This window comes from Salinicola endophyticus, assembly GCF_040536835.1.
Classification (GTDB): Bacteria; Pseudomonadota; Gammaproteobacteria; order Pseudomonadales; family Halomonadaceae; genus Salinicola; species Salinicola endophyticus_A.
The window spans coordinates 3,461,071-3,517,969 of sequence record NZ_CP159578.1 but is presented as its reverse complement, the minus strand read 5'-3'; the positions used below and the strand labels follow the sequence as shown (position 1 = coordinate 3,517,969).

Here is a 56,899-nt window from a genome sequence, read left to right as displayed (position 1 = left end):
TCAGGGATTCGAAGGTCGCCTTCATGTCGGAGAGCGCGACCCGGTCCTGCGGGCGCTTGGGCCCGGCCAGCGAGGCTTCGACCTCGCCCATGTCCAGGTGCAGGGTATCGGTGAAGGTGGGCTCGGCACCGGCTTCGCGCCACAGTCCCTGGGCCTGGGTGTAGGCCTTCACCAGCGCGATCTGATCTTCGTCGCGGCCGGTCAGGCGCAGGTAGTTGAGCGTCTCGTCGTCGACCGGGAAGAAGCCGCAGGTGGCGCCGTACTCGGGGGCCATGTTGGCGATGGTGGCGCGATCGGCCAGCGGCAGGTCCTTGAGACCGTCGCCATAGAACTCGACGAACTTGCCCACCACGCCCTTCTTGCGCAGCATCTGGGTCACCGTCAGCACCAGATCGGTGGCGGTGATGCCCTCCTTGAGCTTGCCGGTCAGCTTGAAGCCGACCACCTCGGGAATCAGCATCGACACCGGCTGGCCGAGCATCGCCGCTTCGGCCTCGATGCCGCCCACGCCCCAGCCGAGGATGCCCAGGCCGTTGATCATGGTGGTGTGGGAGTCGGTACCCACCAGAGTGTCGGGGAAGGCGTAGGTCTTGCCGTCGACCTCCTTGGTCCACACCGTCTTGCCCAGGTACTCCAGGTTGACCTGGTGGCAGATGCCGGTGCCCGGCGGTACCACGCGGAAGTTGTCGAAGGCGTTCTGGCCCCAGCGCAGGAACTCGTAGCGCTCCTGGTTACGCTCCATCTCGATGGCGACGTTGTCCTTGAACGCCGACTGATCGCCGAAGTGATCGACCATCACCGAGTGGTCGATGACCAGATCCACCGGCGACAGCGGATTGATGCGCTCGGCCTTGGCGCCGAGCTTCTTGACCGCGTCGCGCATCGCGGCGAGATCGACCACGCCGGGCACGCCGGTGAAGTCCTGCATCAGCACGCGGGCGGGGCGGTAGCCGATCTCGCGGGTCGACTTGCCCGTTTTCAGCCACTCGGCGAGGGCGACGATGTCCTCATCGGCGACGCTCTCGTCGTCGGCATAACGCAGCTGGTTCTCGAGCAGCACCTTGAGCGTCATCGGCAGCTTGTCGATATTGCCGAGGCTCTCCGCCGCCTTGGGCAGGCTGTAGTAGTGGAAGGTCTTGCCGTTGACGTCGAGCGACGTCAGCGTCTGGCCGGGGGCGTTAGACATGGATCATCCTCCTCATTGGGCGGCGCGGCCATGGGTCTTTCCGTGGCTGCCGGTCCGGTTCCTTAGCGACGGTCCGACGGCAACGCGGCCGTCGGGGGCTCCTGGCTGGCGGCCGTCTTGGCGGCGCGCTCTGTATACGCTTTCCGATCTTGTCCTAGGCTCAGTACGAAAACTATCTGCGCTCGGCAATACGGCGTTAAAAATCGGCTCAAAATGCTCATTTACACCGCGTAAACTCCGCGTTTTCGCCGATTTTTGCCTTGTCTTGCCTTCGCTCGCTGACTTTTCGTACAAGCCCAAGGGCCGTTGCCGCGACATGACGCGGCCGAAACAAAGTTGTCGACAATAAGCATGGGCACCATAACATCTCTTTTCAATCCCGCGCGCCTGTTGATCGTGTGCGCGGTAATGACAGCGGGGGCCTTGAAAGTCGCGCTTGCCGACACCACTTCAAGCTTAGCTCAGCTCAGCGACGATGCAGCCAGTGACGACAACCTCAGTGTCGAAAGCGGGGAGGCGTGATGGCATATGAAGCGCTACGCGAATGGCCGGTACACTGTCCCTACTGCGATGCGCCCTTTACCCTGCTGCTCGACGTCAGCGCCGGCAGCCATGTGACCTGGGAAGATTGCGCGGTGTGCTGCCAGCCGATTCAACTGCGCGTCGACGTGGACGCCGAAGGCGAGCTGGATACGGTGACGCTGGCCACCGACGATGACGTGCTGTAGACGAGGGTGACGCGCCGACGTGATCCGTCGATGCCAGCCACCCGATAGTGATTGCCTATATCCCTGATTGCGGCAATTAAATTGGAGCATGAAAGAGTAAGTCGTTAGTCTAATCGGCTTACATTTCTCGACGCTCAACCCACGCTACGACAGGAGAAGCCCATGAGTGTACTCGTAGGACGTCAAGCCCCGGATTTCGAAGCCGCTGCGGTCATGCCCGACGGTGCCATCAAAGATGATTTCCGGCTGTCCGACACCAATGGCAAGCTGCGCGTGCTGTTCTTCTGGCCGCTGGACTTCACCTTTGTCTGCCCGTCCGAGATCATTGCCCATGACAACCGTCTGGCGCAGTTCAAGGAGCTCGGCGTGGAAGTGATCGGTGCCTCGATCGACTCCCAGTTCACCCACTACGCCTGGCGCAAGACCTCTCCGGATGCCGGCGGCATCGGCGAAGTCGGCTTCCCGGTGGTGGCCGATGTCAAGCACGAGATCTGCCAGGCCTACGGCATCGAGCATCCGGAAGCCGGCGTGGCCCTGCGCGCTTCCTTCCTGATCGACGAAGATGGCGTGGTTCAGCACCAGACCGTCAACAACCTGCCGCTGGGCCGCAACGTCGACGAGATGCTGCGCATGGTCAAGGCGCTCAAGTATCACCAGACCCACGGCGAAGTCTGCCCGGCGGGTTGGGAAGAGGGCCAGGAAGGTATGAAGGACACCGCCGAAGGCGTGGCCAAGTACCTCGGCGCCCACGCCGACAACCTGTAAGCAGCATTACGTCGGAGGCGACCCAGCGGGTCGCCTCCGACGTCCGGGCTCGCCGCGGCGAGCCTGCAACCGGCGTCCTGTGGCATGATTCGGTCAGCGGATCATCCCACAGGGCGTTTTGCCTTATCACGCCGATGGTCGGCGTACCCACCGTTCAACCGTTTCATCCAACCGAGGTAGCCATGAGCGACGCGCGTCACGAACGTCTGATCATCCTGGGATCCGGCCCGGCGGGCTACACCGCGGCCGTCTATGCGGCTCGCGCCAATCTCAAGCCGCTGCTGATCACCGGCATGCAGGCGGGCGGTCAGCTGACCACCACCACCGACGTCGACAACTGGCCCGGCGACGATGCCGGCGTGCAGGGGCCGGAGCTGATGGAGCGCATGCGCAAGCACGCCGAGCGTTTCCAGACCGAGGTGCTGTTCGACCATATCCATGAGGTCGAGCTGCGCCAGCGCCCGTTCACGCTCAAGGGTGACAACGGCACCTATACCTGCGATGCGCTGATCATCGCCACCGGGGCCAGTGCGCGCTATCTGGGTCTACCCTCCGAACAGCAGTTCATGGGCCAGGGCGTCTCGGCTTGCGCCACCTGCGACGGCTTCTTCTATCGCAACCAGGAAGTGGTGGTCGTGGGCGGTGGCAACACCGCGATGGAGGAGGCGCTCTACCTCTCCAATATCGCCTCCAAGGTGACCCTGGTGCATCGCCGTGACGGCCTGCGCGGCGAGAAGATCCTCCAGGATCGGCTGTTCGACAAGGTCGAGAACGGCAACATGGCCGTCGAGTGGAACCACACCCTCGACGAGGTGCTGGGTGATGGCAGCGGCGTCACCGGCGTGCGCCTGCGCTCGACGCTGGATGGCACGACCAAGCAGCTCGATGTCATGGGCGTGTTCATCGCCATCGGCCATACCCCCAACACCGGCATCTTCGAGGGCCAGCTCGAGATGGCCAATGGCTATATCCGGGTCCACTCCGGGCTCGAGGGCAATGCCACCGCCACCAGCGTCCCGGGCGTGTTCGCCGCCGGCGATGTCATGGACCACGTCTATCGTCAGGCGATCACCTCCGCCGGCAGCGGCTGCATGGCCGCGCTCGACGCCGAGCGCTATCTCGACGGTCTGGAGTGATGTCCACCCCGCGCACGGCGCGGCGGTAGGCGACCAGCGGCCCGGCATCTGCCGGGCCGCTTGCGTTGGGTGGGGCTCGGGGCTCATCCCGCGACCGCAACACAGCGCCCGGAAAGCGGCTGCACTCAGTAGTGCGGCGGGCGCTCGTGGGCGCTCTCGCTGCCTCCGTCGAGGGCATCCAGGGCACTGCGCTGTTCGCGCAGGCGTTGCTGCATCAGGGTGTTGATGCGGGTCAGCCGCTCGATCTCGGCGGACTGCTCACGCACCCGTGCATCCAGGGTTTCCAGCCAATCCTCCTGATAGGTCAGGCGGCTCTCCAGCGCCTCCAGGCGTGCCTCGGCGGAGCTGAGCGACGCAGGATTTGCCGTGTTAGACTTCGAAGGCTGTGTCTCATTATTCATTCACGGCACCTTTGGCATGTCTGTTCGAGGATCGTCAGCCGGCGCTATATGAGGCCGGTCATTGGTAATACAAGTAGTCAGTATCACAACCTTAGGAACCACTGCATAAATGCCTGCACGAGCGAATGGCTGCGTTGCGCGGTACTCGAAGGCTCGCCTAACCCCACGTTATGTCTCGCCTTCTGTGCTCCGTGCGCCTTGCCTTTCATCTCGCTCGGCGATTTATTCAGCGCTTCCCTTACCTGCCCGCCCCCGGGCGGCGCGCGTTCCGCTATCCCGACGTCTAGAGATATGAGAATCCATGAATAGCAAGGTCTTTCTACGCTGTACGTTGATCAGTCTACTCCTCTCCATTCCCTCGCCACTGCTGATCGGTCTGCTGATCACCCTGATCAGTAGCGTCCTGGCCACCGATCTCACCTGGTTCCTGAACGTCGAAGGTGTCTCGGCGATGTATGCGGCCACGGTGCTGGCGGTCTTTATCGTCCTGCTGCTGGCGACGCTGACGGTCTCGCTGCTGTCGCCGGCGACGCCCAAGGCGGTGACCGCCGCCATGCTGGCGGAGGTCGAGAACGACGACCGCGAGCTGGGTGAAGTGAAGTGGTTCAACGTCAACAAGGGTTACGGCTTCATCACTCGCGCCAGCGGCGAGGATGTCTTCGTCCATTTTCGCGCCATTCGTGGCAAGGGGCACCGTACCCTCGCCGAGGGGCAGAAAGTGCGCTATCACGTGATCGAGAACGATCGGGGGTTGCAGGCCGACGACGTCACCGTCATCACCTGAGCATCAGCCACCATCCCAACCGCCTCCGGCGTCTGACGCCGGGGGCGGTTTTTTTATGTCTGGCAGTGGGCCATGGCCCGGTGTGACGCCGGTGCGTCAATTGGCGGGGGCGGGCATCTCGTCACCGCTGCCGCTCGGGTCTTCCCGGTTGTCCACGCCGGCGCGCGCTTCGGCCTCGACGAAGATGCGCTTGACCGTGGCGTGGCGTTGCTTGATCTGGCGGTCGAGCTCGACGATGGTGCGTTCGATGCGTTCGGCCCTGGCGTCACGCGCGAAGCGTACGCTGAGATTGACCAGCACGAAGTCCGGGCCCATGTGCATGGTCAGTACCTCGTTGACCTGTTCGATGCCTTCGGCGTCGTAGGCGAGCTGGCGGATGTCGTCGACCACGTGGCGGTTGGCCGCCTCGCCGATCAGCAGCCCCTTGGTCTCCATCGCCAGCCAGATTGCGGTGCCGCCGAGAATCAGCCCGATGATCACCGACGCGATGCCGTCGAAGATGGCCAGTCCCGTCCACTGGCTGAGGCCGACCCCGGCCAATGCCACCATCAGGCCCAGCAGGGCGGCGGAGTCCTCGAACACCACCACGAACATCGACGGGTCCTTGCCGCGGTGGACCGCCTCGAGGTAGCTCCACTTGCCCTTGGTCTTGCGAAATTCATTGAGCGCAAAGGCCCAGGAGGCGCCCTCGAAGAGGATGCCGAGCCCGAGCACGATGTAGTTGATCAGCGGTGATTCGATCGGCTCGGGATGCAGTATGTGCACCACGCCCTCGTAGAGCGAGACCCCGGAGCCGACGGCGAAGATCAGCAGCGCGACGACGAAGCTCCAGAAATAGATCTCCTTGCCGTGGCCGAACGGGAACTGCTCGCTGGGTGGCCGCTTGGCCCGCTGCATGCCGAGCAGCAGCAGAACCTGGTTGCCGGTGTCGACCACCGAGTGGATGCCTTCGGAGAGCATCGCCGAGCTGCCGGTCATGGCAGCGGCGAAGAACTTGGTCACGGCAATGGCGAGGTTGCCGCCCATGGCCGCGAAAATGACCGGTTTGGATTCTGCCATGCGGACCTCCTTGTCCTGGTCTGGCGCTGCCCGCTGGGGCCGGCGCGCGAAGAGGGCGCTTGCGCCTCGGGCACCGTCACGGACGGGGCCGTGCGGCGCTGTGGCGACAGCGCTGTGTGCGAGTATAGAGGATGCCGGCGGCCCCGGGCGGGGCCTTGGGCTCACTGGCCGGGGTCGGGCCAGTCGATGGTGCCTTCCTGACCGTCGGGGCGCACCTGCCAGAAACGGTCCGGGTCGTCCCCCGGTTGCCAGCCGCCGAGGGAGCAGCGCGCCTCGCAGCCCAGCCGGACCGCGGCGTCACGCGCGCAGTCGGTGTCGCGGGGCCAGGGCGTGGCGTCACAGTCGAACCACAGGCTGGCGAAGTGATCGGCGGCACGCTCCACCAGCATGATGTTGATCGGGCGCGCCTCGCACGTCGCCTTGCCGCGCCAGATGCCCTTGCCGCTACGCGCCAGCGTCAGCGCGTCGTCGGCCAGCGCCTCGCGCAGCCAGGCGGTGATGGCGTCGACGTCGGCCTGGGCCAGATAGATCTCGATGTCGGGAAAACGCTGCATGGCTTCCTCAGGTGAACAGCCGCACCAGTGTCGCTTCGTAGACGCGGCTCAGGATATCGAGGTCTTCGGCACGGATGCGTTCGTCGACCTGGTGGATGGTGGCGTTGATCGGGCCCAGCTCGATCACCTGGGTGCCGAGCGTGGCGATGAAGCGCCCGTCGGAGGTGCCTCCGGAGGTCGAGAGCGTCGGGGTGATACCGGCCTCCTGCTCGCAGGCCGCCCGCGCGGCTTCGAGCAGGAGGCCGCCGGGCGTCAGGAAGGGTTCGCCGTTGAGCGTCCACTCCAGCTGGTAGTCGAGGCCATGGGCGTCGAGCAGGGCGGCGACGCGCTCGCGTAGCGTCTCATGGGTCACCTCGGTGGAGTAGCGGAAGTTGAAGGTCACCTCCAGCTCCCCTGGCACCACATTGGTCGCGCCAGTGCCGGCATGCAGGTTGGAAATCTGGAAGCTGGTGGCGGGGAAGAACTCGTTGCCGGCGTCCCAGTACTCGTCGACCAGCGCCTGCAGCGCCGCCAGCGCCTGATGGATCGGGTTGCGTGCCAGATGCGGATAGGCCACGTGGCCCTGGATGCCGCGCACCTTGAGCACGCCGCCGAGGGAGCCGCGCCGGCCGTTCTTGATCACGTCACCCAGGGTGCGGGTCGAGGAAGGCTCGCCGACGATGCAGTAGTCGAGCGCCTCGGCGCGTTCGCGCAGACGTTCGACCACCGCCCGTGTGCCGTGGATCGCCGGGCCCTCTTCGTCGGCGGTGATCAGAAAGGCGATGCGACCGGCGTGGTCGGGGTGGGCGGCAACGAAGCGCTCCACCGCGGTGACCATCGCCGCCAGACTGCCCTTCATGTCGGCGGCGCCACGCCCGCACAGGAACCCTTCGGCGTCGATGCGAGGGTCGAACGGCGGGTATTGCCAGGCGCTCTCCGGGCCGCTGGGCACCACGTCGGTGTGGCCGGCGAAGGCCAGCACCGGGCCGTGCTGGCCGCGGGTGGCCCAGAAGTTGTCGATACCGCCGATGGTCATGCGTTCGACGTCGAAACCGAGCCGCGCCAGGCGCTCGATCATCAGCGCCTGGCAGCCGTGGTCGTCCGGCGTGACCGACGGCCGCGCGAGCAGTTCGAGGGCCAGGGCCTGGGTGGCAGAGTGCGCGGTCGTCGATGACGCGTCAGACATGGTGGCTCCGGCCGGATCAGTTGTGGGCGTGCAGGGCTTCGTTGAGCGCCACGGCGCTCTTGTTGGTGCGGCACTCCAGGCGCCCGCTCACCGAGTGGCGCACGAACAGCAGGTCGCTCTGGCCGGCGAGTTCGCGCGCGGCCACGGTCTCCACCGCCTGGCCCTGATCGTCGAGCACCGTCACCTTGGCGCCGGCGGTGACGTAGAGCCCGGCCTCGATGGTGCAGCGGTCGCCGAGCGGAATGCCGAGGCCGGCATTGGCGCCGATCAGGCAGTTCTCGCCGATGCTGATGACCACGTTGCCGCCGCCGGAGAGGGTGCCCATGGTGGAGCAGCCGGCGCCCAGGTCGGAGCCCTTGCCGACGAACACGCCGGCGGAGATGCGGCCTTCGATCATGCCCGGCCCTTCGGCCCCGGCGTTGAAATTGCAGAAGCCCTCGTGCATCACCGTGACCCCTTCGCCCAGATAGGCGCCCAGACGTACCCGCGCGGTGTCGCCGATGCGGATACCCTTGGGCACCACGTAGTCGGTCATCTTGGGGAACTTGTCGACGCAGTCCACCGAGAGCGGGCGACCGGCCAGGCGCGCCTGGAGCCGACGCGCGGGTAGCTCCTCGACGTCGATGGCGCCTTCGCTGGTCCAGGCGACGTTCTTGAGCAGGCCGAACATGCCGTCGAGCTTGAGCCCGTGCGGCTTGACCAGGCGGTGCGAGAGCAGATGCAGCTTGAGATAGACCTCGGGCACGCTCTCCGGCGCATGGTCCTCTGCCAGAAATACCGCGACCAGCGGCCGCTGAGCGGTGGCGAACGCCTCGGCGATCTCCGCCTGCTCGGGCGCCCCGGCATCCCGCAGCGCCTGGGCCAGGTCGGCGCAGTGCTCGGGAAGGAAGCTCACCACTTCATCCTCGGCGCCCTTCAGCGCCTGACGGGCGGCGCTGACCAAAGCCTCGTCGGGCTGGTAGAGCGGTGCCGGATAGTAGACCTCGAGCCAGTCGCCCTGGGCGTTCTGGGTGCCGGTTCCTAGTGCGAAGCTCAGCATCGCGAAATCCTCTTGATCATGAAGGCGGTGAATGGGGCCTTGGGTGTGGCGGTATCGTGGGCGGCGCCGATCAGGCTCCCAGGGTGGCGTAGCGGGCCGGGTCGAAACCGACGATCAGCGTCTCGCCCCGGGCCAGCAGCGGACGTTTGAGCAGCGTCGGGTGCTCCAGCATCAGCTCGCGCGCCCGCGTCGCATCGACGTCCTGCTTGGCGTGATCGTCGAGCCCGCGCCAGGTGGTGCTGCGGGTGTTGAGCAGCGTCTGCCAGTCGGCCGCGGCGAGCAGACGATCGAGCAGTGCGGCGTCCAGGCCGTCCGCACGCAGATCGTGATAGCGATACTCCACGCCCTGGTCGGCCAGCTGGCGCCGCGCCTTGCGGCAGGTATCGCAGGTCTTGATGCCATACAGGGTGGTGGTCATGGTCGCCGGCTGCTCGCAGTGTCGCAAAGCCGCCGATTATAGGCGTCCCGGCACCCCGGCTCAAACCGGGGCGTCGGGAACCCGGGTCAGACGTCGAGCGCCTCGCACAGGCGTTCACGCAGGCGCCGCTGCGCTTCGGGGTCGGTCAGCGGGCGGCCCTGCTTGTCGGTGATGAAGAAGACGTCCTCGACGCGTTCGCCTAGGGTGGCGATCTTGGCCGCCGACAGCGCGATGTTCTGCTCCATGAAGATGCGCCCCACGCGCGCCAGCAGGCCCGGGCGGTCGGGGGCGATCAGCTCCAGTGAAGTGCGCTCGTTGGCCGGATCCTGCTCGATGATCACTTCGATCGGCACCTTGAAGTGCTTGAGCTGGCGCGGCGTGTGGCGACTGACGATCTGCGGATAGTCGTCGGGGTCGTCGAGCTCCTCGACCAGATAGCGGCGCACCTCCTCGAGGCGTGCCGGATCGCGGATCGCATCGCCGTCGTCGTCGAGCAGGATGAAGGTGTTGAGCGTCCAGTCGTCGCTGGAGGTGGCGATGCGCGCGTCGTGGATCGACAGCCCCAGCTGCTCCATCGCCGCGGCGGTGGCGGCGAACAGGTCGTCCACCGAGCGGGTATGGATGAAGATCTTGGTGCCGCCCTCGGTCATGTCGGCGCTGGGGGCGCTGACCAGGATCAGCGGCAGCGGCGTCTGGTGGGCGAGGATGCCCTGGGTCTGCCAGGCGATCTCGCTGGCGGTGTACTGCAGGAAATAGTCCTCGCCGAAGGTCTGCCACAGCGCCTCGACCCGCTCGCTGTCGGCGCCGATGGCGCGCAGCAGGCCGAGCGCCTCCTCGCGGGTCTCGCTGACCCAGCCCTGGCGGTCGATCGTGTTGTCGAGCCCGCGCCGCAGCACACGCCGGGTCTCGGTATAGAGCTGGCGCATCAGCGAGGCGCGCCAGCCGTTCCATAGCGACGGATTGGTAGCGCTGATGTCGGCCACGGTGAGCACGTAGAGATAGTCGAGGTGGACCTCGTCGCGCACGGTGCGGGCGAAGGCGTGGATCACGTCGGGGTCGGAGATGTCGCGCTTCTGCGCGGTCTTCGACATCAGTAGATGGTGCTCCACCAGCCACGCCACCAGGCGCGTATCCCAGGGTGACAGGTCGTGGCGGGTGGCGAAGTCGGCGGCATCCACCGCGCCCAGCTGCGAGTGGTCGCCGCCGCGGCCCTTGCCGATATCGTGATAGAGCCCGGCTATCCATAGCAGTTCGAGCTTGGGCAGCTTCTGGATCACTTCGATGGCGACGCTGTACTCGTCACTGTCGCGGGCCTCGCGGAAGCGCTGCAGAAAGCTCAGCAGGCGCAGGGTGTGGGCGTCGACGGTATAGATGTGGAATAGATCGTGCTGCATCAGCCCCACCGCCTCGCCGAACTCGGGCAGATACTTGCCCAGCACGCCATAACGGTTCATCCGTGTCAGCTGGGTGGGCACGTCGCCGCCGCTGCGCAGCAGCTCCATGAACAGGCTCTGGTGGCGCAGATCCTGACGGAAGGCGTCATCGATCAGGTGGCGGTGGTCGCGGATCTGGCGGATGGTGTCGGCGCGCACGCCCTCGATCTCGGGGTGCTGGGCCATCACCAGGAACAGTTCGAGCAGCGCCCCCGGGCGGCGCACGAAGACGTTGGGGTGGCGCAGCTGGATATAGCCGCCCTTGGTCTCGAAACGCGAATTGATCGGTTTCACCTCCAGCGCTTCGCCGGCGCGCAGGATGACTTCGTCGAAGTGCTGCAGCAGCATGTCGTTGAGGCCGGCCAGCGCGGTGACGTGGCGGTAGTAGGCCTTCATGAACTGCTCCACCGCCAGCCGTTCGCGGGTGTCGACATAGCCGAACAGTGCCGCCAGGGCGCGCTGATGGTCGAACAGCAGGCGATCCTCGGCGCGCCCGGTGAGCATGTGCAGGGCGTAGCGTACCTGCCACAGGAACGCCTGACCCTGGCTCAGGATGCGCAGCTCGGCGTCGTTCATGAAGCCCTGGGCGACCACGTCCTCGTAGCGCAGCGGGCCGAAGTGGCGCTTGGCCACCCAGCCGATCATCTGGATGTCGCGCAGCCCGCCCGGAGCGCTCTTGAGATTGGGCTCGAGGTGATACTCGGAGTTGTTGTGCTTGTAGTGGCGAGTGATCTGTTCCTGCCACTTGCCCTCGAAGAAGGCCGCCGACGACCACATGTGGCGCGCCGACAGGCGCTCGCGCATGGCCCCGCGCAGGCGCTCGGGGCCGGCCAGGGTGCGCGTCTCGAGCAGGTTGGTGATCACCGTGATGTCGGCGCGCGCCTCGCGCTCGCAGTCGTTGAGCGAACGCACGCTCTGGCCGATCTCCAGGCCGATGTCCCACAAAAAGGTGATGAAGCCGGTCAGCGCCTCGCGGTAGGGGGTGTCGTCGTCGTGCTCGAGCAGCAGCAGCAGATCGATGTCGGAGTAGGGGTGCAGCTCGCCGCGCCCGTAGCCGCCCACCGCGAGCAGGGCGATGCCGTCGTCGTGCCAGTCGAAGCGCTCCCAGGCGACTTCGAGCAGGCGGTCCAGGCACCAGGCGCGGCCGTGGACCAGGTCGCGGATATCGCTGCCCTGACGGAAGCGTGCATCGAGACGCTCGTGGAGGGTCGCCAGGGCCTGCTTGAACGCCGGAATGGGCTGGCGTTCACGGGCGAGCTCGGCACGGAACGCGGCGACGTCGAACAGCGATTCGTCGGGCTGGAACCGATAGTGATGCAGCAGCATGAACGCGAGCGCTCCCGATCGATGAAGGGGGTCGCCAGGCGACCCCGGGCGGGCAGGGGACGGTCAGGCGGAAAGAAAGCTCAGGTCTTCGTCGGCGCGGGCAGTGAGCACCTCGACGCCGGTGTCGGTGACCAGCAGGGTGTGCTCCCACTGGGCCGACAGGCTCTTGTCCTTGGTCACCGCGGTCCAGCCGTCGCGCAGTACCTTGGTGCGATAGCCGCCGGCATTGAGCATCGGTTCGATGGTCAGGCACATGCCGGATGCGAGCTCGGCGTCGGCCTCGGGCGCATAGCCGTCATAGTGCAGCACCTGGGGCTCCTCGTGGAAGCCGGCGCCGATACCGTGGCCGCAGAAGTCGCGCACCACCGAGTAGCCGAAGCCTTCGGCGTGGCCCTGGATCACTCGCGCGATGGTGGAGAGCCGCACGCCCGGGCGCACCTCGGCCATGGCCTTGTAGAGGCACTCCTGGGTCACGCGGCAGAGGCGCTCGCCCTGGATCGTCTCGCCGATCACGAACATCATGCTGCTGTCGCCGTGATAGCCGTCGGCGGTCTTCACGGTGATGTCGATGTTCATGATGTCGCCGTGCTTGAGCTTCTTGTCGAAGTCGGGGATACCGTGGCAGACGACGTGGTTGAGAGAGGTGCAGATCGACTTGGGGAAGCCGTGGTAGTTGAGCGGTGCCGGGGTCGAGCCGAGCTCTTTGACGATGAAGTCGTGGCACAGGCGGTCGAGCTCGCCGGTGGAGACGCCGGCGACGACGTGGGGGGTGATCATGTCGAACACGGCGGCGGCCTGACGGCCGGCTTCGCGCATTTTTTCGATTTCGTCGGGTGTCTTGCGTGGAATGTTCATGCGCTCTCGCAGCGGAGTTCGGTGGGTGTCGCAGGCCGTGGTGAAGAGACGACAGAGACGGCGTCGAGGCGTTGGCTTCGACGACCGGCGACTTCATCTTGCGTGGGTTATATGGTATAAAGCCGCGCGCTCGACTGCAATTCCCGTCCTGAAGCGGCGCGAGACAGCGATGTCTCATGCCATCAGGGGTGAAGCGAGCCCGCCGCGCTAGCGGATGCGGCGTGCGGTCGACGCGACAGTGGCGGTGAGTGCACTCGTCTCGAGGTACCACCGGAAAAAACACACACGCACCGACACATGGTCCCGGGTGCCGTGACGGCAACGCCGAGCGGTCGGATCCATGGGGTGTGTGGAGGCCCAACCCGATTCTTCAGGAGTCACCATGGCACAAGTCAACATGCGCGACCTGCTCAAAGCAGGTGCACACTTCGGTCACCAGACCCGTTACTGGAACCCGAAGATGGGTCAGTACATCTTTGGCGCGCGTAACAAGATTCACATCATCAACCTCGAACATACCCTGCCGGCGCTGCTCGAAGCCACTGGCGTGGTCGAGAAGATGGCCGCTTCCAACAACAAGATCCTGTTCGTCGGCACCAAGCGTTCCGCCAGCAAGATCATCAAGGAAGAGGCGAATCGCGTCGGTCAGCCGTTCGTCAACCACCGCTGGCTGGGCGGCATGCTGACGAACTACAAGACCATTCGTCAGTCGATCAAGCGTCTGCGTGAACTCGAGACCATGCGTGAAGATGGCACCTTCGAGAAGCTGACCAAGAAAGAAGTCCTGATGGCGACCCGCGAGCAAGAGAAGCTCGAGCGTTCCATCGGCGGTATCAAGGAGATGGGTGGCCTGCCCGACGCGCTGTTCGTGATCGACGTCGACCACGAGCGCATCGCGATCAACGAAGCCAACAAGCTTGGCATTCCGGTCATCGGCGTGGTCGACACCAACTCCAACCCGGACGGCGTCGACTACGTCATCCCGGGTAACGACGACTCCATCCGCGCGATCCAGATCTACGTGCAGGCGATCGCCGATGCTTGCGCCAAGGCGAAGGAAGGCCGTCCGGACGAGTTCGTCGAAGTCAGCGAGACCAGCGACGCCGCGGCCGAGTAACGCCGCAGGCATCGTGTCTGCGTTGGGCGTGCTCCCGCAGGGCGGTCACCGGATCGCCGACATCAGCGCAGACAGAGGGGGCTATCGAGCCCCCTTTTTACACCCGCAGCGGTGCCCCGCGGGCGCCGTTCGTCAGACGAAACAGCGATTTGCAGAGGGACTCACATGGCAGCTATCAGCGCTTCTCTAGTCAAGGAACTGCGTGAGCGTACCGGTCTCGGCATGATGGAGTGCAAGAAGGCACTCACCGAAGCCGATGGCGACATCGAGCGTGCGATCGAAGATCTGCGCAAGAACTCTGGCCTCAAGGCAGCCAAGAAGGCCGGCCGTACCGCCGCCGAAGGCGCCATCGTCACCCGCGTGGCCGCCGACGGCAGCTACGGCGCGATGCTCGAAGTCAACTCCGAGACCGACTTCGTATCGCGTGACGATAACTTCAAGAGCTTCGCTGACAAGGTCATGGCCAAGGTGTTCGAGGCCAAGTCCGAAGACATCGCCGCGATCATGGACGGTGAACTGGAAGACGCGCGCAACCAGCTGGTGCAGAAGATCGGCGAGAACATCTCCGTGCGCCGCGCGGTGGTCGTCGATGCGCCGGAAGGTGGCGTGGTCGGTGCCTACGTCCACGGTGACCGTATCGGCGTGCTGACCGTGCTCAAGGGCGGCAACGCCGAAGTGGCCAAGGACGTCGCCATGCACGTGGCCGCGATCAACCCGGTCGTCGCGCGTCCGGAAGAGATGCCGCAGGAGCAGCTCGATCAGGAGAAGGCGATCATCCTGGCCCAGCCGGACATGGCCGGCAAGCCGAGCGAAATCGCCGAGAAGATGGTCCAGGGCCGTCTGAAGAAGTACCTGGCCGAGAACAGCCTGACCGAGCAGCCGTTCGTCAAGGACCCGAACCAGTCCGTGGCCGAGTACGCCAAGAGCGCTGGCGGCGAAGTCATCGGCTTCACGCGTTTCGAGGTCGGCGAGGGCATCGAGAAGGAAGAGGTCGATTTCGCCAAGGAAGTCATGGAACAGGCTCGCCGCTGAGCCCCGTGATGTCCGTCGGGAGCGGTGGTCGCCAGGCGTCCGCGACTGCTCCCAGTGATGGCGTGCGCGAAAGCGCACGCCATCGCGTATCCGCTGGATGAGAATCGCATTCCGCCAGCCGGTCCTGCCGACACGCCCCGCAATTACCAGGAGAGATCCCCATGTCCGACGTCGTCGACCGTTCGAACAAGCCCGCCGAGAAGTCGAAGTACAAGCGCATTCTGCTCAAGCTGTCCGGTGAGGCACTGACCGGCGAGCAGGAGTTCGGCATCGATCCCAAGGTGCTCGACCGCATGGCGCTGGAGATCGGCCAGCTGGTAGGCATCGGCGTGCAGGTGGGTATCGTGATCGGCGGCGGCAACCTGTTCCGCGGCGCGGCACTGCATGCCGCCGGCATGGAGCGGGTCACCGGCGACCACATGGGCATGCTGGCGACGGTGATGAACGCCCTGGCGATGCGCGATGCGCTGGAGCGTTCCAACATCCGTTCGCGGGTGATGTCGGCGATCCCCATGAGCGGGGTGGTCGAGCACTACGACCGCCGCACCGCGATTCGCTATCTCACCTCCGGCGACGTGGTGATCTTCTCCGCGGGTACCGGTAATCCCTTCTTCACCACCGACTCCGCCGCCTGCCTGCGCGGTATCGAGATCGATGCCAACGTGGTGGTCAAGGCCACCAAGGTCGACGGTGTCTACGACAAGGACCCGGTCAAGCACCCCGACGCCGTCAAGTACGAGCGCCTGGGGTATGATGACGTCCTCGACCAGAAGCTCGGGGTGATGGATTTGACCGCCATCTGTCTGGTACGTGACCATGACATGCCGGTGCGCGTATTCGACATGACCAAGCCCGGCGCGCTGTTGAATCTGGTGGTCGGTGGGCGAGAAGGCACGCTGATTGATTGAGGTTTAGGACATGATCGACGACATCAAGAAAGACGCCGAAGGGCGTATGAAGAAGAGCCTGGAGTCGCTCCAGACCAACTTCCACAAGATTCGTACCGGCCGCGCCCACCCCAGCATTCTGGATGCGGTGATGGTCGAGTACTACGGCAGCGACGTGCCGCTCAACCAGGTCGCCAACGTCAACGTCGAGGACGCGCGCACGCTCGCCGTCACGCCGTGGGAGCGGACCATGGTGCAGAAGATCGAGAAGGCGATCATGACCTCCGATCTGGGCCTGAACCCCGCCACCGCGGGGACGGTCATCCGTGTGCCGATGCCGCCGCTGACCGAAGAGACGCGCCGCAACTACATCAAGCAGGCCCGTGCCGAGGCCGAGAACGCCCGCGTGGCGGTGCGTAACGTGCGGCGCGATGCCAACAGCGACCTCAAGTCCCTGCTCAAGGACAAGGAGATCACCGAGGACGACGAGCGTCGCGGTGAAGAAGAGGTCCAGAAGCTGACCGACAAGTATGTCAGCGAGATCGACAAGCTTCTGGAATCCAAGGAACACGACCTGATGCAGGTGTGAGGTTCGACGAGGGAGCGGGCATGAGGCCCGCTCCGCCGCCGCCCATCCGGCTTGCGAGATATCATGACAGACATGCAGTCGCGTGACGCTCTGGCGACGTCGTCGGTGCCTCGCCATGTGGCGATCATCATGGACGGCAACAATCGTTGGGCGCGCGCCCGGGGGCTCTCCAGTGCGCAGGGACATCGCGCTGGGGTCGAGTCGTTGCGCAGTGTGATCCGCCGGGCGGCGGAGCTCGGCATCGGCACCCTCACCCTGTTCGCCTTCTCCAGCGAGAACTGGCGCCGGCCCTCGGCCGAAGTCAGTGCCTTGATGGAGCTCTTCATGCTCGTGCTCAAGCGCGAGGTCAAGAAACTCGACGACAACGGCATCCGGCTGTCGATCATCGGCGATCGTCGGCGCTTCTCCAGTTCGCTGCAGAAGCAGATGGCGCGTGCCGAGGCGCAGACCCGTGACAATCCGGGGCTGCATCTGGTGGTGGCGGCCAACTACGGCGGCCGCTGGGACATCGCCCAGGCCTCGCGCCGGCTGGCCCGGCGGGTGGCCGACGGCGAGCTGGCCCCGGAAGAGATCGACGAGACGCTGCTCGATAGCGAGATCTGCCTGGCCGGCGAGCCAGCGGTGGATCTGTGTATCCGCACCAGCGGCGAGCAGCGTATCTCCAACTTCCTGCTGTGGCAGCTGGCCTACGCCGAACTGGTGTTTTCGCCGCAGCTATGGCCCGATTTCGACGCCGCCGCGTTCGATGCCGCGCTGGGTGATTTCCAGCAGCGGCAGCGCCGTTTCGGCATGAGTCAACAGCAAGTCGAGGCGCATGGTGCTTAGGCAACGGATTCTGACCGCACTGATACTGGCGCCGCTGGCGCTGGCCGGCCTGTTCGGGCTCGACGGCGGCGCCTTTGCGCTGTTCACCGCCCTGGTGCTGCTGCTCGGTGCCTGGGAGTGGGCGCGTCTGGCCGGCTTCGCCGCCACCGCGCCGCGTCTGGCCTATACCGCGGCGCTGGGTGTGGCGCTGCTGGTGGCGTGGTTCGCCGGCTGGGCGTCCGCCCACTGGCCACTGTGGCTGGGCGTACTCGGCTGGCTGGCCAATGCCCGCTGGGTCATCCGCTACCCGGATGCCACTCACGAGTGGCAGCGCCCCGGCGTACGCCTGGCCATGGGGGTATGGGTGTTGTTCCCGTGCTGGGTCGGTTTCTATCAGTTGCGTCAGGAGGGCAGCGAGTGGCTGCTGTTCGTGCTGCTGCTGGTGTGGCTGGCGGACATCGGTGCCTACTTCTCCGGGCGCCGCTTCGGCCGGCGCAAGCTGGCCCGGCATGTCAGCCCCGGCAAGTCCTGGGAGGGCGTCTACGGCGGCTGGGTAGCGGTGGCGCTGCTGGCGCTGGCCTACTCGCTGTGGCTGCCGCTCGACGCCGGCCAGGCCCTGGGACTGTTGCTGCTGGCGCTGCTGGTGGCGCTGGTGTCGGTGGTGGGGGATCTGTTCGAGAGCATGCTCAAGCGTTTCTGCGGCCTCAAGGACTCCAGCCGTCTGCTTCCCGGGCATGGCGGCATTCTCGATCGCATCGACAGCCTGACCGCGGCAGTGCCGCTGTTCGCGCTGATCAGCCCCTGGCTGGGATAACCCCGGATGAGTGCATCTCCCCCTCTGAAGGTCAGCGTGCTCGGCGCGACCGGCTCCATCGGACGCAGCACCCTCGACGTACTGGCGCGTCACCCCGAGCGCTACCGGCTGCATGCGGTGACCGCCCAGCGCTCGCGCGAGGCGCTGCTCGAGCTGTGTCTGGCGTGGGCGCCGGCACGTGCGGTGATCGGTAGTGCCGCGGACGCCGCCTGGCTTCGTGCCGAGCTGGGCGCCGCCGGCCATGTCGCCACCGAGGTGAGCAGCGGCGAGCAGGCGCTGATCGAGGTCGCCGGAGATCCCGACGCCGACGTGGTGATGGCGGCGATCGTCGGTGCCGCCGGGCTGCTGCCAACGCTGGCGGCGGTGGAGGCGGGCAAGCGTGTGCTGCTCGCCAACAAGGAAGCGCTGGTGATGTCCGGCAGCCTGTTCATGCAGGCGGTAGCGCGCGCCGGGGCGACACTTTTACCGATCGATTCGGAACATAATGCGATCTATCAGTGTCTTCCTATGCAGCATCGCGGCGGGCTCGAGCGCCTCGGCGTCTCGCGCCTGCTGCTGACCGCCTCCGGCGGCCCGTTCCGTGAATGGGCCAGCGCCGACCTGGACAGGGTGACGCCGGCCCAGGCCTGCGCGCATCCCAACTGGTCGATGGGGCAGAAGATTTCGGTCGACAGCGCCACCCTGATGAACAAGGGACTGGAGCTGATCGAGGCGTGCTGGCTGTTCGATGCCGGCCCGGCTCAGGTCGAGGTGGTGGTACACCCCCAGAGCATCGTTCACTCGATGGTGGGCTACAGCGATGGTTCGGTGCTGGCACAGCTGGGCAATCCCGACATGCGCACGCCGATCGCCTATGGTCTGGCTTGGCCCGAGCGTATCGATGCCGGGGTCGCGGCGCTCGACCTGTTCGCGGTCGGGCGGCTCGACTTCGAGCCGCCCGACGAGCAGCGCTTTCCCTGCCTACGCCTGGCGCGCCAGGCGATGGTGGCGGGCGGCACCGCGCCGGCGGTGCTCAACGCCGCCAACGAGGTCGCGGTGCAGGCGTTTCTGGCCGGCCGGCTGTCGTTTCCGGGCATCGCCAGGGTCGTGGCAGCGACGCTCGAGGCGCTCGAGGTGCGCGCGGCCGATTCGCTCGACGTGATAATGTGCGAGGATGCACGCGCCCGGCGTACCGCCGAGTCGCTGCTGCCACAATGATCCGGCTGGCCGGATCCTGCTAGAGGGGACGGGCGTGATGGATGCGCTCCAGAATGTGCTGGCCGTCATCGTCGTGCTCGGCCTGTTGATCACTTTTCACGAGTTCGGCCACTTCTGGGTCGCGCGTCGCTGCGGGGTCAAGGTGCTGCGCTTCTCGGTCGGTTTCGGCAAGCCGCTGTGGTCGCGCCGCGACCGTCACGGCACCGAGTTCGCGCTGGCCGCGATTCCGCTCGGCGGCTACGTCAAGATGCTCGACGAGCGCGAGGGGCCGGTGGCACCGGGCGAGCGCGAACACGCCTTCAATCGCAAGAGCGTGTGGGCGCGCATCGCCATCGTCGCTGCCGGCCCGATCGCCAATCTGCTGCTGGCGGTGGTCGCCTACTGGGCGCTGTTCGTCTACGGCACCACGACGGTGGCACCGGTGGTGGGGGCGGTGGTGCCGGGGTCGCCGGCGGCCGAGGGCGGGCTGCGTCAGGGCCAGGAGATCGTCAGTGTGCAGGGCGAGCCGACGCCCTCCTGGAACGACGTCAATCTGCAGCTGATCGTGGCGATCGGCGCCGACGGCGCGCTGAGCGTGACCACCCGCGAGCGCGCCGAAGGCCCGACCACCGAACATCGCGTGCCGGTCAGCGGCTGGCTGGTGCGCCAGGATCCGCCGCAGCCGCTGGCCACGCTCGGCGTGGTGCCGTTCCGGCCGACGGCGCCAGCGGTGCTGGGGCAGGTGCTCGAGGGCGGCCCGGCGGCCAAGGCCGGGCTCCAGCCCGGCGACCGTCTGCTGCGCGTCGACGGGCGTGAACTCGACGACTGGGCGGGCTTTGTCGATGCGGTGCGCGCGCATCCAGACCAGCCGCTGCAGGTGACCCTGTCGCGGGACGGCGAGACGCGCACACAGACCCTCACGCCGGACAGCCGCGAGGCGGAGGACGGCGCACGTATCGGCTATGTCGGCGCGGCTTCCGAGCGGGTCGAGTGGCCGGCGGAGTATCGTCGCGAGATTCGTTACGGGCCGCTGGCCGCGGTGGGCCAGGCGCTCGACAAGACCGGCGAGATGACCTGGCTCACCGCCGATTCGATCCGCAAGATGGTGGTGGGCTGGATTTCGCCCTCCAACCTTTCAGGGCCGATCACCATCGCGCGGATCGCCGGCGATTCGGCACGCAGTGGGGTCGAGACCTTCATCGGTTTTCTCGCCTATCTGTCGATCAGCCTGGGGGTGCTCAACCTGCTGCCGATTCCGGTACTCGACGGCGGGCATCTGGTCTACTACCTGATCGAGCTGGTGCGCGGGCGGCCGGTGTCGGAGAATGCCCAGGCCATGGGGCTCAAGATCGGCGTGGCGCTGGTCGGCTGCTTGATGGTGATGGCGCTCTATTTCGATCTGATGCGTCTCTAGGCTCTGTACGAAAACTGCCTGCGCTCGGCAATACGGCGTTAAAAATCGGCTTAAGATGCTCATTTACACCGCGTAAACTCCGCTCTTTCGCCGATTTTTGCCTTGTCTTGCCGTCGCTCGCCGACTTTTAGTACGGATCCTCGGCACTGGCCGAAAAGGACTGCGCCCGCCGAGGGATGGCGACGGGCGGCGAAAGGAAGACCTCGGTGATCGGCGGGCCTGGCCTTGTCAGTCACTGAGGGAAATGTATAAGGTGCCTGTTCGATACGCGGGCGGACCCCAGAGAAGCGACTGATTGCATGAAACTCAAGACCATCGGATTGGCAGGACTGTTGCTGGCCAGCTCGCCTGTGGCGCTGGCTGCACCTTTCGAGATTTCGGATATTCGCGTGGAGGGGCTGCAGCGCGTTTCGGCGGCATCGGTCTTCAACGCCTTTCCCGTCAGCGCCGACCAGCGGGTCGACGATCAGCAACTGGGCGACGCCGCGCAGAAACTGTTCCAGACCGGGCTCTTCGACGACATCCGCCTATCGCGCGACGGCGACGTCCTGATCATCAACGTGGTCGAGCGTCCCTCGATCGCCGAGATCAACATCGAGGGCAACTCGCAGATCTCCGACGACGACCTGCGCAAGGGGCTGCGTGACGCCGGCATCGCCGAGGGGCAGGTGCTGCAGCGCTCCACCCTTGAGGAGATGCAGCGCGAGCTCGAGCGCCTCTATCAGTCCCAGGGCCGCTACAGCTCCAACATCGAGACCTCGGTCGAGCAGCTCGAACGCAACCGCGTGCGTGTCAATATCGATATCAACGAGGGCGAGGTCGCCAAGATTCGTCAGATCAACGTGGTCGGCAATCAGGCCTACGACGACGATACCCTGCGCGATCTGTTCAAGCTGGAGGACAAGCCCGGCTGGTTCTTCGGCTGGTTCTCAGACGACAAGTACTCCCGCGAGGCGCTCTCGGGTGACCTGGAAACGCTGCGCTCGTGGTATCTCGACCGCGGCTACGTCAACTTCCGCATCACCTCGACCCAGGTCTCGATCAGCCCCGACAAGTCGCGCATCTTCGTCACCATCAACGTCGACGAGGGCAAGCGCTACAAGCTCGATCAGATCCGTTTCGACGGCGATCTCAAGATGGACGAGTCGGTAGCGCGCTCGCTGGTGACCGCTAAGTCCGGCGAGTATTTCTCCCAGAGCAAGCTCACCGCCTCCTCCGAGGCGCTGCGCCAGAAGCTCGGCGCCGAGGGTTTCGCCTTCGCCGACATCAAGGCAGTGCCCACGGTTCACGACGGCAGCGATACCGTCGACGTGACCTTCCGCGTCGACCCGGGTCGCCGCGCCTACGTGCGTCGGATCAACTTCGAAGGCAATACCACCACCCAGGACGAGGTGCTGCGCCGCGAGATGGTGCAGATGGAGGGCGCGCCGGCCTCTACCGACCAGATATCGCAGTCGCGTCAGCGGCTCGAACGGCTCGGCTTCTTCAAGCAGGTCGACGTCGACACGCGCCCGGTGGCCGGCGAGCCGGACCAGCTCGATGTCACCTACAACGTCCAGGAGCAGCCCTCCGGCTCGATCTCGGCCAGCGTCGGCTTCTCGCAGAGCGCCGGGGTGATCTATGGGGCAGCGCTGGCCCAGAACAACTTCCTGGGTACCGGCAACCGCGTCAACATCGGTGCCCAGCGCAGTGACACCTTCACCAACGTCAACTTCGGCTACACCGATCCATACTGGACGCTGGATGGTATCTCGCGTGGTTACAACGTCTTCTACCGCGAGACCAACTACGAAGACTCCGACATCTCGACGTATTCCACCGACTCCTACGGCGGCAACATCAACTTCGGCTATCCGATCAACGATCTGTCGCGGTTGAACTTCGGCGTCGGCCTCGAAAGCCTGTCGATCGACACCTACGACGACACGCCCGCCGAGATCGTGCAGTACGTCGATGACCAGGGTGAGGATTTCCTCAACTACAAGCTCACCGCGAGCTGGACCCGCAACAACCTGAACCGCGGCATCATGCCCACCGCGGGCAGCTACCAGCGCGTCTCGCTGGAGACTGCGGTGCCCGGCTCCGACGCCGAGTACTACAAGCTGCGCTATCGTGGCCAGAAACTGTTCGAGCTCAACCCGGACTGGTCGCTCAAGTTCAGCAGTAACCTGGGCTACGCCGACACCCTGGGTTCCAACGATCCCTATCCGTTCTACGAGAACTTCTACGCCGGTGGCCTGGGCTCGGTGCGCGGTTACACCGGCAATACCCTGGGGCCGAAGACCACCAAGCGTAACAACGGTGACGACGACACCCTGGGCGGCAACGTGCTGGTCGAGGGCTCGGCGGAGCTGATCTACCCGTTCCCGTGGGTCGAGGATCGCCGTTCGCTGCAGACCAGCATCTTCCTGGATGGCGGCAACACCTTCCTGACCGACTGCTACGATGTGCCCGAGGGCATGACCTCCAGCTGCAAGAGCGGCGTCGATCTGGGCGATCTGCGCTACAGCGTCGGCCTGGGGCTCTCCTGGCTGACCCCGGTGGGGCCGCTGACCTTCAGCGTAGCCAAGCCGCTCAACGAGAAGGATGGCGACGACCCGCAGGTGTTCCAGTTCTCGCTGGGTCAGACCTTCTGACGGGAGGCTTTCGCCGATCGTCACCCCCGGTGGCCCCCGCAGCGGGTGTCGCCGGGGGCAGGGCGACTCCCGTGAAGCGCCACGGTGGTATCTGCCGGGGTGAGATTCACCAAGCTCTACTCATCAAGCTCCATTCATCGAGAGCATATGCTCAAGGAGGCGCGGATGCGCAAGGTAATAGGTGCCCTCGGGCTAGGACTCATGACGCTGGTTTCCCTGCCGGCGATGGCCACCGACGTTGGCGTGCTCGACTGGCGTCAGGCGCTGATGTCCTCGCAGTCGGCGCAGGCGTCGATGAACCAGCTGAAGAACCGCATCGGGCCGCAGCAGAAGCAGGCCGAGGCGCTCGGTCAGCAGCTGCAGCAGCTGCAGGAGAAACTGCAGAAGAACGGTGACGTGATGTCTGAGTCCGAGCGCAACTCTGTGACCCAGCAGCTGCGCCAGAAGGGCGGCCAGTTCCAGCAGCTGCGCGGCCAGATCGCTCAGGCCCAGCAGCAGGCCGAACAGCAGTATCTGAAGAGCGCCAAGCCCAAGCTCGACCAGGCGATCCAGCGTGTGGTCAAGCAGCGTGGGCTCGATATGGTCGTGGATCGCGACGCGGTGGTCTACTCCGGCGACAGCCTGGACATCACCAACGAAGTGACCAAGATCTTCAACTCACTCAACTGACGATCGAGAACGGCCCCCGTTCATGAAGAGTGCTGCCCCCGCTTCCTACACGCTCGGCGAACTCGCCGAGCGTATCGATGCCCGCCTGGTCGGTGATCCCGATCTCCGCGTCAGCGGCCTGGCGACCCTGACCGATGCCGGTCCGGGCGATCTGGCGTTTCTCGCCAATCGTGCCTATCTCAAGTATCTGGCCGATACCCGGGCCAGCGCGGTACTGGTGCACCCGGCCCACGGCGAGACCTGCCCGTGCCCGCGGCTTGAGCTCGACAACCCCTATCTGGGTTACGCGCGGCTGTCGCGGCTGTTCGACCCGTTGACCACCCGCGACTCGCAGGGCGTCCATCCCAGTGCGGTGGTCTCCCCCGATGCGGTGATCGGGGCGCGGGTCGAGATCGGCGCGCACTGCGTGATCGAGGCCGGGGTCGAGATCGCCGATGACTGCGTGATCGGTGCCGGCAGCTTCATCGGCGCCGACACTACCCTGGGTCAGGGCTCGCGCCTGCACGCCAACGTCACGCTCTATCACGGCGTCAGCGTGGGCCAGCGGGCGATACTCCACAGCGGCTGCGTGATCGGCGGCGATGGCTTCGGCTTCGCCCATGACGGCGCGCACTGGGAGAAGATTGCTCAGCTCGGCGGTGTGCGTCTGGGTGACGATGTCGAGGTGGGCAGCTGCTCGAGCATCGACCGCGGCGCGCTGGGTGACACCCTGATCGGCAACGGGGTCAAGATCGACTCCCAGGTGCAGATCGCCCATAACGTGCAGATCGGCGATCACAGCGCGCTGGCCGGCTGCGTCGGCATCGCCGGTTCGACCAAGGTCGGCCGTCACTGTCTGCTCGGCGGTGGGGTGGGGCTCTCGGGCCATCTGACCCTGGCCGACGGGGTCCAGGTGACCGGCATGAGCCTGGTCACCAATTCGATTCTCGAACCGGGGGTCTACTCCTCCGGCACGGGCTCGATGTCGAATAGTCAGTGGCGCAAGAACGCGGTACGCTTCAAGCAGTTGGACGAGATCGCCAAGCGTCTGACGCGACTCGAGCGTGGCCGACGCGATGCGTGAACGGAGGGGCACGGCAATCGACGGGGGGGCGAAAGGCTGGCAGCCATGTAGTGCGCCTGTATAATGCCCGCCCACATGGGTGAACGCCGCTTTACCTCCGTGTGCCTGCCTTTACGGCGGGCATTTCGTTATTTCAGAGGTCGTATTGATGATAATGGACATCAACCAGATTCGTGAGTATCTACCGCATCGTTATCCTTTTCTGCTGGTAGATCGCGTGACGGAGATCACGCTGGGCGAATCGATCGTGGCGTACAAGAACGTCAGCATCAACGAACCCTTCTTCAACGGCCACTTCCCCCATCATCCGATCATGCCGGGCGTGCTGATCATCGAGGCACTGGCCCAGGCCTGCGGTATCCTCGGCTTCAAGACCGTCAACAAGCTGCCCGCCGACGGCTACGTCTATTATCTCGTGGGCAGTGACAACATGCGCTTCAAGCGTCCGGTGATGCCGGGCGACCAGCTCAAGCTCGAAGCCGACGTGATCAAGGGCAAGCGCGGCATCTGGAAATTCGCCTGCCGTGCCAGCGTCGGCGGCGAGCTGGCCTGCGAGGGCGAAATCATCTGTGCCGAGAGGAAAATCGCTTGATTCATCCCACCGCCATCGTCGATCCCACTGCGCGTCTGGCCGCTGACGTCGAGGTCGGCCCGTACAGTGTGATCGGTCCCGATGTCGAGATCGATGCGGGCTGCGTGATCGGCCCGCACGTGGTGATCAAGGGGCCGACACGCCTGGGCCAGCGCAATCGCATCTTCCAGTTCGCCTCCGTGGGTGAGGAGTGTCAGGACAAGAAGTACGCTGGCGAACCCACCCGCCTGGAGATGGGTGACGACAACGTCGTGCGCGAGAGCGTGACCATCCACCGCGGCACGATGCAGGATCGCGGCGTCACCACCATCGGCAGTCGCAACCTGTTCATGGCCTACTCCCACGTCGGCCACGATTGCCTGATCGGCGACGACTGCATCCTGGCCAACCAGGCGACCCTGGCTGGCCACGTGACCCTGGGCAACTTCTCCATCCTCGGCGGGCTGTCGGCGATCCACCAGTTCTGCCACATGGGCGAGCACGCCATGGTCGGCGGCTGTTCGGCGATCACCAAGGACATCCCGGCGTTCATCATGGTCAACGGCAACCCGGCGGCGCCCCACGGGCTCAATTCGATCGGGCTCAAGCGCCGTGGTTTCTCCGCCGAGGCGATCAAGGCACTCGGCGAAGGGTACCGTCTGGTCTACCGCAAGGGCCTGACCCTGGAGCAGGCGATCGCCGAGATCGAGCGCCGCTTCTCGCTCGAGGAGACCCGGCGCTTCGTCGATTCGCTCAAGGTCTCCCAGCGCGGCATCATCCGCTAGCCGGAGCGAGGTCAGCATGCGCGTCTATCTGGTAGCCGGCGAACTCTCCGGCGACATCCTCGGCGCCGGGCTGATGCAAGCGCTGCGCCGGCGTCGTCCCGACATCGAGTTCCGCGGTATCGGTGGCCCGCGCATGCAGGCCCAGGGGCTCGAGTCGCTCTACCCGCTGGAGACGCTGTCGGTGATGGGGCTGGTCGAGGTGCTCAAGCATCTGCCCGGGCTGATCAAGGTGCGCCGTCATTTGAAGCGCGACGCGCTTGCCTGGCAGCCCGACGTGATGATCGGCATCGACGCCCCGGACTTCAATCTCGGCCTCGAGCTGCAGCTGCGCCAGCGCGGCATTCGCACCGCCCACTACGTCAGCCCGTCGGTCTGGGCCTGGCGCCAGGGCCGGGTCAAGAAGATCGCCCGCGCGGTCGACGCCATGCTCACCTTCCTGCCGTTCGAGGCCGCGTTCTACGCCGAGCACCGGGTACCGGTGGCCTATGTGGGCCATCCGCTGGCCGACGAGCTGCCGCTGGTCAACGACCGCGGCGCCGCGCGCGAGGCGCTGGGCCTCGACCCCGCCACGCCGACCCTGGCGTTGCTGCCCGGCTCGCGCAGCAACGAGGTGCGCTTCCAGGGCGAGATCTTCCTGCGCGCCGCCGCCGCGCTGCGCGAGCGGCTGGGCGAACTCCAGGTGGTCATCCCCGCGGCCTCGCCGCAGCGTCGGGAGGAGATCGAGGCACTGCTCGAACGCTCTCCGCGGCTGGCCGAGCGGGTCACGCTCTGCGATGGCCGCTCGCGCGAGGCGATGACCGCCGCCGATGCGGTGCTGCTGACGTCGGGCACCGCAGCGCTGGAGACCATGCTCTGCCACCGCGCCATGGTGGTCGCCTATCGCATGGCGCCGGCCACCTACTGGCTGGCCCAGCGGCTGGTCAAGACACGCTGGATCTCGCTGCCCAATCTGATCGCTCAGGAAGAGCTGGTGCCGGAGCTGATCCAGGACGCGGTGGATGCCGAGCGCCTGGTCGAGACGCTGGTGCCCTGGTTTGCGGAGAGCACTCGGCGCGAGGCGCTGGAGAGGCGCTTCGCCGAGTTGCACGCCGGACTCCAGCGCAGTGCCAGCGAGCGCGCCGCCAGTGCCGTGCTCGAACTGGTCGAGCACGGTACGCTCAGCGCCACCGCCACCCCCGCCTGAGAGGCCAGCCATGCCCGCCAAGCGTGCCCCCCAGACGTTTCCCGAACTGCTGATCGACTATGCCGGCGAGCGTCTCGCCGGTGTCGACGAAGTCGGACGCGGCCCGCTGGTGGGCGCGGTGGTGGCGGCCGCGGTGATCCTCGACCCGGCGCGCCCCATCGACGGGCTGACCGATTCCAAGCGGCTGAGTGCGGCCCGCCGCGAGGCGCTGGATCGGCGCATCCGCGAGCAGGCGCTGGCCTTTGCGGTGGCCGAGGCCACGCCGGAGGAGATCGACCGGCTCAATATCTATCACGCCACGCACTTGGCGATGCGCCGCGCCATCGATGCGCTGCCGCTGGCCGCGGAGTATCTGCTGGTCGACGGCAACCGCCTGCCGGGCCACGCCTGTCCGGGGCAGGCAGTGGTCAAGGGCGATCTGCGCCACCCGGCGATCAGCGCCGCGTCGATTCTGGCCAAGGTGGCGCGCGACGCCCAGATGGCCGAGCTGGATGCGCGCCATCCCGAGTATGGCTTTGGCCGCCACAAGGGTTACCCCACCCGCGAGCACCTCGATGCGCTCGTCCGCTGGGGGCCGCTGGCGGCCCACCGGCGCTCGTTCGCCCCGGTACGCGAGCAGCTGGCGCTGTTCTCCTGAGCGGCACCCTGTCCCATTCCCGGAGTGTCTGCTTGCCCGGGGCCAAGCTGTTATCCTGTCGCGGTCACTCATTCGCCGCCCGATCTCGAGTTCGTCATGACTACACCTTTCGTTCATCTCCGTGTTCACAGCGAGTACTCCCTGGTCGACGGCCTGGTGCGCCTCAAGCCGCTGATCAATGCCAGCGTGGAGGCCGGCATGCCGGCCCTGGCGGTCACCGACGACACCAATCTGTTCGGCCTGGTGAAGGTCTACAAGGCGGCCCAGGGGGCCGGTCTGAAGCCGGTGATCGGCGCCGACTTCTGGCTCCACAACGCCCACGACGAGAGCCATCCCTATCGGCTCACGCTGCTGGCGATGAACGAAACCGGCTACCGCAACCTGACCGAGCTGATCTCGCGCGCCTGGACCGACGGCCAGCGCCAGAACCAGGCGATCCTCGACAAGCAGTGGGTGTTCGAGCAGAGCGAAGGGCTGATCGCCCTCTCCGGGGCGCGCGAGGGTGAGATCGGGCGCTTTCTGATCGCCGAGCACGTCGACACCGCGCGCACGCTGCTGGCGGAGTGGAACCAGTACTTCCCCGGGCGCTTCTATCTCGAACTGCAGCGCACCGGGCGCCAGTACGACGAGGAGTGCGTCTACCACTCCGTGCGCCTGGCCAGCGAGACCGGCACCCCGGTGGTGGCCACCAACGACGTGCGCTTCCTCGCCCGCGAGGACTTCTGGGCCCACGAGACCCGGGTCTCGATCGGCGAGGGCAAGGCGCTGGAGGACCCGCGGCGCGAGCGCAAGTACACCGAGGAGCAGTATCTCAAGAGCCCCGAAGAGATGGCGACGCTGTTCGCCGACATCCCCGAGGCGCTGGAGAACAGCGTGCTGATCGCGGCGCGCTGCAACGCCACGGTACGTCTGGGCGAGATCTTCCTGCCGGAGTATCCGATCCCCGAGGGCATGACCCAGGACAGCTTCTTTCGCAAGATCTCCCACGATGGGCTCAGCGAGCGCCTGAACCAGCTGTTCGCGGGCGACAACCCGATCTATCCCGGGCGCGTGCTCGCCGACTACGAGCCCGAGTACCGCAAGCGCCTCGACTTCGAGCTCGACATCATTCTCAAGATGGGCTTCCCCGGCTACTTCCTGATCGTGATGGACTTCATCCAGTGGGCCAAGGACAACGACATCCCGGTGGGGCCGGGGCGCGGTTCCGGGGCCGGCTCGCTGGTCGCCTATGCGCTCAAGATCACCGACCTCGATCCGCTGGAGTACGACCTGCTGTTCGAGCGCTTCCTCAACCCCGAGCGCGTCTCGATGCCCGATTTCGACGTCGACTTCTGCATGGAGAAGCGCGACCGGGTGATCGACTACGTGGCCGACCGCTACGGCCGCAACGCGGTATCGCAGATCGTCACCTTCGGCACCATGGCGGCCAAGGCGGTGGTGCGCGACGTGGCGCGCGCCCAGGGCAAGCCCTACTCGATGGGTGACAAGCTCTCCAAGCTGATCCCGTTCGAGGTCGGCATGACCCTGGCCAAGGCGATCGAGCAGGAGCCGCAGCTCAAGGAGTATCTCGAGGCCGACGAGGAGGCCGCCGAGATCTGGGAGATGGCGCTCAAGCTCGAGGGCATCACCCGCGGTACCGGCAAGCACGCCGGCGGGGTGGTGATCGCACCGACCAAGCTCACCGACTTCTCGCCGCTGCTGTGCGAGCCGGACGGCTCCGGGCTGGTGGTGCAGTTCGACAAGAACGACGTCGAGGACGCCGGGCTGGTCAAGTTCGACTTCCTCGGCCTGCGCACGCTCACCATCATCGACTGGGCGCTGGAGATGGTCGATGTGGTGCGCGGGCGTGAGGGGCAGGAGCCGCTGGATATCAGCACCATCCCGCTCGACGACAAGCCGACCTTCGACATGCTCAAGAAGGCCGAGACCACGGCGGTGTTCCAGCTCGAATCCCGCGGCATGAAGGAGCTGATCAAGCGCCTGCAGCCCGACTCGCTGGAGGACATGATCGCCCTCGTCGCGCTGTTCCGTCCGGGGCCGCTGCAGTCGGGCATGGTGGATGACTTCATCAACCGTAAGCACGGCCGCGCCGAGCTGGCCTATCCCCACCCGGACTACCAGCACGAGCTGTTGAAGCCGGTGCTCGAACCCACCTACGGCATCATCCTCTACCAGGAGCAGGTGATGCAGATCGCCCAGGTCCTGGCCGGCTACACCCTGGGCCAGGCGGATATGCTGCGCCGTGCCATGGGCAAGAAGAAGCCGGAGGAGATGGCCAAGCAGCGCGCCGGCTTCATGGAGGGGTGTGCCAACAACGGCATCGACAAGGACCTGGCCGGCAACCTGTTCGACCTGGTGGAGAAGTTCGCCGGCTACGGCTTCAACAAGTCGCACTCGGCGGCCTACGGGCTGGTCTCCTATCAGACCGCCTGGCTCAAGGCGCACTATCCGGGGCCGTTCATGGCCGCGGTGCTCTCCACCGAGATGGACAACCTCGACAAGGTAGTGCCGCTGATCGAGGAGTGCCGCCATATCGGGCTGACGGTGACCCCGCCGGACGTCAACGTCGGCGCCTACAAGTTCACCGTCGATGACAACGCCCGGGTGGTCTACGGCCTGGGGGCGATCCGTGGCGTGGGCGAAGGCCCGATCGCGGCGATCGTCGAGGCGCGCCAGGCCGATGGGCCGTTCACCGATCTGTTCGACTTCTGCCGCCGCATCGACGGCAAGCGCATGAACAAGCGCACCCTCGAGGCGCTGATCCGCTCCGGCGCGCTCGACAATCTGGGGCCGTCGCGGGCGGTGATGGCGGCCTCGCTGGACGCCGCGCTCAAGGCCGCCTCGCAGAATCAGACCAACCAGAACCTGGGCATGATCGACATGTTCGGCGAGGCCTTCGTCGATACCGCCGATGGCGACGTCTACGCCGACTATCGTCACGCCCGCGACTGGAGCGACAAGGAGCGCCTGGCCGGCGAGAAGGATACCCTCGGGCTCTATCTCACCGGCCACCCGATCGACGAGTACGAGCACGAGCTCAAGCGTTTCGTGGCCACCCGAATCGTCGATCTCAAGCCGTCGCGCGAACCGCAGCGGGTGGCCGGGCTGGTGGTGGCGATGCGTACCATGAAGTCCAAGCGCGGCGACACCATGGCCTTCGTCACCCTCGACGACCGCACCGGGCGCATCGAGGCGTCGCTGTTCGGCGAGCTTTTCGACCAGGTGCGCGGCCAGCTCAATGCCGACCAGGTGCTGATCATCGAAGGCGAGGTCTCAAGCGACGACTACTCCGGCGGTCTGCGCCTGCGCAGCAAGGAGGTGACGTTGATGGCGGACGCGCGTGCCCGTTTCGGCGAGGCGATCGAGCTCTCGGTCGACGGCGCCCGCCTCAACGGGCGCTTCTCGCGCTCGCTCCACGACAGCCTGACGCCGTGGCTGAGCGAGCGCGGGCTGCCGGTGCGGGTACGCTATCGCAACGCCAGTGCCAGCGGCTGCTTCGAGCTCGCCGAGGCGTGGCGGGTGTCGCCCAGCGACGAGCTGATCACCGCGCTGCGCGACGTCGAGGGGCACGAATCGGTCGCCCTGCGCTACCGCGGCGGTTGACGGCGGTTGCTAACACTCGTGAGGGTGCGATAATGACGCGTTTTCGCCGCAGCGTACGCCGCACGCTTCAGGTTGCCAGGACATCACAGTAGACGCCCTATGAATCCCAACTATCTGGACTTTGAACAGCCGATTGCCGAACTTCAGGCCAAGATCGAAGAACTGCGCCTGGTCGGGAACGACAGCCGCATCAGCCTGAGCGACGAGATCGGCAAGCTCGAAGAGAAGAGCCGCAAGCTCACCGAGCAGATCTTCCGTGACCTGACCGCCTGGCAGGTGACGCAGCTGTCGCGGCATCCGCAGCGTCCCTACACGCTGGACTATCTCGACAGCATCTTCACCGAGTTCGACGAGCTGCACGGTGACCGCAACTTCGCCGACGACGCCGCCCTGGTCGGCGGCGTGGCGCGACTCGACGGCAAGCCGGTGATGGTGATCGGTCATCAGAAGGGGCGCGACGTCAAGGAGAAGGTGCGCCGCAACTTCGGCATGCCGCGTCCCGAGGGCTACCGCAAGGCGTGCCGTCTGATGGAGATGGCCGAGCGCTTCAAGATGCCGGTGCTCACCTTCATCGACACCCCGGGCGCCTATCCGGGGATCGACGCCGAGGAGCGCGGTCAGTCGGAAGCGATCGCCTACAACCTGGCGGTGATGTCGCGGCTCAAGACGCCGATCATCGCCACCGTGATCGGCGAGGGCGGCTCCGGCGGGGCGCTGGCCATCGGCGTCTGCGACGAGCTGCAGATGCTGCAGTACTCTACCTACTCGGTGATCTCGCCCGAAGGCTGCGCCTCGATCCTGTGGAAGAGCGCCGAGAAGGCCTCCGAAGCGGCCCATGCGATGGGGATCACCGCCGAGCGGCTGAAGGAGCTGGGCTTCGTCGACACCCTGATCGACGAGCCGCTGGGCGGCGCCCATCGTCAGCCCCGGAAGACCGCGGAGAGCGTGCGCCAGGCGCTGCTCGGCAGTCTCGACCGGTTGCAGGGAATGGACACCGACGCGCTGCTGGCGCGCCGCTACGAGCGATTGATGTCCTACGGCGCCCCGCAGTAAGAGCATGCCGGGCCTGCGCGTGTGATGTTGAACGCGCGCGGGGCTGGCCTCCTCGTCGTGTCACGTGACGCGCCACGCTCTTCCTCGTCGTGGCGTGCTCAGGAGTTCCCCCGGTGGCCGACTCTCTCTCCCCTGTCGATGCGCTCGACGCCCTCATCACTGAAGCCCTGGCGCCACTGGCCCCGGGGCGACGGCTGTGGGTGGCGCTCTCCGGCGGTCTCGATTCTTCGCTGCTGCTGAGCCGGGCGGCGCCGGCGGCCCGCGCGCGCGGGATTGCGCTGAGGGCGGTGCATATCGACCACGGCCTGCAGCCCGCGGCGACGACCTTCGTCGACCACTGCCGGGCGCTGTGCGCCGCGCTTGCGGTGCCGCTGAGCGTGGTGCCGGTGGCGGTAACGCCGACCGGGCAGGGGCTCGAGGCGGCAGCGCGGGAGGCGCGCTACGCCGCCTTCGCCGCCACTCTGGCGCCAGGCGACCTGCTGTGGCTGGCGCAGCACGCCGACGACCAGCTCGAGACCTTCCTGCTCGCTGCGCTGCGCGGCAGCGGCGTGACCGGGCTTGCCGGCATGCCCGAACGGCGGCACTGGCGTGGCCTCGAAATCGTCCGGCCCTGGCTCGGGGTGTCACGATCGACGCTGCGCGCCGCCGCCGAACAGTGTGAGCTCGCCTGGTGCGAAGACCCCTCCAATCACGCGCTCGAGCACGACCGCAACTTCCTGCGCCACCGGGTCGTGCCGCCGCTGAGCGAACGCTGGCCCGGGGCGGCCGCGGCGGTGGGGCGCAGTGCGGCCTGGCTGGCGGAAGCGGATGAACTGCTCGCCGAGCTGGCTGAGAGCGATCTCGCCCGCGCCGGCGGGGACCCCGAGTGTCTGCCGCTGGCGCTGCTGACGCCGTTGAGCGCCGCACGCCAGCGCCTGCTGGTGCGCCACGCCCTGGCTCGCCTGGGCCTGCCGGCACCGCCAGCGGCGCGCCTGGCCGAGCTGCGCCGCCAGTGGCAGGCGGGCCACGATCGCACGGTCAGAGTGGTCTGGCCCGGGGCGCAGGCGCGGGTATGGCGCGGGTCACTCTATCTGCTGCCGACGCCGGCGCCGTTGGACCCGCAGTGGTGTGTGAGTTGGGATGGCCGCGAGGGGCTGGTCACGCCCTGGGGAACCTACCGCTATCGCATGATCCGCGAGCCCGACCCCGACGATCGCGCTGCCGAGGAGAGCGCTACCCAGAAGGGGGCTCTCGAAGAGAGGGATAGCGAAGAGGGTATTAACGAAGAGAGCGTTAGCGAGGCGCTGACACTGCGGGTGACCCTGCGGCGCGGGGGCGAGCGCCTGCGTCTGGCCGGCCGCGGCAGCCGCGACGTCAAGCGGCTGCTGCAGGAGGCCGGCCTGCCGCCGTGGGAGCGTGAGCGCGTGCCGCTGGTGTGGCACGACGATACGCTGGTAGCGGTGCTGGGGGTGGCAACCGCCGCGGGCTGGCGGCAGCTGGCGCTGCCCGCGGCGGAGTGACCGAGTGCGGGGAGTCGCCATCCCGCGGCGCTACTCGTTGTAGTTGAGTGCCAGCCCGACGCTGCGCTGGTAGCCGGCTTCCTCTTCGAGATCGTTGAGCACCAGCGGGTGTAGACGCGCCGCCGGCAGCGTCAGATTCAGGGTCTCGCCCTCGGCATCGAGCTGGAAGTCGTCGATCGCCTGCTCCGGGCGCGAATGGTTGAGCAGCACCGCCAGGCGCAGCAGCCGTGCCAGCCGGGCGTAGGCCGAGCGTGATGCCTCGGGCAGCGCCTCGAGCTCCTTGTGCGGAAACTTGCGCCGGTGAGCGCGCACCAGGAACGCCAGCGCCTGCTGCTCCGGGCGTGAGAAGCCGGGCATGTCGGAGTACTCCAGCAGATAGGCGCCGTGGCGATGGAACTGGCTGTGCGAAATGGCCAGGCCGATCTCGCACAGGCGTGCCGCCCAGGCCAGGAATAGCCGCTGCTCGGGGTTGAGTCCCCAGGCCTTGCGCACCTGATCGAAGGCGTGCAGTGCGCTGCGCTCGACGTTGTCGGCATGGGCCAGATCGACGCTGTAGCGGCGCATCATCTGCTCGACACTGTGACGGCGCGAATCCTCCGGGGTGTTGCGCCCGATGAGATCGTAGAGCACCCCCTCGCGCAGAGCGCCGTCGGAGTAGCGCATGCGCTCCAGCTCGAAGGCCTCGAATACCGCGCAGAGAATCGCTATCCCGGCCGGGAACACGCGCGCCCGATCCTCCTTGAGCCCCTCCATGGCGACCTTGTCCAGGTGGCCGCAGTTGATCAGCCGCTTGCGCAGCGCCAGCAGTGCCTCGCGCTCGATGACCCCGGCATCGCCCTCGCCATGGGCGGCGATGACCGCGGCTGCGGCCTTGATCGTGCCGCTGGAGCCGATCGGGTCCTGCCAGCCCAGGCGGCGATAGGTATTCTGGATGTTGGCGAGTTCGGAGAGTGCCGCCATCTCGGCGCGGCGGAAGCGTTTCTCGCTGATGTCGCCGTTGGCGAAGAAGGCGCCGGTATAGGCGACGCAGCCCATGTGCAGGCTCTCCAGTGCCTGGGGTTCGAAATCCTCGCCGATGATGAACTCGGTGGAGCCGCCGCCGATATCGACGATCAGCCGCCGGCCGTGCACTTCGGCCAGCGCATGGGCGGCGCCCAGATAGATCAGACGCGCCTCTTCGCGGCCGCCGATGATCTCGATCGGGTGGCCGATCAGCGCCTCGGCACGTGTGATCAGGGCGTGGGCGTTGTGGGCGGCGCGCAGCGCGTTGGTCCCCACGATGCGCAGGTCACCCGGCGCGACTTCGGCAAGAAAGGGCGCAAAGCGCTCGAGACAGCCCAGGGCGCGCTCCATCGCCGCCGGGGTGAAGTTCTCGTCGGCATCCAGGCCGGCGGCGAGCTGGACCTTCTCGCCCATCTTGGCGACCACCTGCAGGCGGCCATCCTGATAGTTGGCGACCAGCAGGTGGAAACTGTTGGAGCCGAGATCGATGGCTGCCAGGCGACGGGTGGTCTCGGTGGCGGTCGGCTTCCCGCTCATGGGGTGGCGTCCTCGACGGCGATCTGAACAAGGCGCGGGACGTCGCTGCCGGCGCCCTCGGGAGCCGGCCGCCGACGTCCCGCGGCGGTAAAAGGTGAGTGCAAGGTTGCGTTGCCCTCCCGGGCTTGTCAATTGGCTCGCCGCTCTGCATGCTGCCCCCAGAGACCCCTTCAGGCAGGCAGCCATGGTGCAGAGACTCAAGCTCGACGGTGACACCTTCGACGCCTGGCGCGAGCGCCCCGGCGGGGCCCGGCTGGCGGTGTTCGTGGCCACCTGGTGCCAGCCCTGCGAGAGCCTGTTGGCAACGCTTGCGACGAGCGGCGACGGATTGGCGCTCGACCAGCCGGTGGGGGTGATCGACGTCGACCGCGAGCCGGCCCTGTCCGAGCGCTACGGCGTCCGCGGCACGCCCACGCTGACGCTGTTCGTCAACGGTGAGGCGCGCACCTCGCGGGTGGGCGCGCTCTCGCCGAGCCAGCTCTCGCAGCTTTGTGACGAGGCCACGCGGAACTGAATGCCGAGCGCGCTCTGCCGCGATTCCTCGTCACCATCGAATGACTTGCGTTCGTCGGGCGGCTTGTCTACCATCGGGACGTTCGCCTGTTCCGAATGCTTCTCGACCGCCTCGCGGTCCCCCAAGTCGTCAGTCACCCCAGTTCCGATCACCGGATCGACATTGCGTCTATCGGACGACCGTCCGAAAGATCACAGGCGAATCGAACCGCTCTCCCGGCATCTTTGGCCAACCGGTTTCTCAACGTCACGGTGACCGGCCATCCAGACGAATAGCCCGGCTTCTGGGACGACTGAACGCGCCGCGCGGCGTATGCACTGACCGCCTCTTGTCCTTTCTTTCTTCATCCGGCAACCGCCATTGCCTGCGACACGAGCCATTTCTGACCGAACTCATGAATCTAACCGAACTCAAGCAAAAATCCGTTCCTGAGCTGCTGGATATCGCCCGGGAAATGGGCATCGATAATCTTGCCCGTTCGCGCAAGCAGGACATCATCTTCGCGATCCTGAAGAAGCACGCCAAGAGCGGTGAAGACATCTACGGGGATGGAGTTCTGGAGATTCTCCAGGACGGTTTCGGTTTCCTGCGCAGCGCCGACTCTTCCTATCTCGCCGGCCCGGACGATATCTACGTCTCGCCGTCGCAGATCCGGCGCTTCAACCTGCGCAAGGGCGACTCCATCTCCGGCAAGATCCGGCCGCCGAAAGAGGGCGAGCGCTATTTCGCGCTGCTCAAGGTCAACGAGATCAATTTCGACAAGCCGGAAAACGCCAAGCACAAGATCCTGTTCGAGAACCTGACGCCGCTGTTCCCGCAGGAGCGTCTGGTGATGGAGATCGGCAACGGCTCCACCGAGGACATCACCGCCCGCGTGATCGACCTCACCGCGCCGATCGGCAAGGGCCAGCGCGGCCTGATCGTGTCTCCGCCCAAGGCGGGTAAGACGCTGATGCTGCAGAACATCGCCACCTCGATCACGCGCAACAATCCCGAGTGCCACATGATCGTGCTGCTGATCGACGAGCGCCCGGAGGAAGTGACCGAGATGTCGCGCACGGTGCGCGGCGAGGTGGTGGCGTCGACCTTCGACGAGCCGCCGGCACGTCACGTGCAGGTCGCCGAGATGGTGATCGAGAAGGCCAAGCGCCTGGTCGAGCACAAGAAGGACGTGGTCATCCTGCTCGACTCCATCACCCGTCTGGCGCGCGCCTACAACACCGTGGTGCCCTCCTCCGGCAAGGTGCTCACTGGTGGTGTCGACGCCCACGCGCTGGAGAAGCCCAAGCGCTTCTTCGGGGCCGCGCGTAACATCGAAGAGGGCGGCAGCCTGACCATCATCGCCACCGCGCTGGTCGACACCGGCTCGAAGATGGACGAGGTGATCTTCGAGGAGTTCAAGGGTACCGGCAACATGGAGGCGCACCTCGACCGCAAGCTGGCCGAGCGCCGCGTCTACCCGGCCCTCAACATTCGCCGCTCCGGCACCCGGCGCGAGGACCTGATCGCGTCCGAGGACGAGATGCAGCGCATGTGGATCCTGCGCAAGCTGCTCAACCCGATGGACGACGTGGCGGCTACCGAGTTCCTGATCGACCGCTTGAAGGACACCAAGACAAACCTGGAGTTCTTCGAGGCCATGAAGCGCAGATAATCGCGCTCTGTCATCGCTCGATCCGATGCCAGGCCGCGAGGGGTCGGTATTGGGACATTGAGCGGAGATGCAATGAAAGGGCAGCATGTTATGCTGCCCTTTTTGCGTTCTTGACCCGCAGGATGCAGGCAACGGCATGAAATATCACGATTTGCGCGATTTCATCGCGGCGCTGGAAGCGCGCGGCGAGTTGCAACGCGTCAGCGTCGAGGTCGACCCCTATCTCGAGATCACCGAGATCTGCGACCGCACCCTGCGCGCCGGCGGACCGGCGCTCTTGTTCGAGAACGTCAAGGGTAGCCGCATGCCGGTGCTGGGCAATCTGTTCGGCACCCCGCGCAGGGTCGCCTTCGGCATGGGCGAGGAGAGCGTCGAGGCGCTGCGCGAGGTGGGCAAGCTGCTCGCCTTCCTCAAGGAGCCTGACCCGCCCAAGGGCCTGCGCGACGCCTGGGACAAGCTGCCGATCTTCAAGCAGGTCATGAGCATGGGGCCGAAGACGCGACGCTCGGCGCCTTGCCAGGAGGTGGTGCTCGAGGGCGATGCGGTGGATCTCGACCAGCTGCCGATCCAGCATTGCTGGCCGGGCGACGTGGCGCCGCTGGTGACCTGGGCGCTGGTAGTGACCAAGGGCCCGCACAAGACGCGCCAGAATCTGGGGATCTACCGCCAGCAGAAGCTGGGGCGCAACCGGTTGATCATGCGCTGGCTGTCGCACCGCGGCGGGGCGCTCGATTTCCGCGAATGGCAGCAGGCGCACCCCGGCGAGCCGTTCCCGGTGGCGGTGGCGCTGGGCGCCGATCCGGCGACCATCCTCGGCGCAGTGACCCCGGTGCCCGACACCCTCTCCGAGTACGCCTTCGCCGGGCTGCTCAGAGGCTCGCGTACCGAGCTGGTCAAGTGCGGCCATGCCGATCTGGAGGTGCCGGCCTCCAGCGAGATCGTACTCGAGGGCTACATCTACCCCGACGACATGGCGCCGGAGGGACCCTACGGTGACCATACCGGCTACTACAACGAGGTCGAGCAGTTCCCGGTGTTCACCGTCGAACGCCTGACCCACCGCCGCGATCCGATCTATCATTCGACCTACACCGGACGTCCGCCGGACGAGCCGGCGATACTGGGGCTGGCGCTCAACGAGGTGTTCGTGCCGATCCTGCGCAAGCAGTTCCCGGAGATCGTCGACTTCTATCTGCCGCCGGAGGGGTGCTCCTACCGCATGGCGGTGGTGACCATGAAGAAGCAGTATCCGGGGCACGCCAAGCGGGTGATGATGGGGGTCTGGAGTTTCCTGCGTCAGTTCATGTACACCAAGTTCGTGATCGTGCTCGACGACGACGTCGACGCGCGCAACTGGGAGGACGTGATCTGGGCCATCACCACGCGCATGGACCCGGCACGCGATACGGTGATGGTGGAGAACACCCCGATCGACTATCTCGACTTCGCCTCGCCCACCGCGGGGCTGGGATCCAAGATGGGGCTCGACGCCACCAACAAGTGGCCCGGCGAGACCACCCGCGAGTGGGGCGAGCCGATCGTCATGGACCCGGCGGTCAAGGCACGGGTCGAGGCGCGCTGGGACGAGTACGGCATCGATATCGCGCCACCCGCGGCGCGCTCGGGCAAGGTGTCCGACTGAGGTTACGGTTCGGCGCCCAGGCAGACAGTGGGCATCGAACAATCGGCAGTCGAGCGATAGGTAGTCGAGCGATAGGTAGTCGAACAAGCGGCATACAAAATAGTGGGCAGTCGAACTAGAGAGGTGAACATGACGGTCAGAACCCTGACCTGCCAGGTGGAATCGGTCGAGGATCTGACTCCCGACGTGTTCCGGGTGATGCTCGAGGGGCGGGCCGAGGCGATCGCCCACGCCCCCGGCCAGTATCTGGAGCTGGCGGTGGACGACGACACCTGGGTGCCGTTCTCGATCGCCTGTGCCGAGAACGGTGAAGGGCGCCTGGAGCTGCATATCCAGCACTGGCCAGAGCGTACGCACTCCACGCGCCTGCGCGAGATGCTGACCCACCGTGCGCGGCTCTCGGTGCGCATGCCCCACGGCGAGTGCACGCTGCCGGCAGAGAGCAGTGCGCCGCTACTGCTGATCGGTGCCGGTACCGGCTTCGCCCAGCTGAAGGCGATCGCCGAGGCCGCGCTGGCGGAGAATCCCGCGCGCGAGCTGGCACTATGGTGGGCGGTGCGCGAGCGCCGCGACCTCTACGCCGAGAGCCTTGCCCGCGCCTGGGCCAGCGAGCATCCCAACGTCAGTTTCCACGCCGTGGTGGAGAACCTCGATGACCAGACCGAGGCGCTCCCCGGGGTGATCTGGCATGCCGGGCGCATCGATGCGGTGCTGGCCGCCGAGATCCAGACGCTCGACGGCGTCGAGATCTATCTGGCCGGCTCCCCCGGCATGGTGTACGCCTGCGTCGACACCCTGGCGCCGCTAGGGCTGGTGGCCGAACAGGTCCACTCCGACGTCTTCAGCTACGCCCCCCGGGTACCCTTCCTGCCGCTGCCGGAAGCCGACCCCGAGACGGCGCCGCTCAGCCCCGGCGAGGAGAACGAGCGCCCGTGAGCCAGTCGCCGATCCTGATCACCGGTGGCGCCCAGCGCCTGGGCCTGCACTGCGCCGAGCGGCTGCTCGACGACGGCCATCCGGTGATCGTCACCTACCGTCGCGAACGCGAGGCGGTGGCGGCGCTACGCGCCCGCGGTGCGCTCACCCTGCAGGCGGATTTCGCCACCCGTGGCGGTATCGAGGCGTTCATCGACCGGCTCAAGGCCCAGACGCGCAGCCTGCGTGCGGTGGTGCACAATGCCAGCGAATGGCTGGCGGACCCGGCACCCGAGGCCGCAGGGGAGACCTTCGAACGGCTGTTCCAGGTCCACATGCAGGCGCCGTACCTGATCAATCTGGCGGCGCGCGAGCTGCTCGAGGCGTGTCAGGAGCCGCAGCGCGACATCGTCCATATCACCGACAGCGTGGTGCGCCGCGGCGCCGCCGAGCAGGCCGCCTACGCCGCCAGCAAGGCCGGGCTGGAGAGTCTGACGCTGTCGTTCGCCGCGCGCTTCGCGCCCGCTATCCAGGTCAACGCCATCGCGCCGGGGCTGGTGATGCTCGGCGAGGCCACCCACACCAACCGTCGGGTGCCGGGCCCCGGGGTGGTCTACCAGACCCTGCGCTATCTGCTCGACAACGACTATGTCACCGGCACCGTGATCGCGGTGGATGGTGGCGAATCCCTAGGCGCGGGCTGACTCCGGCAGTGTCCAGGTTCTGTACGAAACGTACACAGCCTAGAGCGAGAACGGCTCGCTGCGCATTGGCACCAGCTTCCCATGATCGAGCATGGTGCCGCTGGGCTTGCCCGCCGGGGCGCCGCTGCGCGGCTCCAGACTCACCGCGAGGTCGGCGCTGCGCAACTGGGCGCGCATCGGCTCGGGCAGGCGCATGCTTTTCTGCCCGCTGCTCGGCAGCATGCCGAGCGAGACCGGCTTGCCGTTGTCCATCATCCACAGCTCGCACGCCTTGCCCGCCGGCATCGGGCCCGGGGCCAGGGTCTGGATGCGCATCTCGCCGCTGTCGGACGCGCTGACCAGCCAGCCCGGGCGGCCACCCTCGGCGTTGGCGACGAACACGTAGTCGCCGTCCATCATCGGCGGCGTGGGCGCGGCGATCAGCAGTGCCGCCAGCACCAGCGCCGCCAGGGTGGAGAGGGCGCTGATCCCCTGCCACAGCCCCAGCCGCCGCCACCAGCGGCGTTCCAGCCCGGCCCGGGCGGCGATCTGCGGCCACAGCGCCGCGGGCGGATCGACCGGCGCCAGCCGCGCATTCAATGCCTGCAGATGCTCGCGCCAGGCGTCGACGCTCTGCTGCAGCTCGGGGCTGACCGCCAGCAGCGCCTCGAACTCGGCCTGCTGGCGTCGGGTCAGGGTCCCCAGCACGTACTCGCCGGCGGCCAGCTCGCGGGCTTCGGGATCGCTCAAGCGAAGCGTGTCATGCATGCCTTCAACCTCTCCAGCCCGCGGCGGACCCAGCTCTTGACCGTGCCCAGCGGTGCCGTCAGCTGCTGGGCGAGCTCGTGATGTGTCATGCCTTCGAAATAGGCCAGCTCCAGTGCCTGGCGCTGCTGCGATGTGAGCTCGTCGAGGCAGGCGTTCAGTGACTCCGCCTGGCCCGCCATGTCGCTGGCGTGCTCGATGTCATCCTCGCTGGGCAGCGCCTCGATCAGGGCTTCGCTGTCCGGCGCGTTGGGGCGCTGGCGGCGCAGCCAGTCGATGCCGGCGTTGCGTGCCAGCGTCGACAGCCAGGTCATCGGCTGGGCGCGGCTGGCGTCATAACGGCCGGCGGCCTGCCACACGCGCAGATAGACCTGCTGCAGGCAGTCCTGCGCGGCTGCCTCCTGACGCACGATACGCAGCAGCTGCGCATAGAGATGCGGGCTGGTGGCGCGATAGAGCTTGGCGAAGGCGCGGTCGTCGCCGCGGGCGCACGCCGCAAGCTGGCTGGCCAGGGTGTCGGGGGGCGGGTAGGTCATCGTTATCCTTTGATTTTTCTGGCTCGTGCGATCCCTGCCCGGGGTTTACCACAGATTCACGCATGCTGTCTCGCGCGCCGCCCGGGGCGGCTCGGCGGTGCCGGGCGAGACGCGTGTTAACGCGGTGCTTGTCAAATGCCGGCGAGGCGTTAGGATAGAGGCACGATCTACGCGAGAGAGCCCATGACCTCCAACCCCGCCATTCACGCTACCGCTGCTGCCGATCTCTTCGGCGGTGCCGTCGCGTATGCGGGTTTTGGTTTCGGTTATGGCTACTGGTTTAGGACTGGCGTGCCCGTCGGTCGGTCGACATGACCTGAACCCGCGAGGCACGCCCCACCAGGGCTGCCTTCCGCGTATCGAGAACCCCCGGAGCAGCCCTCCGGGGGTTCTCGCGTTTCAGGCCCCAACCCTGGAATGAGATGATGATGAACGCCGTGACATCTGCCCTGAAGCCCGCCACCGAGAGCGCCCCGTGCCGGCGTGAACTGACCCTGCCGAGTGCCGCCGAACTGCGCGCGGCGATCCCCCTGGAGCCCGTGCTCGCCGCGCGTGTCGAGCGTCAGCGCGAAGCCATTCGCGATGTCCTCGCCGGGCGCGACGAGCGCCTGCTGGTGGTGGTCGGCCCGTGCTCGATCCACGACCCCGACGCCGCGCTGGAGTACGCCGAACGCCTGGCCGCGCTGCAGGCCAGCGTGGCCGATCGCCTACTGCTGGTGATGCGGGTCTACGTCGAGAAGCCGCGCACCACCGTGGGCTGGAAGGGGCTGGCCTACGATCCGCACCTGGACGGCAGCGATGACATGGCGGCGGGGCTGGCCAGCGCCCGGCGGCTGATGCGCGACGTCGCCGCGCTGGGCCTGCCGGTGGCCACCGAGCTCCTGCAGCCGATGGCCGCGGCCTATTTCGACGATCTCTTGAGCTGGGTGGCGATCGGCGCGCGCACCACCGAGTCGCAGATCCACCGTGAGCTGGCCAGCGGGCTCGATGCCTGTGTCGGCTTCAAGAACGGCACCCAGGGCAATGTCGACGTGGCGGTGGCGGCGATGCAGTCGGCGGCGCACTCGCATCGCCACTTCGGGGTCACTGCCGCGGGCACGCCGGCGATGATCGAGACCCCGGGCAACCCCTTCACCCATCTGGTGCTGCGCGGGGGCCAGGACGGACCCAACCACGATGCCGCCAGCATCGCCGCCAGCCGCCGCGCGCTGGAGGTCGCCGGGCTGACGCCGCGGCTGATGGTCGACTGCAGCCACGCCAATTCGCGCAAGGATCACCGCCGCCAGACCGAGGTGCTGCACAGCGTGGTCGACCAGCGCCTGGCCGGTGAGCGCGCGTTGATGGGCGTGATGCTCGAGAGCCACCTCTTCGAGGGCAAGCAGCCGCTCAACCCAGCCGCGCTGCGCTACGGCGTCTCGATCACCGATGCCTGCCTGGGCTGGGAGACGACCGCGCAGCAGCTCATCCGCGCCGCCGAGCGTCTGCGCGGCTGACCCGCTACCAGCGGAAGCGCTGCTCGATGCGCTCGCCGCGGGCGTCGGGGTCGAGACGCCGGCGCCACTCGGCCAGCGGATGGCTATCGGCGATGCGCCCGCGCAGCTCGCCCTGGCCGCTGTCGGGGTCGAGCGTCAGCGCGAGCGCCAGGGCCTGACCCTGTTCCAGATTCAGCCGTAGCTCGGGGATGCCGCCACGGCATGTGAGCTGAAGCTTGGCGTGACCCAGTTCGACCCGGGTCGGGGCGAGCAAGGTCACGCTGGAGGCCGTCAGCGCGCCATGGCTGGCGAGACAGCGGGTGCCGCGCAGGGTGACCTCGAGCTGCCCCTCCCAGCGCCCTGCCAGCGCCAGCGGCAGGCGTGAGAGATCGAGCGCGTCGAGGTCGCCGCCGCTGAGCGTCCAGTGGGTGTCGAGGCCGTGCCAGACGCCGCGGGCATGCCAGGCGCCGCTGCCTTCACCGAGGGTGAGCGTCAGCCGCCCGGGCCAGGCCAGCTGCCAGTCGAGGGGGCCCAGGGCCAGTGGCCAGCCAGCGGCGCGCCAGGCGATGCGCGCCACGCGGCCCGCCGCCAGCGTCCCCGAGGGGGCGGCCAGGGTGACGTCCCGGGCCACCGGCGCCCGCGGGCCGAGGGTCGTCAGTGGCCAGGTCAGGGCCAACGTCGAGACGAAGACGAGGGCCACCGTCAGCCCCGCGCCGATTGTCCCCAGCACACCGATTCCGCGTCGCATCAGCGGCTCTCCGTCGCAGTCGCGGTGGTATCCAGCGGCACCGACCCCGGCCCTGAGTTCGACTCCGCCCCCGACGCCGGCTGTGACGCTGGCCTTTCGAGCTGACTGCGCCAGTGCGCTGCCAGCGCCAGGCTCTGCCCCTCGCGGCGTTCGAGTTGCCAGGCCACCGCCCACCAGCCGTGCTGCGCCGCCCAGCGCGCGAAGTCGCTGAACGCCTTGGGCGAGGCCGCCTCGCCATGGGTCGTGACGCCGCGCGCCGTCACCTCGATGCGGGTCAGCGCCAGACCCTGTTCCACCGCGGCGCTGCGCCAGGTCGCGGCGTCCACCGGGGTGATCGGCGGCAGCCGCTGCAGGTTCGGCGCCGGCCTCGCCGCGGCGAACGGTTCGCCACCCGCGGGCAGATACGAGAGCGCGGCGTGGCCGGCGTAGGCCAGCACGCCGACCAGTGCCAGCACCAGGAGTCCTTTCTCCCGCCCCGAGCGCGCCGTCCACAGCGGCGCCAGGCGAGCGGGCAGAGGGGGGGCGAATCGGCTCATGGCTTGGGCTCCGGGGTGTCGGCGGCGAGGTGGAGGTTCAGGCTCAGCTCGCCCGGTAGCGCCTGCCACTGCGCCTCGCCCAGCGTGGCGAGGGCCTGACGGGCCCGGTTCAGCACCACCGGTGCCGGCGGCTCGGGGTAGCGCCAGGCCAGGGTCGCCCGGTTGCCGCTGACCGCCAGCCGTGACAGCTGCCAGGGCGTCGCGGCGAGCTGTGCCGTGGCCGTTGCCAGGGCTTCGCTGAGCTGGTGATTGCGCCGGGCCAGGGCGTCGATGGCATCGGCGCGGCTGTCCAGCGCCGCCCGGGCGTCGGCCGGCGGCGGGCCGACGAAGCGCGCGGCCAGCGCCGCCGCTTGACGCTGGCTCGTCGCGGCGTCTTCGCGCCAGCTCGTGGCCAGCCACAGCGAGGCGTCGAGCAGCGCCAGCAGGGCAATGGCCCCCGCCAGCCAGCGCGTACGTCGCCGAGGCCGCCAGGCGATCCCTTGCCAGCGCGCGCCGCTGTCATCGGCGAACGGCAGCGCGGCGGGGGGCTGAGCCGCCAGCCAGGTGAGACTGCGGCGTCGGGCCTGTTCGGCGGCCGCTTCGCCGCCATCATGCCGTTCGTCATCGTCTCTTTCGCCATCGCCATCGCCATCGCCATCGACCACCTGACACTCACGCTCGCGCCAGGCCGGCGGCAGCGGCCAGTCGCGCGGCCACGCCAGCCACTGGCGAGTCTCCGGCGCGCCCGGCGCCACGGGCGCGGCCAGCCCCAGGCACAGCCGATGGCTGCCGTCGTCGAGCGTGGTGATCTGATCCGGCGTCGCCGGCCGTGGCAGCGCCAGGAAGGCGCAGCTCCAGCCCGTCGGTGCCAGGCCGAGGCGCTGCGCCCAGGCGCGCCAGGCGGCGAGTTCGGCCCGCGGCAGGGCGATCAGCTCCAGGTGGCCGCGACCGCGCTGCAGCGGATGCAGGTGGAGTTGGTCGACCGCCTCACTGGTCACCGTTTCCAGCAGCAGCGGCCACTCGCGGCGCTTGAGCCCGCGCGGTGCGGCGAGATGGAAATGGCTGACCGCATCCGCCGCCAGCAGTAGGGTGACCGGGTGGCTGGCGGCCAGCCGCGTCAGCGCCTGCCACGCCTCAGGAGGGCTGGTGTCGCTCAGGGTGTGCGGCGTGGCACCCTCCAGGCACCAGTCGACACGGAGCCGGGTGTCGGCGTCCGTCTCTGTGTCGGCGCTGGCATCGATGAGCGGCGCGAGGCGCTGGCGCGGGGCGACCAGCAGGCGGGTAGCGGCGCGCGCCGGGCGTGCGGATCGGCGCATCAGGGTGACTCCTGGGTGAAGACGTTGTCCGCCGCCGGCTCGGCGGCGTCGGTCGAGATAGCGTGGGTCGAGATAGCGTCGAGCCGGGCGCTGGGATAGCCGCTGCGGCGGCTCAGCACCCGTACGCGCGCCGCCGGCTGGCGGGGATAGAAGGCGCTGGTGCCCTCGGCCAGCAGCAGACGCTGGAAGTCGTAGTGGCGATCCGCCAGGCGGATGCGGATATCCAGCGCCACATAGTCCGGGGTCAGGCGCAGGCGGTTGCCGTAGCGTTCGAGCCAGGGGGCATCGCCGCCCAGCGCCTGGCGCACCGCGTCGAGGTCCGTGTAGCCCCCCGGCGGGCGCGCGCGCAGCAGCGTGGCCAGAGCGCCACGGTCGACCTGGCCGACGAACAGCGCATCCAGCAGCGGCAGGTCGCCGGGGCCCAGGGCGTTGAGATCGAGCCGCCAGGGGCCGTCGTCGGGCAGCGTGCAGAGTTCACCGAAACGCCCGGCGCGGCGGCTGTCCAGCGGCGCCAGCCAGTTGATCTCGCTGGGATCGCGCAGCCAGGTGTCGGCGCTCGTCCGGGGCGGGTCGAGGCGCGCATAGTCGGCGCCATCCATGCCGCCGACCCGGGCGATATTGTCGGGGTCGATCCAGTCAGCGAGGCGGGCGACGAAGGTATCCGGGGTCATGCCGACGAGGCGCTCGCTGGCATAGGTCGCCACCCAGTAGCGCAGCTGCTGCTGGGCCAGCGCCGCCTGGCTGCCGCCCAGGGCGTTGAGGTTGAAGCAGGTGCGCAGGTCGTGCACCACCAGGCGCAGCTCGCCGGCGTCGGTGGGGTAGCGCAGCGGCCGCCCGGCCAGGGTCTGCCACCACAGGTCGGCGTGGCGCACCGCAGCATCGGTCAGCGCACGGCGGGCGATGATCTCCGCGCCGCGGGCGTAGAACTCGGCCTGGGTCTCCTGCTGCAGCAGTTCGAGACGGGTCAGCTCGCGCCGCCCCTGTAGCGTAAGCGCGCTCAGCGTGACGCTCACCAGCGTCAGCGCCAGCAGCACCATCAGCAGCGCCGCCCCGCGCTGGCGCGGCGCCCCCGCGGGCTCACGCTGGGCTGGCGGCGACACGCTCATGGCAGCAGCTCCGGCAGGACCACGGTCAGCGTCACCGGGCGCCCATGGCGCTGCCACTGCACGCGTACGCCCTGGGCGATGCCGCTCGGCGGCGGCGCGGCGAGCCAGCGCCCGGCGGCGAAGAATTCCAGCGTCAGCGCAGTGACGTCATCGAGTGCCGCCACCCGCTGCCACTCGGGCTCACCGGCGGCATCGAGCAGCCCGCTGGAATCGAGCGTCAGGGTGGCGCTGTCGCGATCCCACTGCAGGCGCTGGCGGCGCAGGCGGGTGTAGAAATCGCCCACCGGCAGCGCCACCGCGCCCAGCGAGACCCACTCCAGCCGTGCCAGGTCGGCACGATAGGTCAGCGGCAGGTTGAACAGCCGACGACCCTCTTCGTGTATCGGGCGCTGCACCAGCGCCTCCAGACGCCGTGTGAGCAGGCGGCTGACATCGATCTCCGCATCCAGCGGCGCCGGTTCGGCGAAGCGCTCGCGCGCACTCACCAGCTGCTCGACCAGCGCCGCCACGCCGATGCCGACCAGTGCGGTCAGGGCGATGGCGATCATCACCTCGAGCAGAGTGAAGCCGCGCTGGTGCGGCGTCGTTGCGGCCGGCGCTCTCATGGCGGTGCCAGATAGAGCGTGAAGGTGAGCACCGGATGTGCCCGGGCCGGGGTGTCGTAGAGCGCCAGGCGGCCCTGACGCAGCCGCTGGATCGGCGTGGCGCTCACCGTCAGCCGCCACCAGCAGGTGTGCCCCGCCTGGCTCAGCTCGCCCTGCTGGGTACCCAGGCGCGGCCAGTAGTGGTCGAGCGCCGCACGGCTTTCGAACTCCCGCGCGCACAGCAGCATGGGCGCGCGGCGCGCCGCACTCTCGGCGATACGCACGCGCTGCTGCACCCCCTGGGCGACGATCGCCGCGATCAGCGCCAGGATGAACAGCGCCACCATCACCTCGAGCAGGGTGAAACCGCGCTGGCATGGGGCCTCGTGGTAGCCGGGCCTGGCACTCATCGCCCACGGCCTGTCACGCTGACCCCGAGTGCGTCCACCGCCAGGGTACGGCGGGCGCCGTCGCTGGCCAGCTGGATATGCGCACCCACCACTTCGCCATCGGGCAGCCACACCAGCCAGGGGGTAGTGGTGTCGGCGGCCGGCGGCTGACGGCTGGGCTGCAGCGGCGGGTCCCAGCGCTGCGCGGCCAGCCCCAGGCGCTCGCCGAAGACCTGCCAGCCGTGGCCGGGCTGCCAGCTGACGAAGCGATAGCCGTCGCCCTGCGGCTGCCAGCCGATCACCCGCTGGCGCGCGCGGGCGACGTCCGCGGCCAGGCGGAAGGCGCCGGCCAGGTCGCGCGCCTCGCGGTCGAGCCGCTCGCCGGGGCGCGTACCCACCAGCCAGGCCACGGCGAGGCTCGCGCCGAGGGCGATGATCACGATCACCACCAGCAGTTCGATCAGCGAGAAGCCCCGGGTAGCGCGCGCGCTCACAGCATCCAGTTGCCGATGTCGGCATCGATGCCCTCGCCGCCGGGCTGGTCGTCGGCGCCCAGGCTGTAGAGATCGACCCGGCCGTGCTGGCCGGGGCTGGCGTAGTGGTAGGAGTGGCCCCAGGGGTCCTCGGGCAGGCGCCGGATATAGCCGCCTTCGCGGTAGTTGTCCGGCTGCGGGTCGCTGCTGGGGGGACTGACCAGTGCCGCCAGGCCCTGCTGGGTGGTGGGGTAGCGGTAGTTGTCGAGACGGTACATGTCGAGCGCCTGCTCGAGGGTCGAGAGATCGGCGCGCGCCTTCTGCTGCATGGCGTCGTCCTGGTTGCTCAGCACGTTGGGGGCGACGATCGCCACCAATAGACCGATGATGAAGATCACCACCATGATCTCGAGCAGGGTGAAACCGGACTGGTGGCCGGGGCGGGGAGCGCGTGTCATGCCGTTTCCTCTCTCGTCGTTGTCATATCAGTCGTTTGCGTCATGGCTTGCGTGTCTGCCATGGCGCTACAGCGCCACGCTGCTGTTGAGCTGCATGATCGGCAGCAGGATGGCGAGCACCACGGTCAGCACCACCGCGCCCATGACCAGGATCATCAGCGGTTCGAACAGCGCCAGGGCCATGTCGACGCGGCGGTTGAAGGTGCTCTCCTGGGCGTCGGCGATGCGTTCGAGCATGCGGTCCAGGGTGCCGCTGGCCTCGCCGCTGGCGACCATGTGCAGCAGCGAGGGCGAGAAGCGCCCCGACTCCTGCATCGCCCGGTGCAGGCTGATCCCGCTCTCGACGCGCTGCTCGATCAGCGCCACCGCCTCGCGCATGCCGTGGTTGCCCAGGGTGTCGCGGCTCACCCGCAGTGCTTCCAGCAGGGCGATGCCGCTGCGCGTGAGGATCGCCAGGGTGCGGGTCAGGCGTCCGGTATCGAGCAGCCGGATCAGCTCGCCCAGGCGCGGCAGGCCGAGCAGCAGGGCATCGAGCCGCGCCCGCGGCGCCGGGCGGCGCAGTACCCGCGCCGCCAGCGGCACGCCCAGCAGCAACAGCGCGAGCAGCCACGGACCCAGGCTCAGCATCAGGTGGGAGAGGCCGATCATCAGCCGGGTCAGCCACGGCAGCGCCATGTCGGAGCGCTCGAACTGCTGTGCCAGGCGTGGCACCACCCAGGTCATCAGCCCGCTCACTACCGCCAGCGAGACCCCCGCCAGCACCAGCGGATAGACCAGCGCGGTGCGCGCCTTCTGGCGCTGCGCCTGGACCCGCTCGAGGTGATCGGCCAAGCGTTCGAGTACCAGCGCCAGGCGCCCGGCGCGCTCGCCGGCGGCGACCAGCGAGCGGTAGAGCAGATCGAAGCTCGCGTGGGGCTTCAGGCTGTCGGCCAGCGAGTGGCCCTCGCGCACCCGGTTGCCCACCGCCAGCAGCAGCGCGCGTTCGCGCTGGCGCTCTGCCTGGCGGGTAAGGGCGTCGAGGGCGTCGCTGAGCGGGATGCCGGCGTCGATCAGGGTCGCCAGCTGGCGCGTGAGCAGCGCCAGGCTGGTGGTATCGAGGCGCCCGCGGCCCGCGCTGCGACCCGGGGAATCGGCGCCACGTACCAGCGCCAGGCGGCGCGGGAACAGACCCCGTTCGTGCAGCAGCTGACGCGCCTGACGCTCGCTCTCGGCCTGCAGCACGTCGCGCTGACGGCGGCCGTCGGGGCTCAGGGCCACATAGCGATAGGTAGGCATGGGCCCTCCCCGGCCATGTCTGAAAAGGACTGCGCTCGCCCATACGGCGTTAAAAATCGTCTCGAGATGCTCATTTACACCCCCGTAAACTCCGCCCTCTCGCCGATTTTTGCCTTGTCTGGGCTTCGCTCGTCGGACTTTTCAGACACGGCCTCAAGAAAGAGGGGATGGACGTGTGGCGCCGTAGTCTGACTGACGCTCGATGGCAGTTTGAGGTCAGTGCGGGGGCAAGCTCAGCGGTGGATCGCACGCAGTACCTCGTCGAGGGCGGTCTCGCCCGCCGCCAGTCGCGCCAGTGCCGCCTGCGCCAGACTCTGGGCGCCGGCCTGGCAGAAGGCGTACTCGGCCAGCGCCGCCTCGGGGGCGCGTTCGTGGATCAGGCTGGCCAGGTGGGCATCGATAGGGATGAACTCGTAAAGGCCCAGGCGCCCGCGATAGCCGCTGTGGTCGCAGCTTTCGCAGCCCTGGGGCTCGGCCAGCCGCGCCAGGGTGTCGATGCCGGGCAGCCACTGGGCGTCGTCGGCACGGCGCGGGCGCCACTCACTGCACGCCGGACATAGCCGGCGTACCAGGCGCTGGGCCATCACCCCCTTGAGGCTGGTCGCCAGCAGGAACGGCTCGATGCCCATGTCGCGCAGCCGCGCGATCGCCCCCAGCGCGCTGTTGGTGTGTAACGTCGAGAGCACCAGGTGGCCGGTCAGGCTCGACTGCACCGCGGTGGCGGCGGTCTCCAGGTCGCGGATCTCGCCGATCATGATCACGTCCGGGTCCTGGCGCAGGATGGCGCGCAGGCCACGGGCGAAGGTGAGCCCGGCGTGGGGGTTGACCGGGGTCTGGCCGATACCCGGGATGGCGTACTCCACCGGGTCCTCGACGGTTAGGATATTGCGGCTGCGGTCGTTGAGCGCATTGAGGCTGGCGTAGAGCGTGGTGGTCTTGCCCGAACCGGTGGGCCCGGTGTTGAGCAGGATACCGTTGGGCTGCTGGAGCACCCGGCGATAGCGTTCGAGCACCGCCGGCGGCATGCCCAGGCGGTCGAGGTCGAGCAGCGCGGCATGCTTGTCGAGCAGACGCATCACCACCCGCTCGCCGTGGATGCCGGGCAGGGTGGAGACACGGATATCGACGTCACGCCCGGCGGCGCGCACCGTGATGCGGCCATCCTGGGGCTGGCGCTTCTCGGCGATGTCGAGCCGCGCCATCACCTTGATCCGCGAGATCAGCACCGGCGCCAGCACCCGTGGCGGCCGCAGCGCCTCGCGCATGGCGCCATCCACCCGCAGGCGGATCACCAGCTCGCGCTCGAAGGGTTCGACGTGGATGTCCGACGCGGCCAGGCGCAGGGCCTCGGAGAAGACGCCGTTGATCAGTCGGATCACCGGCGCTTCGTTCTCGCTTTCGAGCAGATCCTCGGCCCGTGGCAGCTCCTGCATCAGGCTGTCGAGGTCGACGTGCTCGGCCAGCCCCTCCAGCAGCGCCGCGTTGTCGGCACGCTCGCCGTCGTGCAGCGCGGCCAGACGCGCCTCGAAGGTATCGCCGTCGAGCCACTCGCAGCCCTCGGCGCGGCCCAGGCGGCGCTGGATGTCCTGGAGTACCTCGAGCTGCAGCGGCGACGGTGTGTCGCGACACAGCAGGCGGTAGCCATGCTTGCCCGGCGCCAACGCCACCCCGGCGCGCTTGGCCAGCCGGTAGGGCAGCGGCGCGAGATCGTCGCCGGCGCTGAAGGCCGCGGTCGCGGTCATGGCGCCAGGCTCCCCAGGCGGCTGCGCTGGTCGGGGAAGAGCGTGCTCCAGCGCGGCTGCCCCGGCGCGCTCGGCGCCGCACTCGCCATCCCTGATCCAGAAGCCGCCGTGCCGCCGGCTACGGTGGTGGCCGTCTCCCAGGGCGCCAGCGCCTGGTCGTCGTCGAAGCCGGCGAGCAGCTGCTGGGCGCGCATGTAGCGGTACTTGTCGGCGGTGGCGCTGTCCATCTGAGCGGCGTCGCGCAGCACCCGGGCGCGGATGAACACCATCAGGTTGCGCTTCTCCTGCTCGTCGCGGTTGTACTGGAACAGCTTGCCGAGCAGCGGAATGTCGCCCAGCAGCGGCACCTGCGCCGAGGTCGAGTTGCCGGCGTTGCTGATCAGCCCGCCGAGCACCACGATGCCGCCGTCGCGGGTGATCACCGAGGTTTCGATCTCGCGCTTGTTGGTTACCACGTCGGAGGCCTGGACGTTGGGGTCGATCGACGACACCTCCTGAACGATGTCCATGCGAATGGTGTTGTCGGAGCTGATCGAGGGGCGGATGCGCAGGCTGACCCCGATGTCCTCGCGCTGGATGATCTGGTAGGGGTTCTCGTTGAAGGTGGTGGAACCGGTGACGAAAGGCACCTCCTGGCCCACCAGGATGTAGGCCTGGGCGTTGTCGAGGGTGGTCAGCGAGGGCGTCGACAGCAGATTGGTCTCGCTGTCGCTCTGCAGCGCGCCGAGCAGGGCGGCGAAGCTCACCCCGCTGTCGCTGATCCGGCCCACCCCGGCGCTGGCCCCGGTGATGCTGCCGAGCAGCCGCGCCAGCTGGCTGGTGTCGTTGCGCGCGGCGGCGCCGGCGATGGCATTGATCCCCGGCTGGCCGTCGGCGGCGTAGTTGAAGCCGCCCACCGGCACCGTGCCGCTGCCGGAGAGATCGCCGAACAGCCACTGCACGCCCAGGCGCTTGGCGCGCGACTCGGTGATCTCGGCGATGATCGCCTCTACCGCTACCTGGGCGCGGCGGATGTCGAGCTTCTTGATGATGCTGGCGTAGGCGTCGAGCCGTGCCGGAGGGCCGATCAGCACCAGGGCGTTGGTCGAGGGGTGGACGGCGAAGCCGACCGCGTCGTCGCCGCTGCCGAGGGTGCCGGCGAGCGCGGCATTGCGGCTGGTGGCGTCCGGTAGCGCAGGCAGCCCGACGCGGCTACCCATGCCGCTGCTTGCGCTGGCGAGGCTGCCGCCCTGCAGCGCGCTATCGCCGCCGCTGGCGCGCTGCAGTAGCTGCTGCACCTGACCCTGGGGATTGGCGCTGCCCGCGTTCTGCGGGCGTTCGCCGGTCAGCCCGCCGAGCACCGAGACCACCGATTCGGCGCTGACGTTGTCGAGATAGATCACCCGGGTGTTGCGCTGCTGCGCCTCGGCCTGGGGCTTGTCCAGCGAGGCGGCGAGCTGGCGCACCCGCGCCAGCCCGGCGGGGTCGCCGTAGGCCACCAGGGCGTTGGCGCGGGGGTTGGCCACCACCTTCACCTGACCGCCACCCTCGCGCTGCATCAGTGTATCCAGGGTACCGGCGAGCTCGTCGGCGGTGGCGTGCTCGAGCGGGAGTACCGCGGCCTGGAGATCGCGCTGGCGGTCCAGGCGTTCGGCCAGCTGGGTCAGCCGCCGGAGGTTGTCGCGCCAGTCGGTGACCACCACCAGATGACTCTCCGGCCACGGCGTGACCGTCCCCACCTGGCTGTCGACCAGCGGCTGCAGCACGCCGGCCAGGGTAGCGGCGTCGAGGTTGCGTGTGGCGATCACGCTGGTGGCGACGTTGGCCCCCTGGGCGGCGTCGCCGAGCGGCAGCGGCTGGGTGCGCGAGGCCTGGGCCGGCACGATGCGCACCTGGCCGTCGGCGAGCGGTACCGTGGCGTAGCCGTTGATCTGCAGTTCGTTCTGGAACAGGCGATAGAGCTCGTCGGCGCTCAGCCGACGCTGGCTGGTCAACGAGATGTTGCCCTGGACCCGCGGGTCGACGATGAAGGCGTGGCCGGTGATTCGCCCCACGCTGTCGATGAATTCGCGCAGGCTGGTCTGCTGGAAGTCGACGTCGTAGCGCGGGGTGGCGTCCGCCGCCGTGGCGCTGGTGTCATCCGCGGGGGGCTGGGTCTGTGACTGGGCCAGGGCCGGGGTCGGGAGCAGCAGGGCCAGTAGCAGTGTGACCACCAGTCGATACGGCAGGGGCCTCATGGGGATGACTCCGAAAGCGTGGATGAAGCGGCGGCAGGTATGCTCGGCTCGACGCGGACGATGGCCCCGCGGGGCGCGGCGTCAGGCTCCGGCCAGGCCAGGCGCTCCAGACGTCCGCCGCGCGAGAGCACCACGCCCTCGCCATCGATACGTGCCAGGGTGATGCCCGGGGCGATGCGATCCCCCGGCATCAGCGCGCGCTGGCCGTCGGGGGTTGCCAGCACCACCAGCGAGTTCGCGCCCCGGCTCAGCGCCCGGCCGATCACCCGGTAGGGCAGGTCGGTGAGCGGGATGCGCCGGTCCGCCATGGTGGCCTGCGGCTGCCAGGCGGCGGGCAGCGGTGGCAGCGCGGCGGGGTCGAGGATGAAAGGTGTCGGTGCCGCGCCGGGGGCCGCGGGGGCCAGCAGACGCGCCGTGCCGCTCAGCGCCTGGGCCGCCAGCCACGCCAGCAGACACAGCGCCAGCCACCGTGCCGGGGCGTTCAGCCAGGCCGGGGGCGTCATACGCTCAGGCGCGCCTGTGGATGCCAGCCGGGATGGCCCTCGACGTAGCGCGCCTCGACGCTCGGCGGCGTGGGAGCCGGCGGGGTGCCGCCGTGGTCGCCGAGATAGCGCTCCAGGCGTTGCCACAGCGGCTCGCCGCCGGCCTGGGGGCGGGCGCTGAAGCTGCGCCAGGTGAGCCCTGCCGGCAGCGTTTCGAGATGGGCACGTGCCCCCGCGGCGGCGCCGTAGTCGAGCGTCCAGCGGGTCGCCGAGAGGCGCGGCAGGTCGCGGCTGTCATTGAGAATCAGCGGCAGGCCAAGACTGCTGTCCAGTGCCCGTTCGAGCAGGCGCTTCAGCGCGTCGGGGTCCGGCGTGAGGTCGACGACCCGCGCCGGATGGCCGCCGCTCAGGCGCCACAGATGGTCGCGGGTGATCGTTTCGCCGGGGGCCAGCAGGGTGTCGTGGCGCAGCCCCGGGAGCAGCGCGCGGGTGACGTCGCTATTGGCGCTGAGGGCGGCGGCGATCAGGCCATCCCAGCTGCCGCCGACACTGTCGCGCCGCCACAGCCAGCCGGGGGCACGGCCCAGCGGGCGGTCGAGCCAGCCGGCGTAGGGCGCGCGCAGGGCGTCGAAGCGCGCCTGCAGCTCGCCAGCCGCGGCGTCCGGCGTGACGTCGTTGCGCTGGAACTCGGCGTGGATCTGCCAGCCGCTCCGGGTGCTGCGGCAGCTGAGATGGAAGAAGCCGCTGGCGTGGCTGCCGGGCAGACACAGCGGCACCGGGGCGCCGTGGGGGTTGTCCACCGCGATCAGCGTGGGCCAGAAATCCTGGCCGCGGGCGCCCAGCACCAGGTCGACCCGCGGCAGGCGTCCGGCCAGCCAGCGCGCAGTGGCGCTGCCGGTATCGGCCAATAGCACCACCAGCTCGGCGTCCTCGGCGGCCTTGGCCACGCTCTCGGCCAGGGCCTGGTACCACTGGTCGAGGGGGCGAGTTTCATCCAGAGCGTTGGGATCGCTGGCGCCGACCACCGCCACCCGCACGCCGTCGCGCTCGAAGCGGGTCGCCGTGCTGACGCCGGCGGGCGGCGCGGCCAGATTGCCCAGCACCGGGCGTGCGTAGTCGCGGTAGAGCGCTGCGGCCCGCTGCGGCCAGAGCACGCGCTCGTCGCTGCTGACCCGGGCATCACTGGCGAGCAGACGGCTGGCGGCGACGCCGACGCTGCCGTTGGCGAGATGCCCCAGGCCGCTGCCGCTCCAGCACTGGCCGTTCTCCAGCGTCAGGGTGCGCTCGGCGCCGAGTTCACGGCGCAGCTGCGCGAGCTGGGCGGCCAGGCCGCCATAGCCGGCGGTATGGCGCCGCGCGGCGCGTCGTGGGGTATAGAGGTCGGCCCATTCGGCGCCAGCGCTGCCGGCCAGCGTGGTCACGCCGTCCGCGGTGGCCCAGGGCGCGGCACCGAGCAGCTCCGCCGGGCCGAGATAGGTGGCGGGGGCGACGATC

General features: G+C 67.9%; 53 protein-coding genes (2 of these 53 running past the window's edge). 28 read left to right on the top strand and 25 right to left on the bottom strand.

Annotation, left to right across the window (positions count from 1 at the left end):
* On the bottom strand, positions 1–1,186 hold the 5' end (the start) of the coding sequence (gene acnA, locus ABV408_RS15930; RefSeq protein ID WP_353979865.1) for an aconitate hydratase AcnA. The gene continues 1,577 nt to the left of window position 1, outside the view; only the first 1,186 of its 2,763 coding nucleotides appear in the window; the start codon lies at positions 1,184–1,186; its stop codon lies off the left edge, out of view.
* Positions 1,187–1,707: 521 nt separating this feature from the next.
* Between acnA and ABV408_RS15925 the strand changes: the two genes are divergently transcribed.
* The 3 genes from ABV408_RS15925 to trxB all read left to right on the top strand — a co-directional run bounded on the left by ABV408_RS15925 (position 1,708) and on the right by trxB (position 3,815).
* Entirely contained in the window at positions 1,708–1,914 is a 207-nt protein-coding gene (locus ABV408_RS15925) for a CPXCG motif-containing cysteine-rich protein (protein ID WP_353979864.1), read from the top strand.
* Between the two features lie 162 nt (positions 1,915–2,076).
* Positions 2,077–2,679 (top strand): peroxiredoxin, encoded by a 603-nt coding sequence (locus ABV408_RS15920; protein ID WP_035472475.1) that lies wholly within the window; start codon positions 2,077–2,079, stop codon positions 2,677–2,679.
* Between the two features lie 182 nt (positions 2,680–2,861).
* Entirely contained in the window at positions 2,862–3,815 is a 954-nt protein-coding gene (gene trxB / locus ABV408_RS15915; RefSeq protein WP_353979862.1) for a thioredoxin-disulfide reductase, read from the top strand.
* Between the two features lie 125 nt (positions 3,816–3,940).
* Here trxB and ABV408_RS15910 read toward each other — a convergent pair whose 3' ends face one another.
* The gene (locus ABV408_RS15910) at positions 3,941–4,216 is read right to left on the bottom strand and encodes a SlyX family protein (RefSeq protein ID WP_353979861.1); all 276 of its coding nucleotides are present in this window, start codon (positions 4,214–4,216) and stop codon (positions 3,941–3,943) included.
* A gap of 301 nt (positions 4,217–4,517) precedes the next feature.
* Between ABV408_RS15910 and ABV408_RS15905 the strand changes: the two genes are divergently transcribed.
* Complete coding sequence (locus ABV408_RS15905) at positions 4,518–5,000, top strand: cold shock domain-containing protein (RefSeq protein ID WP_353979859.1); 483 nt, start codon at positions 4,518–4,520, stop codon at positions 4,998–5,000.
* A gap of 96 nt (positions 5,001–5,096) precedes the next feature.
* Here ABV408_RS15905 and ABV408_RS15900 read toward each other — a convergent pair whose 3' ends face one another.
* From ABV408_RS15900 to map, 7 genes are all read right to left on the bottom strand, one after another.
* Positions 5,097–6,059 (bottom strand): cation diffusion facilitator family transporter, encoded by a 963-nt coding sequence (locus ABV408_RS15900; protein ID WP_353979858.1) that lies wholly within the window; start codon positions 6,057–6,059, stop codon positions 5,097–5,099.
* A 161-nt stretch (positions 6,060–6,220) separates the two neighbouring features.
* The gene (locus ABV408_RS15895) at positions 6,221–6,613 is read right to left on the bottom strand and encodes a hypothetical protein (protein WP_353979856.1); all 393 of its coding nucleotides are present in this window, start codon (positions 6,611–6,613) and stop codon (positions 6,221–6,223) included.
* A gap of 7 nt (positions 6,614–6,620) precedes the next feature.
* Complete coding sequence (gene dapE / locus ABV408_RS15890; RefSeq protein WP_353979855.1) at positions 6,621–7,778, bottom strand: succinyl-diaminopimelate desuccinylase; 1,158 nt, start codon at positions 7,776–7,778, stop codon at positions 6,621–6,623.
* A 16-nt stretch (positions 7,779–7,794) separates the two neighbouring features.
* A complete protein-coding gene (dapD, locus tag ABV408_RS15885) occupies positions 7,795–8,817 on the bottom strand; it encodes a 2,3,4,5-tetrahydropyridine-2,6-dicarboxylate N-succinyltransferase (RefSeq protein ID WP_353979854.1) in 1,023 nt (340 codons plus the stop codon).
* A 70-nt stretch (positions 8,818–8,887) separates the two neighbouring features.
* Positions 8,888–9,235, bottom strand: coding sequence for an ArsC family reductase (locus tag ABV408_RS15880; RefSeq protein ID WP_353979853.1), 348 nt, complete (start codon positions 9,233–9,235; stop codon positions 8,888–8,890).
* Positions 9,236–9,321: 86 nt separating this feature from the next.
* Positions 9,322–11,994, bottom strand: a complete 2,673-nt coding sequence (locus ABV408_RS15875) for a [protein-PII] uridylyltransferase (RefSeq protein ID WP_353979852.1) — start codon at positions 11,992–11,994, stop codon at positions 9,322–9,324.
* Between the two features lie 63 nt (positions 11,995–12,057).
* The gene (gene map, locus ABV408_RS15870; protein ID WP_353979851.1) at positions 12,058–12,849 is read right to left on the bottom strand and encodes a type I methionyl aminopeptidase; all 792 of its coding nucleotides are present in this window, start codon (positions 12,847–12,849) and stop codon (positions 12,058–12,060) included.
* 382 nt (positions 12,850–13,231) lie between these two features.
* On the opposite strand from map, the gene rpsB reads away from it, so the two are divergent.
* The 18 genes from rpsB to tilS all read left to right on the top strand — a co-directional run bounded on the left by rpsB (position 13,232) and on the right by tilS (position 34,381).
* Complete coding sequence (gene rpsB, locus ABV408_RS15865; RefSeq protein WP_035472496.1) at positions 13,232–13,966, top strand: 30S ribosomal protein S2; 735 nt, start codon at positions 13,232–13,234, stop codon at positions 13,964–13,966.
* Between the two features lie 165 nt (positions 13,967–14,131).
* Complete coding sequence (gene tsf / locus ABV408_RS15860; protein WP_353979850.1) at positions 14,132–14,998, top strand: translation elongation factor Ts; 867 nt, start codon at positions 14,132–14,134, stop codon at positions 14,996–14,998.
* 161 nt (positions 14,999–15,159) lie between these two features.
* Positions 15,160–15,906, top strand: a complete 747-nt coding sequence (pyrH, locus tag ABV408_RS15855) for a UMP kinase (protein ID WP_035472500.1) — start codon at positions 15,160–15,162, stop codon at positions 15,904–15,906.
* A 10-nt stretch (positions 15,907–15,916) separates the two neighbouring features.
* Complete coding sequence (frr, locus tag ABV408_RS15850) at positions 15,917–16,474, top strand: ribosome recycling factor (RefSeq protein ID WP_035472502.1); 558 nt, start codon at positions 15,917–15,919, stop codon at positions 16,472–16,474.
* 63 nt (positions 16,475–16,537) lie between these two features.
* Positions 16,538–17,299 carry a polyprenyl diphosphate synthase gene (gene uppS, locus ABV408_RS15845; protein ID WP_353979848.1) on the top strand — a complete coding sequence of 254 codons (762 nt, stop codon included), beginning with the start codon at positions 16,538–16,540 and terminating at the stop codon, positions 17,297–17,299.
* Positions 17,292–18,092 (top strand): phosphatidate cytidylyltransferase, encoded by an 801-nt coding sequence (locus ABV408_RS15840; protein ID WP_353982250.1) that lies wholly within the window; start codon positions 17,292–17,294, stop codon positions 18,090–18,092. The genes uppS and ABV408_RS15840 overlap by 8 nt, the downstream gene beginning before the upstream one ends.
* Positions 18,093–18,098: 6 nt before the next feature.
* Entirely contained in the window at positions 18,099–19,289 is a 1,191-nt protein-coding gene (gene ispC, locus ABV408_RS15835; protein ID WP_353979846.1) for a 1-deoxy-D-xylulose-5-phosphate reductoisomerase, read from the top strand.
* A gap of 37 nt (positions 19,290–19,326) precedes the next feature.
* The gene (gene rseP, locus ABV408_RS15830) at positions 19,327–20,682 is read left to right on the top strand and encodes a sigma E protease regulator RseP (protein ID WP_353979845.1); all 1,356 of its coding nucleotides are present in this window, start codon (positions 19,327–19,329) and stop codon (positions 20,680–20,682) included.
* Between the two features lie 299 nt (positions 20,683–20,981).
* A complete protein-coding gene (gene bamA / locus ABV408_RS15825; protein WP_353979844.1) occupies positions 20,982–23,318 on the top strand; it encodes an outer membrane protein assembly factor BamA in 2,337 nt (778 codons plus the stop codon).
* A gap of 165 nt (positions 23,319–23,483) precedes the next feature.
* Entirely contained in the window at positions 23,484–23,987 is a 504-nt protein-coding gene (locus ABV408_RS15820) for an OmpH family outer membrane protein (RefSeq protein WP_353979843.1), read from the top strand.
* Positions 23,988–24,009: 22 nt separating this feature from the next.
* A complete protein-coding gene (gene lpxD / locus ABV408_RS15815; RefSeq protein WP_353979842.1) occupies positions 24,010–25,050 on the top strand; it encodes a UDP-3-O-(3-hydroxymyristoyl)glucosamine N-acyltransferase in 1,041 nt (346 codons plus the stop codon).
* Between the two features lie 148 nt (positions 25,051–25,198).
* Positions 25,199–25,642 carry a 3-hydroxyacyl-ACP dehydratase FabZ gene (gene fabZ, locus ABV408_RS15810; protein ID WP_353979841.1) on the top strand — a complete coding sequence of 148 codons (444 nt, stop codon included), beginning with the start codon at positions 25,199–25,201 and terminating at the stop codon, positions 25,640–25,642.
* On the top strand, positions 25,639–26,406 hold the full coding sequence (lpxA, locus tag ABV408_RS15805) for an acyl-ACP--UDP-N-acetylglucosamine O-acyltransferase (RefSeq protein WP_353979840.1): 768 nt from the start codon (positions 25,639–25,641) through the stop codon (positions 26,404–26,406). Before fabZ ends, lpxA begins: the two co-directional genes overlap by 4 nt.
* 16 nt (positions 26,407–26,422) lie before the next feature.
* On the top strand, positions 26,423–27,589 hold the full coding sequence (gene lpxB / locus ABV408_RS15800) for a lipid-A-disaccharide synthase (RefSeq protein ID WP_353979839.1): 1,167 nt from the start codon (positions 26,423–26,425) through the stop codon (positions 27,587–27,589).
* Positions 27,590–27,599: 10 nt separating this feature from the next.
* A complete protein-coding gene (rnhB, locus tag ABV408_RS15795; protein WP_353979838.1) occupies positions 27,600–28,226 on the top strand; it encodes a ribonuclease HII in 627 nt (208 codons plus the stop codon).
* Between the two features lie 96 nt (positions 28,227–28,322).
* Positions 28,323–31,829 (top strand): DNA polymerase III subunit alpha, encoded by a 3,507-nt coding sequence (dnaE, locus tag ABV408_RS15790; protein ID WP_353979837.1) that lies wholly within the window; start codon positions 28,323–28,325, stop codon positions 31,827–31,829.
* A 99-nt stretch (positions 31,830–31,928) separates the two neighbouring features.
* Positions 31,929–32,882 (top strand): acetyl-CoA carboxylase carboxyltransferase subunit alpha, encoded by a 954-nt coding sequence (locus tag ABV408_RS15785; RefSeq protein WP_353979836.1) that lies wholly within the window; start codon positions 31,929–31,931, stop codon positions 32,880–32,882.
* Positions 32,883–32,995: 113 nt separating this feature from the next.
* On the top strand, positions 32,996–34,381 hold the full coding sequence (tilS, locus tag ABV408_RS15780) for a tRNA lysidine(34) synthetase TilS (RefSeq protein WP_353979835.1): 1,386 nt from the start codon (positions 32,996–32,998) through the stop codon (positions 34,379–34,381).
* A 30-nt stretch (positions 34,382–34,411) separates the two neighbouring features.
* Here tilS and ppx read toward each other — a convergent pair whose 3' ends face one another.
* A complete protein-coding gene (gene ppx, locus ABV408_RS15775) occupies positions 34,412–35,920 on the bottom strand; it encodes an exopolyphosphatase (RefSeq protein WP_353979834.1) in 1,509 nt (502 codons plus the stop codon).
* 184 nt (positions 35,921–36,104) lie between these two features.
* On the opposite strand from ppx, the gene ABV408_RS15770 reads away from it, so the two are divergent.
* The 5 genes from ABV408_RS15770 (at position 36,105) to folM (ending at position 41,349) form a co-directional block, all read left to right on the top strand.
* Positions 36,105–36,434 (top strand): thioredoxin domain-containing protein, encoded by a 330-nt coding sequence (locus ABV408_RS15770; RefSeq protein WP_353979833.1) that lies wholly within the window; start codon positions 36,105–36,107, stop codon positions 36,432–36,434.
* Between the two features lie 394 nt (positions 36,435–36,828).
* A complete protein-coding gene (rho, locus tag ABV408_RS15765) occupies positions 36,829–38,088 on the top strand; it encodes a transcription termination factor Rho (protein ID WP_035472528.1) in 1,260 nt (419 codons plus the stop codon).
* Between the two features lie 136 nt (positions 38,089–38,224).
* Positions 38,225–39,730: a 4-hydroxy-3-polyprenylbenzoate decarboxylase gene (gene ubiD, locus ABV408_RS15760; protein WP_353979832.1), complete on the top strand. Its 1,506-nt coding sequence runs from the start codon at positions 38,225–38,227 to the stop codon at positions 39,728–39,730.
* A gap of 129 nt (positions 39,731–39,859) precedes the next feature.
* Entirely contained in the window at positions 39,860–40,666 is an 807-nt protein-coding gene (locus tag ABV408_RS15755) for an FAD-binding oxidoreductase (RefSeq protein ID WP_353979831.1), read from the top strand.
* Complete coding sequence (gene folM / locus ABV408_RS15750) at positions 40,663–41,349, top strand: dihydromonapterin reductase (RefSeq protein WP_353979830.1); 687 nt, start codon at positions 40,663–40,665, stop codon at positions 41,347–41,349. The genes ABV408_RS15755 and folM overlap by 4 nt, the downstream gene beginning before the upstream one ends.
* Before the next feature lie 39 nt (positions 41,350–41,388).
* Here the strand turns inward: folM and ABV408_RS15745 are convergent, their stop codons facing one another.
* A complete protein-coding gene (locus ABV408_RS15745) occupies positions 41,389–42,096 on the bottom strand; it encodes an anti-sigma factor domain-containing protein (protein ID WP_353979829.1) in 708 nt (235 codons plus the stop codon).
* Positions 42,075–42,629 carry a sigma-70 family RNA polymerase sigma factor gene (locus ABV408_RS15740; RefSeq protein ID WP_353979828.1) on the bottom strand — a complete coding sequence of 185 codons (555 nt, stop codon included), beginning with the start codon at positions 42,627–42,629 and terminating at the stop codon, positions 42,075–42,077. The genes ABV408_RS15745 and ABV408_RS15740 overlap by 22 nt, the downstream gene beginning before the upstream one ends.
* Before the next feature lie 422 nt (positions 42,630–43,051).
* Here ABV408_RS15740 and ABV408_RS15735 point away from each other — a divergent pair, with 422 nt between their 5' ends.
* Positions 43,052–44,122, top strand: coding sequence for a 3-deoxy-7-phosphoheptulonate synthase (locus ABV408_RS15735; RefSeq protein WP_353979827.1), 1,071 nt, complete (start codon positions 43,052–43,054; stop codon positions 44,120–44,122).
* Between the two features lie 4 nt (positions 44,123–44,126).
* Here ABV408_RS15735 and ABV408_RS15730 read toward each other — a convergent pair whose 3' ends face one another.
* The 13 genes from ABV408_RS15730 to ABV408_RS15670 form a co-directional block, all read right to left on the bottom strand.
* Positions 44,127–44,849, bottom strand: coding sequence for a hypothetical protein (locus tag ABV408_RS15730; protein ID WP_353979826.1), 723 nt, complete (start codon positions 44,847–44,849; stop codon positions 44,127–44,129).
* On the bottom strand, positions 44,849–45,385 hold the full coding sequence (locus ABV408_RS15725) for a hypothetical protein (RefSeq protein ID WP_353979825.1): 537 nt from the start codon (positions 45,383–45,385) through the stop codon (positions 44,849–44,851). The genes ABV408_RS15730 and ABV408_RS15725 overlap by 1 nt, the downstream gene beginning before the upstream one ends.
* Positions 45,382–46,680, bottom strand: coding sequence for a type II secretion system protein GspL (locus ABV408_RS15720; RefSeq protein WP_353979824.1), 1,299 nt, complete (start codon positions 46,678–46,680; stop codon positions 45,382–45,384). The genes ABV408_RS15725 and ABV408_RS15720 overlap by 4 nt, the downstream gene beginning before the upstream one ends.
* Positions 46,680–47,786 carry a type II secretion system minor pseudopilin GspK gene (gspK, locus tag ABV408_RS15715; RefSeq protein ID WP_353979823.1) on the bottom strand — a complete coding sequence of 369 codons (1,107 nt, stop codon included), beginning with the start codon at positions 47,784–47,786 and terminating at the stop codon, positions 46,680–46,682. The genes ABV408_RS15720 and gspK overlap by 1 nt, the downstream gene beginning before the upstream one ends.
* A complete protein-coding gene (locus ABV408_RS15710; protein ID WP_353979822.1) occupies positions 47,783–48,391 on the bottom strand; it encodes a prepilin-type N-terminal cleavage/methylation domain-containing protein in 609 nt (202 codons plus the stop codon). Before ABV408_RS15710 ends, gspK begins: the two co-directional genes overlap by 4 nt.
* Entirely contained in the window at positions 48,388–48,780 is a 393-nt protein-coding gene (locus ABV408_RS15705) for a type II secretion system protein (protein ID WP_353979821.1), read from the bottom strand. Before ABV408_RS15705 ends, ABV408_RS15710 begins: the two co-directional genes overlap by 4 nt.
* Positions 48,777–49,253, bottom strand: coding sequence for a GspH/FimT family pseudopilin (locus tag ABV408_RS15700; RefSeq protein ID WP_353979820.1), 477 nt, complete (start codon positions 49,251–49,253; stop codon positions 48,777–48,779). Before ABV408_RS15700 ends, ABV408_RS15705 begins: the two co-directional genes overlap by 4 nt.
* On the bottom strand, positions 49,250–49,690 hold the full coding sequence (gene gspG, locus ABV408_RS15695) for a type II secretion system major pseudopilin GspG (RefSeq protein ID WP_353979819.1): 441 nt from the start codon (positions 49,688–49,690) through the stop codon (positions 49,250–49,252). Before gspG ends, ABV408_RS15700 begins: the two co-directional genes overlap by 4 nt.
* Positions 49,691–49,756: 66 nt before the next feature.
* Complete coding sequence (gspF, locus tag ABV408_RS15690; protein ID WP_353979818.1) at positions 49,757–50,965, bottom strand: type II secretion system inner membrane protein GspF; 1,209 nt, start codon at positions 50,963–50,965, stop codon at positions 49,757–49,759.
* Positions 50,966–51,198: 233 nt separating this feature from the next.
* Positions 51,199–52,707, bottom strand: a complete 1,509-nt coding sequence (locus ABV408_RS15685; protein ID WP_353979817.1) for an ATPase, T2SS/T4P/T4SS family — start codon at positions 52,705–52,707, stop codon at positions 51,199–51,201.
* Entirely contained in the window at positions 52,704–54,923 is a 2,220-nt protein-coding gene (gspD, locus tag ABV408_RS15680; RefSeq protein WP_353979816.1) for a type II secretion system secretin GspD, read from the bottom strand. Before gspD ends, ABV408_RS15685 begins: the two co-directional genes overlap by 4 nt.
* On the bottom strand, positions 54,920–55,426 hold the full coding sequence (locus ABV408_RS15675; protein ID WP_353979815.1) for a hypothetical protein: 507 nt from the start codon (positions 55,424–55,426) through the stop codon (positions 54,920–54,922). The genes gspD and ABV408_RS15675 overlap by 4 nt, the downstream gene beginning before the upstream one ends.
* Positions 55,423–56,899 carry the 3' portion of a hypothetical protein gene (locus ABV408_RS15670; protein ID WP_353979814.1) on the bottom strand. The gene runs 230 nt beyond the window's last position, so 1,477 of the gene's 1,707 nt are visible here — the last part of the coding sequence; its start codon lies off the right edge, out of view; the stop codon is at positions 55,423–55,425. The genes ABV408_RS15675 and ABV408_RS15670 overlap by 4 nt, the downstream gene beginning before the upstream one ends.

Coding starts and splice junctions, on each gene's coding strand:
- ABV408_RS15925 (WP_353979864.1), top strand. CDS start 1,708: ATGGCATATGAAGCGCTACGCGAATGGCCGGTACACTGTCCCTACTGC.
- ABV408_RS15920 (WP_035472475.1), top strand. CDS start 2,077: ATGAGTGTACTCGTAGGACGTCAAGCCCCGGATTTCGAAGCCGCTGCG.
- trxB (WP_353979862.1), top strand. CDS start 2,862: ATGAGCGACGCGCGTCACGAACGTCTGATCATCCTGGGATCCGGCCCG.
- ABV408_RS15910 (WP_353979861.1), bottom strand. CDS start 4,216: ATGAATAATGAGACACAGCCTTCGAAGTCTAACACGGCAAATCCTGCG.
- ABV408_RS15905 (WP_353979859.1), top strand. CDS start 4,518: ATGAATAGCAAGGTCTTTCTACGCTGTACGTTGATCAGTCTACTCCTC.
- ABV408_RS15900 (WP_353979858.1), bottom strand. CDS start 6,059: ATGGCAGAATCCAAACCGGTCATTTTCGCGGCCATGGGCGGCAACCTC.
- ABV408_RS15895 (WP_353979856.1), bottom strand. CDS start 6,613: ATGCAGCGTTTTCCCGACATCGAGATCTATCTGGCCCAGGCCGACGTC.
- dapE (WP_353979855.1), bottom strand. CDS start 7,778: ATGTCTGACGCGTCATCGACGACCGCGCACTCTGCCACCCAGGCCCTG.
- dapD (WP_353979854.1), bottom strand. CDS start 8,817: ATGCTGAGCTTCGCACTAGGAACCGGCACCCAGAACGCCCAGGGCGAC.
- ABV408_RS15880 (WP_353979853.1), bottom strand. CDS start 9,235: ATGACCACCACCCTGTATGGCATCAAGACCTGCGATACCTGCCGCAAG.
- ABV408_RS15875 (WP_353979852.1), bottom strand. CDS start 11,994: ATGCTGCTGCATCACTATCGGTTCCAGCCCGACGAATCGCTGTTCGAC.
- map (WP_353979851.1), bottom strand. CDS start 12,849: ATGAACATTCCACGCAAGACACCCGACGAAATCGAAAAAATGCGCGAA.
- rpsB (WP_035472496.1), top strand. CDS start 13,232: ATGGCACAAGTCAACATGCGCGACCTGCTCAAAGCAGGTGCACACTTC.
- tsf (WP_353979850.1), top strand. CDS start 14,132: ATGGCAGCTATCAGCGCTTCTCTAGTCAAGGAACTGCGTGAGCGTACC.
- pyrH (WP_035472500.1), top strand. CDS start 15,160: ATGTCCGACGTCGTCGACCGTTCGAACAAGCCCGCCGAGAAGTCGAAG.
- frr (WP_035472502.1), top strand. CDS start 15,917: ATGATCGACGACATCAAGAAAGACGCCGAAGGGCGTATGAAGAAGAGC.
- uppS (WP_353979848.1), top strand. CDS start 16,538: ATGACAGACATGCAGTCGCGTGACGCTCTGGCGACGTCGTCGGTGCCT.
- ispC (WP_353979846.1), top strand. CDS start 18,099: ATGAGTGCATCTCCCCCTCTGAAGGTCAGCGTGCTCGGCGCGACCGGC.
- rseP (WP_353979845.1), top strand. CDS start 19,327: ATGGATGCGCTCCAGAATGTGCTGGCCGTCATCGTCGTGCTCGGCCTG.
- bamA (WP_353979844.1), top strand. CDS start 20,982: ATGAAACTCAAGACCATCGGATTGGCAGGACTGTTGCTGGCCAGCTCG.
- ABV408_RS15820 (WP_353979843.1), top strand. CDS start 23,484: ATGCGCAAGGTAATAGGTGCCCTCGGGCTAGGACTCATGACGCTGGTT.
- lpxD (WP_353979842.1), top strand. CDS start 24,010: ATGAAGAGTGCTGCCCCCGCTTCCTACACGCTCGGCGAACTCGCCGAG.
- fabZ (WP_353979841.1), top strand. CDS start 25,199: ATGATAATGGACATCAACCAGATTCGTGAGTATCTACCGCATCGTTAT.
- lpxB (WP_353979839.1), top strand. CDS start 26,423: ATGCGCGTCTATCTGGTAGCCGGCGAACTCTCCGGCGACATCCTCGGC.
- rnhB (WP_353979838.1), top strand. CDS start 27,600: ATGCCCGCCAAGCGTGCCCCCCAGACGTTTCCCGAACTGCTGATCGAC.
- dnaE (WP_353979837.1), top strand. CDS start 28,323: ATGACTACACCTTTCGTTCATCTCCGTGTTCACAGCGAGTACTCCCTG.
- ABV408_RS15785 (WP_353979836.1), top strand. CDS start 31,929: ATGAATCCCAACTATCTGGACTTTGAACAGCCGATTGCCGAACTTCAG.
- ppx (WP_353979834.1), bottom strand. CDS start 35,920: ATGAGCGGGAAGCCGACCGCCACCGAGACCACCCGTCGCCTGGCAGCC.
- ABV408_RS15770 (WP_353979833.1), top strand. CDS start 36,105: ATGGTGCAGAGACTCAAGCTCGACGGTGACACCTTCGACGCCTGGCGC.
- rho (WP_035472528.1), top strand. CDS start 36,829: ATGAATCTAACCGAACTCAAGCAAAAATCCGTTCCTGAGCTGCTGGAT.
- ubiD (WP_353979832.1), top strand. CDS start 38,225: ATGAAATATCACGATTTGCGCGATTTCATCGCGGCGCTGGAAGCGCGC.
- ABV408_RS15755 (WP_353979831.1), top strand. CDS start 39,860: ATGACGGTCAGAACCCTGACCTGCCAGGTGGAATCGGTCGAGGATCTG.
- ABV408_RS15745 (WP_353979829.1), bottom strand. CDS start 42,096: ATGCATGACACGCTTCGCTTGAGCGATCCCGAAGCCCGCGAGCTGGCC.
- ABV408_RS15740 (WP_353979828.1), bottom strand. CDS start 42,629: ATGACCTACCCGCCCCCCGACACCCTGGCCAGCCAGCTTGCGGCGTGC.
- ABV408_RS15735 (WP_353979827.1), top strand. CDS start 43,052: ATGATGATGAACGCCGTGACATCTGCCCTGAAGCCCGCCACCGAGAGC.
- ABV408_RS15730 (WP_353979826.1), bottom strand. CDS start 44,849: ATGCGACGCGGAATCGGTGTGCTGGGGACAATCGGCGCGGGGCTGACG.
- ABV408_RS15725 (WP_353979825.1), bottom strand. CDS start 45,385: ATGAGCCGATTCGCCCCCCCTCTGCCCGCTCGCCTGGCGCCGCTGTGG.
- ABV408_RS15720 (WP_353979824.1), bottom strand. CDS start 46,680: ATGCGCCGATCCGCACGCCCGGCGCGCGCCGCTACCCGCCTGCTGGTC.
- gspK (WP_353979823.1), bottom strand. CDS start 47,786: ATGAGCGTGTCGCCGCCAGCCCAGCGTGAGCCCGCGGGGGCGCCGCGC.
- ABV408_RS15710 (WP_353979822.1), bottom strand. CDS start 48,391: ATGAGAGCGCCGGCCGCAACGACGCCGCACCAGCGCGGCTTCACTCTG.
- ABV408_RS15705 (WP_353979821.1), bottom strand. CDS start 48,780: ATGAGTGCCAGGCCCGGCTACCACGAGGCCCCATGCCAGCGCGGTTTC.
- gspG (WP_353979819.1), bottom strand. CDS start 49,690: ATGACACGCGCTCCCCGCCCCGGCCACCAGTCCGGTTTCACCCTGCTC.
- gspF (WP_353979818.1), bottom strand. CDS start 50,965: ATGCCTACCTATCGCTATGTGGCCCTGAGCCCCGACGGCCGCCGTCAG.
- ABV408_RS15685 (WP_353979817.1), bottom strand. CDS start 52,707: ATGACCGCGACCGCGGCCTTCAGCGCCGGCGACGATCTCGCGCCGCTG.
- gspD (WP_353979816.1), bottom strand. CDS start 54,923: ATGAGGCCCCTGCCGTATCGACTGGTGGTCACACTGCTACTGGCCCTG.
- ABV408_RS15675 (WP_353979815.1), bottom strand. CDS start 55,426: ATGACGCCCCCGGCCTGGCTGAACGCCCCGGCACGGTGGCTGGCGCTG.